The 57,671-nt window shown below is 38.4% G+C and carries 53 protein-coding genes and 1 pseudogene (1 of these 54 running past the window's edge); 24 read left to right on the forward strand and 30 right to left on the reverse strand.

Annotated features, from left to right (window positions below; all coding sequences use genetic code 11):
- A partial coding sequence (gene sufD / locus RYK20_RS03825) for a Fe-S cluster assembly protein SufD (RefSeq protein ID WP_314894482.1) occupies positions 1-917 on the forward strand: 917 nt, incomplete at its 5' end.
- Positions 918-1,012: 95 nt separating this feature from the next.
- Positions 1,013-1,129: pseudogene (locus RYK20_RS03830) on the forward strand (Crp/Fnr family transcriptional regulator); the annotation flags it as partial.
- Here RYK20_RS03830 and RYK20_RS03835 read toward each other — a convergent pair.
- Entirely contained in the window at positions 1,126-1,653 is a 528-nt protein-coding gene (locus tag RYK20_RS03835) for a hypothetical protein (protein WP_314894483.1), read from the reverse strand. The pseudogene RYK20_RS03830 and the gene RYK20_RS03835 overlap by 4 nt on opposite strands.
- 73 nt (positions 1,654-1,726) lie before the next feature.
- Complete coding sequence (locus RYK20_RS03840) at positions 1,727-3,043, reverse strand: hypothetical protein (protein ID WP_311457508.1); 1,317 nt, start codon at positions 3,041-3,043, stop codon at positions 1,727-1,729.
- A 123-nt stretch (positions 3,044-3,166) separates the two neighbouring features.
- Between RYK20_RS03840 and RYK20_RS03845 the strand changes: the two genes are divergently transcribed.
- Entirely contained in the window at positions 3,167-3,820 is a 654-nt protein-coding gene (locus RYK20_RS03845; RefSeq protein WP_297981027.1) for a hypothetical protein, read from the forward strand.
- Positions 3,821-3,891: 71 nt separating this feature from the next.
- Here RYK20_RS03845 and RYK20_RS03850 read toward each other — a convergent pair whose 3' ends face one another.
- Positions 3,892-4,716, reverse strand: a complete 825-nt coding sequence (locus RYK20_RS03850) for a thymidylate synthase (RefSeq protein ID WP_311457507.1) — start codon at positions 4,714-4,716, stop codon at positions 3,892-3,894.
- Between the two features lie 115 nt (positions 4,717-4,831).
- On the opposite strand from RYK20_RS03850, the gene RYK20_RS03855 reads away from it, so the two are divergent.
- Positions 4,832-4,984 carry a hypothetical protein gene (locus tag RYK20_RS03855; protein WP_311457506.1) on the forward strand — a complete coding sequence of 51 codons (153 nt, stop codon included), beginning with the start codon at positions 4,832-4,834 and terminating at the stop codon, positions 4,982-4,984.
- Positions 4,985-5,078: 94 nt separating this feature from the next.
- On the opposite strand, the gene RYK20_RS03860 is transcribed toward RYK20_RS03855, so the two are convergent.
- Positions 5,079-6,215 (reverse strand): PLP-dependent aspartate aminotransferase family protein, encoded by a 1,137-nt coding sequence (locus tag RYK20_RS03860; RefSeq protein WP_311457505.1) that lies wholly within the window; start codon positions 6,213-6,215, stop codon positions 5,079-5,081.
- 219 nt (positions 6,216-6,434) lie between these two features.
- Between RYK20_RS03860 and RYK20_RS03865 the strand changes: the two genes are divergently transcribed.
- Positions 6,435-7,214 (forward strand): class I SAM-dependent methyltransferase, encoded by a 780-nt coding sequence (locus tag RYK20_RS03865; protein WP_311457504.1) that lies wholly within the window; start codon positions 6,435-6,437, stop codon positions 7,212-7,214.
- Between the two features lie 78 nt (positions 7,215-7,292).
- Here RYK20_RS03865 and RYK20_RS03870 read toward each other — a convergent pair whose 3' ends face one another.
- Entirely contained in the window at positions 7,293-8,162 is an 870-nt protein-coding gene (locus RYK20_RS03870) for a hypothetical protein (protein ID WP_311457503.1), read from the reverse strand.
- Between the two features lie 145 nt (positions 8,163-8,307).
- On the opposite strand from RYK20_RS03870, the gene alaS reads away from it, so the two are divergent.
- The 12 genes from alaS (at position 8,308) to RYK20_RS03930 (ending at position 19,222) form a co-directional block, all read left to right on the forward strand.
- Positions 8,308-10,947: an alanine--tRNA ligase gene (gene alaS, locus RYK20_RS03875; protein ID WP_314894484.1), complete on the forward strand. Its 2,640-nt coding sequence runs from the start codon at positions 8,308-8,310 to the stop codon at positions 10,945-10,947.
- Positions 10,948-11,093: 146 nt separating this feature from the next.
- On the forward strand, positions 11,094-11,339 hold the full coding sequence (locus RYK20_RS03880; RefSeq protein ID WP_311456176.1) for a FeoA family protein: 246 nt from the start codon (positions 11,094-11,096) through the stop codon (positions 11,337-11,339).
- Positions 11,332-13,443, forward strand: a complete 2,112-nt coding sequence (feoB, locus tag RYK20_RS03885; protein ID WP_311456177.1) for a ferrous iron transport protein B — start codon at positions 11,332-11,334, stop codon at positions 13,441-13,443. Before RYK20_RS03880 ends, feoB begins: the two co-directional genes overlap by 8 nt.
- A 43-nt stretch (positions 13,444-13,486) precedes the next feature.
- Complete coding sequence (locus tag RYK20_RS03890) at positions 13,487-14,050, forward strand: LemA family protein (protein ID WP_297977907.1); 564 nt, start codon at positions 13,487-13,489, stop codon at positions 14,048-14,050.
- 11 nt (positions 14,051-14,061) lie between these two features.
- Positions 14,062-14,388 carry a DUF4288 domain-containing protein gene (locus tag RYK20_RS03895; RefSeq protein WP_311456178.1) on the forward strand — a complete coding sequence of 109 codons (327 nt, stop codon included), beginning with the start codon at positions 14,062-14,064 and terminating at the stop codon, positions 14,386-14,388.
- Between the two features lies 1 nt (position 14,389).
- The gene (locus tag RYK20_RS03900) at positions 14,390-15,310 is read left to right on the forward strand and encodes a M48 family metallopeptidase (RefSeq protein ID WP_311456246.1); all 921 of its coding nucleotides are present in this window, start codon (positions 14,390-14,392) and stop codon (positions 15,308-15,310) included.
- Between the two features lie 3 nt (positions 15,311-15,313).
- Complete coding sequence (locus tag RYK20_RS03905; RefSeq protein ID WP_311456179.1) at positions 15,314-15,751, forward strand: acyl carrier protein; 438 nt, start codon at positions 15,314-15,316, stop codon at positions 15,749-15,751.
- Entirely contained in the window at positions 15,748-16,143 is a 396-nt protein-coding gene (locus tag RYK20_RS03910; protein ID WP_311456180.1) for a hypothetical protein, read from the forward strand. The genes RYK20_RS03905 and RYK20_RS03910 overlap by 4 nt, the downstream gene beginning before the upstream one ends.
- Positions 16,140-16,886: an ABC transporter ATP-binding protein gene (locus RYK20_RS03915; RefSeq protein WP_314894485.1), complete on the forward strand. Its 747-nt coding sequence runs from the start codon at positions 16,140-16,142 to the stop codon at positions 16,884-16,886. The genes RYK20_RS03910 and RYK20_RS03915 overlap by 4 nt, the downstream gene beginning before the upstream one ends.
- Positions 16,883-18,157 carry an ABC transporter permease gene (locus RYK20_RS03920; RefSeq protein ID WP_314894486.1) on the forward strand — a complete coding sequence of 425 codons (1,275 nt, stop codon included), beginning with the start codon at positions 16,883-16,885 and terminating at the stop codon, positions 18,155-18,157. The genes RYK20_RS03915 and RYK20_RS03920 overlap by 4 nt, the downstream gene beginning before the upstream one ends.
- Positions 18,132-18,581 (forward strand): acyl-CoA thioesterase, encoded by a 450-nt coding sequence (locus RYK20_RS03925; RefSeq protein ID WP_314894487.1) that lies wholly within the window; start codon positions 18,132-18,134, stop codon positions 18,579-18,581. The genes RYK20_RS03920 and RYK20_RS03925 overlap by 26 nt, the downstream gene beginning before the upstream one ends.
- Positions 18,551-19,222, forward strand: coding sequence for a response regulator transcription factor (locus tag RYK20_RS03930; RefSeq protein ID WP_314894488.1), 672 nt, complete (start codon positions 18,551-18,553; stop codon positions 19,220-19,222). Before RYK20_RS03925 ends, RYK20_RS03930 begins: the two co-directional genes overlap by 31 nt.
- Positions 19,223-19,260: 38 nt before the next feature.
- Here RYK20_RS03930 and RYK20_RS03935 read toward each other — a convergent pair whose 3' ends face one another.
- From RYK20_RS03935 to RYK20_RS03975, 9 genes are all read right to left on the reverse strand, one after another.
- Positions 19,261-20,418, reverse strand: coding sequence for a GAG-binding domain-containing protein (locus RYK20_RS03935; RefSeq protein WP_314894489.1), 1,158 nt, complete (start codon positions 20,416-20,418; stop codon positions 19,261-19,263).
- Positions 20,419-20,430: 12 nt separating this feature from the next.
- Positions 20,431-20,901: a CAP domain-containing protein gene (locus RYK20_RS03940; protein WP_314894491.1), complete on the reverse strand. Its 471-nt coding sequence runs from the start codon at positions 20,899-20,901 to the stop codon at positions 20,431-20,433.
- Between the two features lie 34 nt (positions 20,902-20,935).
- Entirely contained in the window at positions 20,936-21,643 is a 708-nt protein-coding gene (locus RYK20_RS03945) for a hypothetical protein (RefSeq protein ID WP_314894492.1), read from the reverse strand.
- Positions 21,644-21,662: 19 nt separating this feature from the next.
- Entirely contained in the window at positions 21,663-23,351 is a 1,689-nt protein-coding gene (locus RYK20_RS03950) for a glutamine--tRNA ligase/YqeY domain fusion protein (RefSeq protein ID WP_314894493.1), read from the reverse strand.
- Between the two features lie 232 nt (positions 23,352-23,583).
- Positions 23,584-24,072, reverse strand: coding sequence for a hypothetical protein (locus RYK20_RS03955; protein ID WP_314894494.1), 489 nt, complete (start codon positions 24,070-24,072; stop codon positions 23,584-23,586).
- A 2-nt stretch (positions 24,073-24,074) separates the two neighbouring features.
- The gene (locus RYK20_RS03960) at positions 24,075-24,494 is read right to left on the reverse strand and encodes a hypothetical protein (RefSeq protein ID WP_314894495.1); all 420 of its coding nucleotides are present in this window, start codon (positions 24,492-24,494) and stop codon (positions 24,075-24,077) included.
- A gap of 30 nt (positions 24,495-24,524) precedes the next feature.
- A complete protein-coding gene (locus RYK20_RS03965) occupies positions 24,525-26,186 on the reverse strand; it encodes an MBOAT family O-acyltransferase (protein ID WP_314894496.1) in 1,662 nt (553 codons plus the stop codon).
- A 35-nt stretch (positions 26,187-26,221) separates the two neighbouring features.
- Complete coding sequence (locus RYK20_RS03970; RefSeq protein WP_314894497.1) at positions 26,222-26,770, reverse strand: hypothetical protein; 549 nt, start codon at positions 26,768-26,770, stop codon at positions 26,222-26,224.
- A 5-nt stretch (positions 26,771-26,775) separates the two neighbouring features.
- Positions 26,776-28,482: a DUF1444 family protein gene (locus RYK20_RS03975; RefSeq protein WP_314894498.1), complete on the reverse strand. Its 1,707-nt coding sequence runs from the start codon at positions 28,480-28,482 to the stop codon at positions 26,776-26,778.
- Between the two features lie 183 nt (positions 28,483-28,665).
- Here RYK20_RS03975 and RYK20_RS03980 point away from each other — a divergent pair, with 183 nt between their 5' ends.
- The 3 genes from RYK20_RS03980 (at position 28,666) to RYK20_RS03990 (ending at position 32,424) form a co-directional block, all read left to right on the forward strand.
- On the forward strand, positions 28,666-30,819 hold the full coding sequence (locus RYK20_RS03980; RefSeq protein WP_311456204.1) for a S46 family peptidase: 2,154 nt from the start codon (positions 28,666-28,668) through the stop codon (positions 30,817-30,819).
- A 63-nt stretch (positions 30,820-30,882) separates the two neighbouring features.
- Entirely contained in the window at positions 30,883-31,524 is a 642-nt protein-coding gene (locus RYK20_RS03985; RefSeq protein WP_314894499.1) for an O-methyltransferase, read from the forward strand.
- Between the two features lie 18 nt (positions 31,525-31,542).
- Complete coding sequence (locus RYK20_RS03990; RefSeq protein ID WP_311456206.1) at positions 31,543-32,424, forward strand: NAD kinase; 882 nt, start codon at positions 31,543-31,545, stop codon at positions 32,422-32,424.
- A 4-nt stretch (positions 32,425-32,428) separates the two neighbouring features.
- Here RYK20_RS03990 and RYK20_RS03995 read toward each other — a convergent pair whose 3' ends face one another.
- The 9 genes from RYK20_RS03995 to RYK20_RS04035 all read right to left on the reverse strand — a co-directional run bounded on the left by RYK20_RS03995 (position 32,429) and on the right by RYK20_RS04035 (position 42,162).
- A complete protein-coding gene (locus RYK20_RS03995; RefSeq protein WP_311456208.1) occupies positions 32,429-33,151 on the reverse strand; it encodes a 3'-5' exonuclease in 723 nt (240 codons plus the stop codon).
- A 4-nt stretch (positions 33,152-33,155) separates the two neighbouring features.
- The gene (locus tag RYK20_RS04000) at positions 33,156-34,406 is read right to left on the reverse strand and encodes an NAD(P)/FAD-dependent oxidoreductase (RefSeq protein ID WP_311456210.1); all 1,251 of its coding nucleotides are present in this window, start codon (positions 34,404-34,406) and stop codon (positions 33,156-33,158) included.
- A gap of 50 nt (positions 34,407-34,456) precedes the next feature.
- Positions 34,457-35,620, reverse strand: coding sequence for an MFS transporter (locus RYK20_RS04005; protein ID WP_311456211.1), 1,164 nt, complete (start codon positions 35,618-35,620; stop codon positions 34,457-34,459).
- Between the two features lie 123 nt (positions 35,621-35,743).
- Entirely contained in the window at positions 35,744-36,292 is a 549-nt protein-coding gene (atpH, locus tag RYK20_RS04010) for an ATP synthase F1 subunit delta (protein WP_297978736.1), read from the reverse strand.
- Between the two features lie 2 nt (positions 36,293-36,294).
- On the reverse strand, positions 36,295-36,786 hold the full coding sequence (locus RYK20_RS04015) for a F0F1 ATP synthase subunit B (protein ID WP_311456212.1): 492 nt from the start codon (positions 36,784-36,786) through the stop codon (positions 36,295-36,297).
- Between the two features lie 89 nt (positions 36,787-36,875).
- Entirely contained in the window at positions 36,876-37,082 is a 207-nt protein-coding gene (atpE, locus tag RYK20_RS04020) for an ATP synthase F0 subunit C (protein WP_297978740.1), read from the reverse strand.
- Positions 37,083-37,126: 44 nt separating this feature from the next.
- Complete coding sequence (gene atpB / locus RYK20_RS04025; RefSeq protein ID WP_311456213.1) at positions 37,127-38,197, reverse strand: F0F1 ATP synthase subunit A; 1,071 nt, start codon at positions 38,195-38,197, stop codon at positions 37,127-37,129.
- A 233-nt stretch (positions 38,198-38,430) separates the two neighbouring features.
- A complete protein-coding gene (locus tag RYK20_RS04030; RefSeq protein ID WP_314894500.1) occupies positions 38,431-39,747 on the reverse strand; it encodes a hypothetical protein in 1,317 nt (438 codons plus the stop codon).
- Positions 39,748-39,762: 15 nt separating this feature from the next.
- Positions 39,763-42,162, reverse strand: coding sequence for a TonB-dependent receptor plug domain-containing protein (locus tag RYK20_RS04035; RefSeq protein ID WP_314894501.1), 2,400 nt, complete (start codon positions 42,160-42,162; stop codon positions 39,763-39,765).
- 251 nt (positions 42,163-42,413) lie between these two features.
- Here RYK20_RS04035 and RYK20_RS04040 point away from each other — a divergent pair, with 251 nt between their 5' ends.
- Positions 42,414-43,382, forward strand: a complete 969-nt coding sequence (locus RYK20_RS04040; RefSeq protein ID WP_314894502.1) for an alpha/beta hydrolase-fold protein — start codon at positions 42,414-42,416, stop codon at positions 43,380-43,382.
- A 4-nt stretch (positions 43,383-43,386) separates the two neighbouring features.
- On the opposite strand, the gene RYK20_RS04045 is transcribed toward RYK20_RS04040, so the two are convergent.
- The 5 genes from RYK20_RS04045 to RYK20_RS04065 form a co-directional block, all read right to left on the reverse strand.
- Positions 43,387-44,589, reverse strand: a complete 1,203-nt coding sequence (locus RYK20_RS04045) for a glycoside hydrolase family 57 protein (RefSeq protein ID WP_314894503.1) — start codon at positions 44,587-44,589, stop codon at positions 43,387-43,389.
- An 84-nt stretch (positions 44,590-44,673) separates the two neighbouring features.
- On the reverse strand, positions 44,674-45,966 hold the full coding sequence (locus RYK20_RS04050; RefSeq protein ID WP_314894504.1) for a glycosyltransferase family 4 protein: 1,293 nt from the start codon (positions 45,964-45,966) through the stop codon (positions 44,674-44,676).
- Positions 45,967-45,975: 9 nt separating this feature from the next.
- A complete protein-coding gene (locus RYK20_RS04055) occupies positions 45,976-47,943 on the reverse strand; it encodes an amylo-alpha-1,6-glucosidase (RefSeq protein WP_314894505.1) in 1,968 nt (655 codons plus the stop codon).
- 138 nt (positions 47,944-48,081) lie between these two features.
- Complete coding sequence (locus tag RYK20_RS04060; RefSeq protein ID WP_311456224.1) at positions 48,082-49,218, reverse strand: hypothetical protein; 1,137 nt, start codon at positions 49,216-49,218, stop codon at positions 48,082-48,084.
- 14 nt (positions 49,219-49,232) lie between these two features.
- Positions 49,233-51,203 (reverse strand): alpha-amylase family glycosyl hydrolase, encoded by a 1,971-nt coding sequence (locus RYK20_RS04065; protein WP_314894506.1) that lies wholly within the window; start codon positions 51,201-51,203, stop codon positions 49,233-49,235.
- 163 nt (positions 51,204-51,366) lie between these two features.
- Between RYK20_RS04065 and RYK20_RS04070 the strand changes: the two genes are divergently transcribed.
- Genes RYK20_RS04070 through RYK20_RS04080 form a run of 3 tightly spaced genes read left to right on the forward strand, consistent with a single transcriptional unit; the run spans position 51,367 to position 54,447 of the window.
- Positions 51,367-52,641 (forward strand): polysaccharide deacetylase family protein, encoded by a 1,275-nt coding sequence (locus RYK20_RS04070; RefSeq protein ID WP_314894507.1) that lies wholly within the window; start codon positions 51,367-51,369, stop codon positions 52,639-52,641.
- A 35-nt stretch (positions 52,642-52,676) separates the two neighbouring features.
- Positions 52,677-53,948 (forward strand): UDP-N-acetylmuramoyl-tripeptide--D-alanyl-D-alanine ligase, encoded by a 1,272-nt coding sequence (gene murF, locus RYK20_RS04075; RefSeq protein ID WP_314894508.1) that lies wholly within the window; start codon positions 52,677-52,679, stop codon positions 53,946-53,948.
- A gap of 10 nt (positions 53,949-53,958) precedes the next feature.
- Complete coding sequence (locus RYK20_RS04080) at positions 53,959-54,447, forward strand: metallophosphoesterase (protein WP_311456230.1); 489 nt, start codon at positions 53,959-53,961, stop codon at positions 54,445-54,447.
- Between the two features lie 58 nt (positions 54,448-54,505).
- On the opposite strand, the gene RYK20_RS04085 is transcribed toward RYK20_RS04080, so the two are convergent.
- Together RYK20_RS04085 and RYK20_RS04090 are read right to left on the reverse strand one after the other, a co-directional pair.
- The gene (locus RYK20_RS04085) at positions 54,506-55,681 is read right to left on the reverse strand and encodes an OmpA family protein (RefSeq protein WP_314894509.1); all 1,176 of its coding nucleotides are present in this window, start codon (positions 55,679-55,681) and stop codon (positions 54,506-54,508) included.
- Between the two features lie 182 nt (positions 55,682-55,863).
- Positions 55,864-57,671: the 3' portion of an efflux RND transporter permease subunit gene (locus RYK20_RS04090; RefSeq protein WP_314894510.1), read on the reverse strand. 1,351 nt of this gene lie beyond the right edge of the window; the window shows 1,808 of its 3,159 coding nt (coding positions 1,352-3,159); its start codon lies off the right edge, out of view; the stop codon is at positions 55,864-55,866.

The raw sequence follows: 57,671 nt of genomic DNA on the forward strand, positions 1-57,671 counted from the left end.
ATACCGAAAAAGGCGATATATTCACAGCCCTCAACACGGCTTTTGCCTCAGAAGGAATCTATATAGAAGTACCTAAAGGAAAAATAGTAGATAAACCTATACAGTTGTTGTATTTCAATGACAGAAAAGAAATCACTTGCTATCAGCCACGCAATATTATTGCCGTGGGCGAGAATGCACAGCTCAAAGTCATTGAAGTACACCAAAACTTATCGGATACTGCTACGGCTATCCTTACCAACGTAGTAACCGAGGCATTTGTAGCCAAAGAGGCTTTCCTCGACTATTACAAATTGCAAAATGATAGCCTTACCGCTTCTCTTATTGATAACACCTATATTTCACAAGAAGCAAATAGCCACGCCAGCGTGCATACCTTCTCATTTGGGGGTACACTCACTCGCAACAACCTCAATTTCTATCACCAAGGCGAGCATTTAGAATCTACCCTCAAAGGGTTGAGTATCCTCAAAGGCTCACAACACACCGATCATTATACGCTAGTAAACCACGCATATCCTAACTGTGAGAGTCATCAGGATTATAAGAGTATCGTAAGCGATGAAGCTACCAATGTGTTCAATGGTAAGATAATGGTAGAACAAATCGCCCAGAAAACGAATGCTTATCAGCAGAATGATAATATCCTCCTCTCCGATAAGGCAACAGTATACACCAAGCCCCAACTCGAAATCTTCGCCGATGATGTGAAGTGCTCACACGGTTGTACTGTAGGCTCTCTCAGCGCAGACTCTTTATTCTATCTGCAAACACGTGGGATAGGCAAAAAAGAAGCGGCTGCCCTACTTACCTATGCTTTTGCAAATACCGTATTAGAAAGCGTAAAAATCCCGGCTCTTTCAGCCTATATCAATCAGATTATTGCTGAAAAATTAGGAGTAACAGTTGATTTTTAGGATATTTCTTTATTTCTTAGTAAAAAAATACACTATTTTTATAGAAATAGATAGTTGTCTACATCATATCTTTCTATAAAAATAGTGTTTTTTAAATATTTTGCTTAATCTATGACCCTAAACTCATCCAGAATATTCCACTGAAATATATTGCTTCCTATATAGGCATTACTCCCCAAGCCCTCAACAGAATACGCAGGCGTATTTTCTAAGGTGTTATTTTTTCATTGAGTTCTTTTAATAATTCTTCCACAAGAGAGAAATGAGTTCTTGGATATGTGTCTTTTTCCTGTAAAATTGTATTCAAGTGAGATTGTAATTTGATACAAAACTCTGTCCCTGAAGTGGTGTATTTCATATCTTCTTTCAGCAAACGAGCCAAATTATTATAGTTTTCATCTTCTAATGTGATGATAAGCCATTTCACTTTGCCAAAAAAGTCTCTGGAGATATGTTCTTGGTAAAAGGTGTCAAATAGTTCAAAGAAAGCATCTAAAGCCTTTTCTTTAGTCTTGAATTTGTAGAAGAGTATATCCGCCCATCCTCTACTATCCCTAAGATGATATTTCTTGCGTAACCAATAGTAAAAATCATTATAGAGTATATTGGCTTTTACCTCTTCTTGATTGCGATAATACCAACCATTTAGGAAAGCCTCTAAGCAGAATATATCGTGTTCGCCAATAAATAATTCAGGAAGAGGCTTGATAAGGTTAATGAGTTCTATGATATTCATATCTTACTTTTTGATGAGTTAAAAAAGGTTATCTGCGTTACAATTCTATTCCTAAATGACTAAGAATAGTTAGCTAATTATCCATTAGTAAATTAGCAAATCTGTCAGTTATAAAATACATTTCATTATCTATAAAGTAAATAGAGTAATCCCATTGCTTATGAGAATAGAGGGCTTCTTTGTGAAATATTTCCATTTCTTCATCTCCATTTTGTAGGAAAGTACTGGGCTCGTGAAGGAATTTTTGATAGTCCTTGGGCATTAAGTAAGTGGTCTTTAGGTATGCCATATGACCGAGCTGACTGATATCAAAATAGACCTCTACAATATAGCGATTATCAAACTGTGGATCAGTATTTTTTCTATCCTCCTCATCGGAGACATAGGTATCACTTTTATGAATATATACAGGACGAAAGTTCTTGGCAGGAGCATATACTGGAGACTCCGGAAAATGTACCAAAAGGGCTTGCCTAAAGGGATGGTGTGTCCCTCGTGCCTGCTCAAGGGCGGCGAAATCTTCCTTCTGGCAATAGAGCTCTGCCAATTGCCACTTCCCATCCGAGAGGAACACTACCTTATAGTTGCCTTCCTCTGGAAAATCCTTTAGTCCATAATAGTCCTTTCGGTCGGTATGTTTTAGAAAGTAGTAGGTAGCGTTCTCTTGTACCTTAGCGAGGAAGGATTTCCGTTGCTCAACCGTCCATTTTTCGGTATGGGGCACTACTTCCAAAGGCTTTTTCAGGGTGTCATTATCTACCAGCCAAGTATGGTAGTAGTTATCATCAAAATCAATATAGTAATTCCCTAAAAAAACGCCTCCCTGTTCTGCTATTTTATCTCTGGAATGTATCAATCGGTCTCTGCCCTTTCCTTGGTTATTCTTTTTTACAAAATAGAGATCTTTTTCAAAGCCATCATAATAATAGTAAAACAGTTTGCCCTCTGCATAGAAAAAAGTATTAGAAGAGCCATTAATCATATATTCCTTATGCTTATCAAAATCTAATTCTTTAGGGGGTGCCATATAAGAATAGAAATGATCGTCATTGATATGCCAAATATAGTCATACCAATATTGGTATTTTTCAGGGATTCGGATAGCAAAAACTCTATTTTTGTAATTTTCTACGATATCTTCTCCTATAAAAAACCAAAAAATGGTAGAAATAAAAGCAATACCGAGTATTATACTTATATATTTTATAATTTTGCTTTTCCCACTTAGGTAAATAAGAGTAATAGCGATAAGCAAAAGGAGAAAACCCGCTAAGAAACCACCTCCATAGAATGCCCAACCCATACTATTGATACTATCAGGAAAGGTAAAAATAAAAAGAGCAACCAAAATCGCCCACAGTAGGAAGCCAAAGAGAATAACTTTTTTCATCTTAGATAGAATTATAATACGTGACAAATATAGTAAAAAAATAAGAAACTGTTAATTATTTGTCATTTGTGATTCGTAATTGATCATTTGTTGCTATTTTTGCCCCCTAATTTAAAAATAAAGATGAAAAGAATAATCTATACATTCTGTGTAGCTATTGGCACACTATTAGCAATATCGTGCTCTAAATCAGAGAATTCCGTAGAAAAACAGGTAAAAACAAGTGGCTTTAACATTCCCGCTGAAGCCAAGGCTATTATTCCTGAAGAGTTTATCGGAAAAATGGCTGCTAATGGAATGACTATTAATGAAGGAACTAATCCTCCTAATATACAAGGGATTTTCGCTACAGGTATCTTAAAGATGATATATACCAGCCTTAATTATGATACTTTTCCTATAGGAAAAGAGATTGAAAGCTATCGTTTTAAGTTCTATGAGCAGAGAGGTACCAAGATAAAAACAGACTATATAAATGAAGATATTCTAGCTAATGATCAAGCTACAGGGAGAGGAACTATTATCTCAGGAAATGGAAATAAATTCACAGCTTATTTAGATATGGATATTACTGATATAGAGATAAAAACACGTGATGTATCTGTATTATCAGGAGAAATTACCCCCGAAGGAATTAAAAATTTCCAATATGCCTTCCTTAAAATGGAAAAAACAGGAGACTTCTCAGAGAGAATGGTACCTGTAGGAACTATACGTATCTGGATAAGTAAGGATAAATTAGCAATAAAAAAACAAGAATATCCTTATGGAGACTAAAAGACAAAAAAAACTAAACCTCCTAGATAAAAATAGCTAATCTGTCCAGATTAGCTATTATAGTTTATCGTCTAAACAGAAACTTGTCCTTTTATACTTGGATAAGGATCATAGCCTTCAAGAACAAAATCAGAATAGGTAAAGGAGAAAATATCTTTTACATCTGGATTAAGCTTCATCTGAGGAAGGGGGCGGGGTTCTCGGGAGAGCTGTAATTCTACTTGTTCCAAATGATTTTTATAGATATGTAAGTCTCCAAAGGAATGGATAAACTCCCCTACTTGTAAATCACATACGTGAGCAAGCATCATTGTAAGCAAAGCATAGGAAGCAATATTAAAAGGAACTCCTAAGAAAGCATCTGCACTACGCTGATAGAGCTGGCAAGAAAGCTTCCCTTCTACTACATAAAACTGAAACAAAGCGTGACAGGGAGGCAATGCCACCTTATGCTGTGCCACATTCTCTGAGAAAGAAACAGAAGTATCTGGTAACACCGAAGGATTCCAAGCGGAAACGACCATTCGCCTGCTATCAGGATTCGTTTTAAGAGTCTGGACTACAGAAGCTATTTGATCAATTCCTTCATTATTCCAATTGCGCCATTGTGCTCCATACACAGGTCCTAAATCACCTTTTTCATCAGCCCATTCATTCCAGATACGCACCCCATTTTCAGTAAGATAATGAATGTTAGTATCCCCTTTGAGGAACCATAGTAATTCATATATCACAGATTTCAAGTGAATACGCTTGGTAGTAAGTAAGGGGAAACCCTCTTGTAGATTACAACGAAATTGATAACCAAAGACACTAATAGTTCCTGTTCCAGTACGGTCATCTTTGCTATATCCTTTTGTAAGTATGTGATTCAGAAGATCTTTATAAACTTGCATCTCTTTCTCTTTTTAAATGCAAAAATATGAAATAATTTACCAATTAACCAAATTCTCTTTTCTCTTGGAAACTTCCTAAACTTTGTTATAACTTAACAATCTAAATTAGAAAAGTATGAAATCATTTTTAAGAAAAGATACACGAAGTGCTTATTTCATCTTCCGCTTGCTATTCTTGGTAGGTGTTCTTATTTTTGAGATAACAAACCCTGGTAAACCGTTCCTAAAGAGTTTTCTTCTTATTTCTGTAGCTTTACTTAATGGGTGAGATAGCTATTTGCTCTATGAGGTAAGGAAAGAAGAATGAGGAGTAAAACTAACAACAATTAACGCCGATAGCTTAGAGTTATCGGCGTTAATTATTATTTTTCTAATGCTTGCTTGAAGTCTGCTATAAGATCCTCTATATTTTCTATTCCTACAGCCACTCGGATAAGGGTTTGGGTAACACCACGAGCTACTTTTTCTTCCTCAGGGAACTCAGTATGCGTATGAGTACTAGGATGAGTAACTAAGGTCTCTACTCCTCCCAAGCTAACTGCGAAAAGAGCTACCTTAAGTGATTCAAAGAAAGTCTTCACCTTTGCTACATCTTTCATTACAAAAGAGAACACAGCTCCTGCTCCTGAAGCCTGACTCTCCTGTATGGCTTTTCCTTTATTATTCTCAAGAGTAGGATAATATACTTTCTCTACCGCAGGATGATGCTGGAGGAATTCTATAAGTTTTAGTGTATTACTCTGTGCATAATCCATTCGCACCTTTAGTGTCTTAATACTACGCACCAATAACCAACTATCAAAAGGAGATATTAACGCACCAATAGCCACCTGAGCAAAGCTGATTTTCTCTGCCAAAGTAGCATCATTAACTACAATGGCTCCAGCAATAATATCATTATGCCCACTGAGGTATTTGGTTGCACTATGTACTACGATATCAGCACCCAGTTCTAAGGGACGCTGTAGATAAGGTGAAAGAAATGTATTATCCACAATCGTAAGGAGCCCATATTCTTTGGCAATAGCTACAGTACCACGGATATCGGTTACATCTAAGAGAGGATTAGAAGGCGTTTCTATGAAAATTCCTTTGGTATTAGGCTTTATTGCTTTGCGGATATTCTCCAAGTCTGTAGTATCTACAAAGCTAGCTTCCAAGCCAAATTTGGAGAAAATATCTTTCATTATACGGAAAGTTCCTCCATAAATATCTAATCCAAAAACAAAATGGTCTCCTGCCTCAAAAATGGTAAATAAAGAGGTGCTCGCCGCCATTCCTGAGGAAAAACCAAAGCCATACTTTCCGCTCTCCAGCTTGGCAATCAATGTCTCAAAATCCTTACGTGTTGGGTTGGATACTCGGCTATATTCAAATTCCTGTGTTACTCCAAACTCCTTAAGCTGAAAAGTAGAAGCCATATTTATAGTACTTCCCCACGTATTTACCTCTGTATCAGTAGTTCGGATACCGTGTATTGCTGTTGTTTCAAATTTCATATGTATATATTTTAAAGATAAATGTTTTTTATAAAAACACGTTGCAAAAGTACAATTTTTTTACAAACCAGCAAAATAAATTATATTTTATTTTTTTTCTCTAAAAAAGAAGAAAAAATCATTTTATCATTTAGAATTACCTAAAAATATTTATTTAAAATAAATAAAGATTCCCAAGTCTTTTTTGTACTTTTGTAATAAAAAAGATTCCTATTGTTTATGCAAAAAGAAAACACTCTCAATCAAAAGCAAGGACACTGGATTCTTGCCAAGCTCGGTAAGCGTGTATTGCGCCCAGGAGGTAGAGAACTCACCGAAAAACTCATAGAAGGTATGAATATCACCTCTGAAGATAACATCGTAGAATTTGCCCCTGGGTTAGGTTTTACAGGCAATATTGCTTGTAGTTACCACCCTAAGAGTTATACAGGAGTTGATCTTAATGAAGAAGCTGCGGCTATTGCTCGTAAAAGAATCCATTATGACAAGGCTAAAATCATTATTGCCAATGCCGCTCAAAGCACTCTTCCTGACCATTATGCTAGTAAGGTATATGGTGAAGCAATGCTGACAATGCAACCTCTAGACCAAAAAAAAGCAATTATTACGGAAGCCTTTCGTATTCTTAAAAGTGGAGGTTACTATGGAATTCATGAACTAGGCATCAAGCCTGATAATGTCTCTGAAGAAGTCAAAGAGGATATTTTCAAGGAACTCAGTGCTACCATTCGTGTACATGCACGCCCTATGACCACTGCCGAATGGACAGAACTGCTAGAAGAACAAGGATTTAAAGTAATCAAAGTAGCTCATAATCCTATGTTATTACTCGAACGGAGGCGTATGATTGAGGACGAAGGATGGCTCCGTACTTTACTCATCACCTTTAATCTTCTTCGTTTCCCTGAATTAAGAAAGCGAGTAAAGAAAATGAAAGCTTGCTTCAGAAAGCACCAAGAAAGCCTAGATGCAGTAGCTATTATCGCTCAGAAACCATAAAATTTTTCCCATATATTCATTTATAAAAAAGCCGTTACATTTTTGAATTGTAACGGCTCAATCATCATAAATATATGCCTAGAAACTAATTTCGGAAGCAAGAATTACTGCATTACCTGCATTATCTTTAGGCTGGATAACATTTCCTTGAGCATCTTTCATAGTATAAGTGAGCACATAGCTTCCCTTTTTAGGATAAGTTACATTACCCCTATAGAAAGAATCTGAATAACGAAGCTCAGAGGTAGAGAGAACTGCTGTATTTCCTTTCTCTGTTATCTTCACCTCTATTGTGAAATCAGTAACTGATGGAAAACTGTTTTTATTCTCCATTTTCCATACTCCTAAAGCAAGCTGATTGTCTCCTGCTATAGGTTTTTCAGGAGCTACAATAGCATACAAATGCATCTGTCCATCTGGATTTGTATTAGAAGTTACTTTGAACCTTCCCACCTTTCCTAGAGCAGTATTGGTCTGTGCTTTCACCACAAAGTCTAAACGATCTATTGTCTTACTAACACCTGCTATTTTATAAGTAAGCTTAGCATACCAGCTTCCTGTAGCTCCTGTTGTCATTTGGAATAGAGCTTGGGATTTCCATTGGTCTCCTACTTTGGCTAGTGTGGTGTGAGGGCAGGAATGCCTATGATTTACTTCTTTGGTATATCCGCCATTGTTATCACTTTTGTACATTTCCATCTCTGGGAAGAAAGTAGCCTCTTCTATAGCTACTTGCTCTCCTGAGGATTTCACAGCGGTAAGTACCACCTCATTATACCCCATTACAAAAGATCCTGAAGCATTCTGTAAGCGGATGGTATATTCATCTACTTTTACTTCTGCTACTGTTTTTAAGAAAGATTCTGCAGGAGTATTATCCTCCTTAGAACAAGAAACTAAAGCCACTGTACTTAACAGTGCCACAGAAAAATAACTAAATGTTCTCATTTTTATTGTTTTATATAAATTAAGGGTTATATAGGCGCAAATATATGAATTTATGTAATACAAAAATATTTTAATAAGTATTGGATTATATGAATATTTATCGTATATTTGCGGGTTAATTCAGGAATATATCATTATATCGCATATGACTTCACAAGAAATAAGACAACTATTCTTAAAGTTTTTTGAGGAGAAAGGACATACTATTGTTCCTTCTGCTCCTATGGTGATTAAGAACGACCCCACCCTGATGTTTACCAATGCAGGGATGAACCAGTTCAAGGAATTTTTCTTAGGAAATGCTAAGCCTAAGCAAAAACGAGTAGTGGATACCCAAAAATGCCTTCGTGTATCGGGTAAGCATAACGATTTGGAGGAAGTAGGGCGTGACACCTACCACCATACTATGTTTGAGATGCTAGGCAACTGGTCTTTTGGGGATTATTTCAAGAAGGAGGCTATCAGTTGGGCTTGGGAACTACTCACTGAAGTATATAAAATTCCTAAGGAAAACTTATATGTAACTGTGTTTGAAGGAAGTCCTGAAGAAGGAGTCCCTTTTGACCAAGAGGCTTATGATATTTGGAAAGAGCGTATCGCCGAAGATCATATCCTCTTAGGAAACAAAAAGGACAATTTTTGGGAAATGGGCGATCAAGGTCCTTGTGGTCCTTGTTCTGAAATTCACGTAGATATTCGTTCTGCTGAAGAAAAAGCCAAGATAGCGGGTCGTGATTTAGTTAATAATGATCACCCACAGGTGATTGAGATTTGGAACAATGTCTTTATGGAGTTCAATCGTAAGGCCGATGGTTCCTTGGAGAAACTTCCTGCACAAAATGTGGATACCGGTATGGGCTTTGAGCGCCTTTGTATGGTACTGCAAGGCAAGCAGTCCAACTATGATACGGACGTTTTTACCCCCCTAATCCAAAAGGTGGAAGAGATTACTAAAACTCGCTACACCAATGGTATACAAGTAACCCCCGAACAAGAACAGATCAATGTGGCGATACGTGTAATTTCCGACCACATTAGGGCGGTCGCCTTTGCTATAGCTGATGGGCAATTGCCTTCCAATAATGGAGCAGGTTATGTAATTCGTCGTATCTTGCGCCGTGCCATTCGTTACGGATTTACTTTCTTAGGACAGAAAGAGCCATTCATCTATAAGTTGGTAGAAACTTTGGCTAAGCAAATGGGTGGTACTTTCCCTGAGCTAGAAAAAGAGTTTCTCTTGATTGTGAGTGTGATTAAGGAAGAAGAGGCTTCTTTCTTGCGTACCTTGGAACAAGGGCTACTTATGCTCGATGTGATGATACAGAATACTACCGATAAGCAACTCTCAGGTAGTAAAGCTTTTGAACTCTATGATACTTATGGTTTTCCTAAAGACCTTACAGCCCTTATCCTTTCAGAACGTGGGATGACCTTGGATGAAGCTTCTTTTGAGGAGCACCTCCAAAAGCAGAAAGAACGCTCCCGTGCCGCCGCTCAAGTGAAAGCAGGTGACTGGGTAGTACTTCGTGATGACGAAGAAGAAGAGTTTATCGGATATGACACCTTGGAAGCAGTGGTTCGCTTGGTCAAATACCGTAAAGTAGAGAGCCAAAAGGACGGCACCCTTTACCAATTGGTGTTCAATACCACTCCTTTCTATCCTGAAGGAGGAGGACAAGTAGGAGACCGAGGAACCCTACAGTCAGCCAATGGAGAAATCACTTATATTATAGATACGAAGAAGGAGAACAACCTTATTATCCACTTGGCGGAACACCTGCCTGAAAACCTTACCGATCCGTTCAAGGCGGAAGTGCACCTTGTAGGTCGTACTTTGGCTCAATCTAACCATAGTGCCACTCACTTGCTACATCAGGCTCTAAGAGAGGTATTGGGTACTCATGTGGAGCAAAAGGGTTCACATGTATCACCCGAGGCTTTGCGCTTTGACTTCTCTCACTTCGCTAAGCTTACTCAAGAAGAACTTACTGAGGTAGAACGAATAGTGAACAAACGTATCTATGAGAAAATTCCGCTTCAGGAACATCGCAATATTCCTATCCAACAAGCATTGGATGCAGGAGCTATGGCACTCTTTGGGGAAAAGTATGGTGATAAGGTACGTATGATACAGTTTGGTGAGAGTAGGGAACTATGTGGAGGTACTCACGTAAAGAATACAGGAGACATCTGGTTCTTCAAGATTGTTTCTGAAGGCGCAGTAGCTGCAGGAGTGCGCCGTATAGAAGCTATTACCAATGCGGGTGCCCTCAAGCACTTCTTGTTACAAGAGAAACTCTTGGAGGAGATTAAGTCTTCCCTTAAGAATCCTCAAGATCCTATCAAGTCCATCACTAACTTACAAGAGGAAAATGCACGCCTACATAAGGAGTTGGAACAACTCAAGAGAGAGCAGGCCAAACAGCTTAAGAGTGAACTCAAGGGCGAATTTGTTCCCGTTGGCGATGTACAGTGTCTTACTAAGCGCTTGGATTTGGATATGGCTACCCTCAAGGACTTAGCCTTTATGCTTGGTGAGGAGGTCAAAGATGCCTTTATCCTCTTTGGCTCTACACAAGAAGATGGTAAGGCGTTGCTCTTGTGCTATATCAACAAGGAATTAGCTAAGAACAAAGGCTTAGATGCGGGCAAAATCGTACGCGAGTTGGGTAAATATATCCAAGGTGGCGGTGGAGGTCAGCCTTTCTTTGCTACCGCTGGTGGTAAAAAACCAGAAGGTATTCAAGAAGCCCTTGATAAGGCAAAAGAATATCTACAAGCCTAATTACACCTCTTAATACTAGCAGGCAACACAGATAAATTTATGGTGTTGCCTGTTTATTTATATATTTTTTTAAGGTTCTCCATATTTCTTTTTCATACTTTAAAAAAAAATAGTATTTTTGTCGCTTAAAATAAGTATAAATAAAAATGACGCTTACGGTCAATGAAATGAAACGAGGAGTGAGATATCTTATCAAGGATATTCATACTGAGATGCTTCCTATCAAGCTCTTGGAGTTGGGGTGCTTACCAGGCAATGAAATAGAACTTATAGAAGTTGCTCCTCTGGGAGACCCCTTTTATCTGGTTATTAATGACACCCACTTAGCTATTCGTAAGGAAATGGCACAATATATTGAAGTAGAATTTACTAAAGAAAATTCAGATGAGTAAGAATGAAATAAAAGTAGCTCTCATTGGGAACCCTAATGTAGGTAAATCCTCTATTTTCAATATTCTTACAGGGATGAACCAACACGTAGGGAACTACCCTGGTGTTACTGTTGATAAGAAAGTCGGCTTCTGTAAGCTTTCTCAAATAATTAACGCTCGTATCTATGACCTGCCAGGAACTTATAGTACCAATCCTAACTCTATGGATGAGAAGGTGGCTGTAAGTTGCCTTTTGGATAAGGATGATATCGATTTCCCCGATGTAGTGGTAGTCGTTGCGGATGTAGAGAACCTTAAGCAAAATCTATATCTTTTTACTCAAATTAAGGATTTGGGTATACCTACAATTCTTGCTATCAATATGGCTGATAGGATGAAGCCTAGGGGCATCTCTATAGATATTCCTGCTTTGGAAGCCTCCCTTCATACACGTATCGCTCTTATCAGTACACGGCAGAAAACAGGCTTAGAACAGCTTAAAGAACTCATTATCAACTATAAAAAACTATCTCTAGAGCCTCTGATAGACCTTAGTCGTATTGACCCTAGCTATTTCCAATCTTTGAAGGAAAAATTTCCCAAAGAGGAACTTAGCAAGCTCTGGATGGTAATTTCTCAGAATTTTGAAGTCGTTGGTAGCCTACGTAAAGTAGAAATCCAAAAAGAAAACATCAAAACTGAGGCTGAAATTAAGCGAATGCAACAGCGAGAAACGATTCTCCGCTATCAGATTATCAATAATGCCTTAAAGAATAACTATAAGGTAAATTCAGTAGGTACACGAGCATTATTGGATAAGATACTTTTACATAAAGTGTGGGGATATCTTATCTTTATGGGAATATTATTGCTCATTTTCCAGATGATTTTCTATGTAAGTGAGTACCCCAAAGGCTGGATAGAAGCAGGGTTAGGTTGGATTGGGGAGAGCCTATCGGAAGCACTTCCTGAAGGCTCTTTAACCTCTCTTCTAGTAGATGGGGTAATCCCTGGACTTAGTGCAGTAGTATCTTTCGTACCTCAGATTGCCCTGCTTTTCTTTTTTATTTCCCTATTGGAGGAAAGTGGCTATATGAGTAGGGTAGTCTTCCTAATGGATAGAATTATGCGCCCTTTTGGACTTAATGGAAAAGGAACTATTCCTCTTATTTCAGGAGCTGCCTGTGCCATTCCTGCCATAATGGCAACTCGTACAATCGAAAGCTGGCGTGAACGCCTTATTGCCATTTTAGTTACTCCCTTTATTACCTGCTCGGCGAGGCTTCCTATTTACCTCATTATGATTAAGCTAGTGATCCCTGAGGGAAATTATTTTATTTTTGACAATCAAGCAGTTGCACTATTCGCACTCTATATATTAGGAGTATTTATGGCTATATTTTCTGCTTGGATTCTCAATAAATTCTTAGTTCTAAAGCATTCTTTCAAGTCTTACTTTATTGTAGAAATGCCTACCTACAAAGTACCTTTGGCACGAAATGTGTTACTGACTGTATATGAGAAATCAAAGGCTTTTGTAGTCAATGCAGGGAAGATTATCTTCTTTATAACCGTGCTTATTTGGTTCTTACAAACACACGGTATAGGAGAAAAATATAATAATGCAGAAGCTCATACAGAAGCATTAGCGATTAAGAATAGCTGGGGAGAAAGTGAAAAGGAAAAATACCTAATGAGTTATCGTACAGAAAATTCTCTCTTGGGGAATATGGGCAAATGGGTAGAACCTGTATTTCGTCCTTTAGGATATGACTGGAGGGTAAGTATTGCAGTATTAGGTTCTTTTGCTGCGCGAGAAACTTTTGTAAGTACTTTGGCAACTATCTATAGTTTAGGCGATGTAGATGTGGAGGAAGGAGAAGCTGAGCAACGCACTGTGATTACACGCCTCAAGGAGGAAATTCGTCCCGATGGCACCCCAATGTTCAACCTTGCAACAGGAGTTTCGATATTGCTTTTCTTTGCCTTGGCTATGCAATGTATTAGTACCTTTGCTATTGTTCGTAAGGAAACCAATAGCTGGAAGTGGGCAATTATTCAATGGCTCTTTATGACAGGTTTTGCCTATCTTTCTGCCTTTATGGCTTACCAGCTACTTAGCTAATTATATACTATTATATATTTAAGAAACTATTAATATTTATCATATGACTGGATTAATTATCGCCCTTGCTATCGTGGCAATTATTGTATTTTGGTATATCAGTGCCAACAACAAACTCGTGGCTCTTGCCAATAACCGAGAAAATGCCTTTGCAGATATTGATGTACAGCTCAAGCAACGCCACGACTTGATCCCTCAGCTAGTCGCTGCCGTAAAGGGATATATGAATCACGAATCAGAAGTGCTTACCAAAATCACCCAAGCACGTTCCCGCGCTCTTAGTGCAACAGGAGTAAATGACAAAATAGAGGCAGAAAAGGAGCTTTCCTCAGCAATGAGTGCCTTCAACGTACAAGTAGAGGCATATCCCGAACTCAAAGCCAATACCAACTTTATGCACCTACAACAGGAGATAGCTGATATTGAGAACAAATTGGCTTCTGTACGTCGTTATTTCAACTCCACCACTAAGGAGCTGAATACCGCTATACAGTCTATCCCTACCAATATTGTAGCAGGATTTAAGCATATGACACCCCAGCCATTCTTTGATTTAGGAACTGAACAACGTAAGCAGTTGGATAAAGCTCCTGAGATTTCTTTTTAAGAATGAATAAAATGTCTAAATATATAGCTCTTGTTCTCTTACAAACAGAAAACCTCCATACAGGAACAAAAACCTATGATGAAACAATTCTTTCTATAGAGGAAGCCTCCGAAGACTCTGCTAGAGAAATTGCTCAACAATATGGCAAATCCTGTGAGGGAACCTATAAGAATATCTATGGAGAAACGCTCCAAACCACTTTCTTACAAGTGGTGGAGGTTACCCATCAGCTTAGAGAGGATAATGAGAAAGTAACAGAGCTCTATTCTCGACATTTTACAGATTTGCAAGCCTATAGTAGGTTTGAAGTCTTATATAATAGAAATTCATTGGGATAATATGCAATACCTCGGGATACGACAACAAATTATAAGGAACAATACCAAGTCTATACTGTTTCTATTGGCTTTCCCCTTACTCATATTAGTAGGGGTATATGTGGTATTATATATACTCTCAGAACAAGAAATACAAACAACCAATGCCCAGTTCCTTTCTATCATTCCTATTGTTATCATAGGGGTAACTATATGGTTTTTTATTTCCTATTTTTTCCATACTCAGATGATTCAGATGGCTACCCAATCACAACCATTGGAAAGAAGAGAAAATATGCGGGTGTATAACCTGACCGAAAACCTGTGTATGTCTGTAGGAATGACAATGCCTAAGCTCTATATCATAGAAAGTGACGCCTTGAATGCTTTTGCCTCTGGAATTAATGAGAAGACTTTTGCCATTACACTCACACGAGGTATTATCAATACTCTTAATGATGAAGAATTAGAAGGAGTGATTGCACACGAGCTCACCCATATTCGCAATCGTGATGTCCGATTACTGATTGTAACTATTGTCTTTGTAGGAATTTTCGCCACTCTTGCTGATATTACCTTACGAATGTTGGTAAGAGGAGGATTTTCTTCAAGGAATCGTAAGAATGACAAAGGAGGAGGCGGAGCTGTACTTCTTATCATCCTGCTGGTGGTAGGGGCAATTTATTTACTTTCAATTCTTTTTAAGCTGGCACTTTCTCGCTCTCGTGAATATATGGCAGATGCAGGTGCCGTGGAGCTCACTCGAAATTCATTGGCTCTGGCAAGCGCTCTAAAGAAGATTTCAGGAGACTCTACCATCAAAGAAATCAAGAATGATGAAGTAAAAGAACTCTTTATTGACTATAAAGCAGAAGGATTTCTTGCTCTTTTCGCTACCCATCCTCCTATCAACAAACGTATCCAAGTATTAGAACAGTATTAGTATATGAATATTTCTATTGGCAAATATCTTCCTCATCGTCCTCCTATGCTAATGGTGGATACAATCACAGCTATAGATGATACAAGTGTTGTTACTGAATTTTTCATTAAGGAAAATGGTATTTTTCTTGAAAAAGGACACCTTACGGAAGCTGGCTTAATTGAAAATATGGCACAAACCTGTTCTGCTATTGTAGGGCAATTTTTCTTTGGAATCAATGATGTTTCTAAAAATGTTATAGGTTATATCAGTGCTATAAAAAGAGCTGATATATATGAATTACCCCTTGCATCACAAGCCATATGTACCCGTGCTAAGCTCTTATCAAGGTTTGATGACGAGCAGTATAGCCTCTGTGCAATGGAAGCTTCTGTATATTATCAGAATTCATTGTTAGCAGAAGCACAAATGAATTTGTTTATCAAAGAGATTATTCAATGAAAGAGAACGAAGTCCCTCACGATAAAGGTGCCTTAGGAGAACTCCAAGAAGTCTATTATGTAACTGATAATGAAGGAAATTATACCACTTCCCTTAGTGAAGGATGGGAAGTAAAGGATATTGCTATACAAGCCTCCATCAGCCTACTGGAAGAACAGCTTCTGGAAGCAAAAGAACTTATCCTAGCTGGAAAGCAAAGTCCCATCCCCTATTATATGCTACGTACTCGTATGGATTGGGCTACCTTAGCCAGCTATATGAACCGATGGCAATGGCTCATCAAAAGACACAAAAAACCACAAGTATTCAAAAAGTTATCTGAGAAAACACTTCAGAAATATGCTTCTCTTTTTGGAATCTCCATAGAAGAATTAAAAAATCCTTTCAAATGACAGAAAAAGCCATTCATATTTCTCATCTTTATAAGAAATATCGTTCTTCTGAGAACTTTGCTCTAAAAGATGTGTCTTTTTCCGTTCAGAAAGGAGAAATTTTTGGAATATTAGGCACCAATGGAGCAGGGAAAACGACTCTAATGTCTATTCTAATGGGTAGTATAAAGCCTACTTCTGGTGATTTTTCTATCTCTAATCTATCATTTCCTAGGCAATCCAAAGAGATTTTTCATAAGATAGGTGTCGTTCCCCAAGAATATGCCCTCTACCCTACCCTAACAGCAAGAGAGAATCTTTCTTACTTCGGAAGCCTATATGGGCTAAGAGGAAAAAATCTCCAACAAAAAATAACACATGCCCTTGATAGAGTTACTCTTCTAGAGGTTGCCGATAAGAAAATCAAACATTTTTCTGGAGGTATGAAGCGTAGAATCAATCTTATCGCAGGAATCCTCCATACCCCTGAAGTACTTTTCCTAGACGAACCCACTGTTGGAGTAGATGTTATGTCTAAAAACATCATTATAGAATACTTAAAGGAGCTGAACACACAAGGAATGTCGGTACTCTACACTTCTCACCATATGCAGGAAGCACAAGACTTTTGTGATAAAGTGGCTATTCTAAGCCAAGGTATAATTCTCTGTCAAGATACTCCTGAGGCTCTCATTAAGCAACACCAAGCCCAAAATCTAGAAGAAGTATTTATTCAGCTAACCACCCAACATTCCATACTATGAGTCGATTTCTAGCTTCTATTCGCAAAGAAATACTCCTTATAAGCCGAGACTGGGGAGGACTTCTGATTCTTTTTATAATGCCTTTGCTCTTGGTCATTACCGTTACTCTATTACAGGACAGTACTTTTCGTAACATTACCGAACAGAAAACGGCAATTATTTTGGTAGATAATGATCACGGAACGATAAGCCAACACATACGTAAGAGTATGGAAGAGAGCGGTTTTTTTACCATTTTCTCTGATGATGCCATCAGGAATCTTGATGAAAAAAAAGCAAAAAAAATAGTGCGAGAAGGAACATTCCCTATAGCAATTGTGCTCCCTGCTGACCTATCAGAAGACTTGGAGAGTGAAGTGAAGCAAAAGGTAGATAGAATACTGAGCGCTTTTATGGAGGATACTACTGATGAACAATCTATCAAACCCTTTGAAACCAAGGAAATACACCTCTACTTTGACCCTACCTTACCCCTTTCCTTCAAAGAAATGGTCAAGACTCATATTGACAAGATGATGTACCAAGTAGAGAACCAATTTATATACACAGCCTTTGAGAAGGAGTTAGGTGAAGGTAAGCAACTTCCTTTCCCTACAGAAGGAAGCCTTGTTACTTTTACTGAGATTAATCCTACATCTGTGGCACAGATTCCTAATTCGGTACAGCACAATGTACCCGCTTGGACTCTTTTTGCTATCTTTTTTATCACTATTCCTCTTTCGACCAACATTGTAAAGGAGAGAACTCAGGGTACTTATATCCGCCTTTCTACTTCTCCTTTATCCTATGGAGAGCTCCTGTTGGCTAAGGTATTCGTATTTCTGTGTATTAGCCTATTACAGTTCTTTATGATGCTCGCCATAGGAATGTATATATTTCCGTACTTAGGACTTCCTCCTCTTGAAATAGGAGAAAATATAAAAATTTTATCACTGATTGCTTTAGGAGCAGGATTAGCCGCTATAGGAATAGGAGTTCTCTTAGGGACACTCTGCCGAACTCAAGAGCAGTCAGCCCCCTTAGGAGCCACTCTCACAGTGATATTAGCTGCTATAGGAGGTATATGGATTCCTATCTTCGTAATGCCTCCCTTTATGCAAACCATTGCTAAACTTTCTCCTATGAATTGGGCTTTACAGGCTTTCTATGAGGTACTCCTGCGACAGGGCTCTTTCCTCTCTGTACTGCCAAAAATAGGCTATCTTGGTTTGTTTTTTATTTCTTGTATAATAATTTCTATCCTATATGGCAAAACAAAAAGAAATATATAAGCCCACTTCTCTAAAGGAAAGTATCCAAATTCGGGTACGATTCAGTGAGACAGATCCTCTGGGTATTGTATGGCACGGGAACTACATCAAGTATTTTGAGGAAGGAAGAGAAGCTTTTGGGAGAAAATATGGAATTTCCTACCTAGAAATGGAAAAAAATGGATTTGCAACCCCAATTATTAAAAGTCTCTGTGAACATAAGAAAATGGTACGTTATGGAGAGCTTATCGAAGTAGAAACACACTATATGGACACTCCTAGTGCCAAGTTAGTCTTCCAATATGTTATTTATAATGAACAGAGAGAAGTAGTTTGTACAGGAGAAACCATACAAGTATTCACTTCTTTGAAAGAAGGCACCCTTTGCTTATATAACCCTAATTTCTATGAACAATGGCGACAGAAGCACCTCTCATCCTCCTAGTAGATAGTGATTCACAATGGTTAGAAGCTACCTCAAATTATCTCTTTCGAGAAGGAATTGATTCCCTAACGGCAACTGAAGGCAAAAAAACCCTGAATATCCTAAAGAAAGTAACTCCTCATATGATTCTTATAAATATCTTTCTAGAAGATCCTGATGGTGTGGAGTTATGCCAACAGATTCGCACCTTAGGAACACCCTCTCTTATTGTTCTCCTAGCAGAGACACATCAGGAGTATGCTCTTCTGGCAGGCTTTGAGGCTGGTGCGGATGATTTTATCTATAAAGACACCAAAATCAAACTTTTATTATACAAGATAAAAGCCCTCCTTCGGCTAAGTTCCCGAGAGAGAGTTACGCCCCCCTCATCTGACAGTTTTTCTATCCGCCCCGATACATATAGTGTTATCCAAAAAGATAAGGAAATATTCCTTCCTAAGAAAGAATTTGAGCTACTTTCTCTTCTTGCCAGTAAGCCTAATACAATATTCACTCGGGAAGAAATTACTCAAGCAATATGGGATAAGGAGTTTTCCCATAGTCGTACTTTAGATGTTCATATTCGGAATATTAGATCGAAGATAGAGGGTATTAACCTCAAGACCATTAAAGGTGTGGGATATAAATTGACAAAAGAGTGAAAAGTGAAAAATCATTTTTCACTCTTTATTTTTCTTTATTATAAGGTGTTTACAATATCAATAATTTTGTTATAGGTAGTAACCATATTTCTATTGAGATAATCAGTAAGATTAGGGCCATCTATGTTGCCATATTCTCCATTGAAATTTTCCTTAATAAGATTCTCTATCTCGGTATGGGTAGGATATTTCTTGCGATATTGCTCAGCTATACGAACCATAATCTCTACTTCTGCATAGCAAACTCCATATTGGTGTAGGTTCTCATAAGTATTCTTTAGGTCTCTGATGCTGGCAGTATCTTTATTCTCCTTATAGTATTGTTTTGCAGCTCTGGAGATTCTTATTCCTTCGAGATATAAATTATTTTGGTCATTATAACGATATATATCAAGAGGGTATTTTTCTAAATTCTCTAATTTGAGCATTAGCTTTTCATAAGCCACAAGTCTTTCTTCTATCAGGCGCTTGTATTCTTCTCGATCGGTAATATCTGTCCTATAGTGAGGTAAGGGATTCTTATGAGGTAGCTTGAGGGTGCTGGCCAAGATATACACAGATACTTCAAAACTGCCTCGACTGCGGTTGTCCTGAGTGAAAATCTCTACCTTGGTAGTCCCTGCTTTTTTGGCTAAAAGGGTAATTTTGTTATCAGTTACATTGCCTTGTAGTTGAGCTATTTCCCCATTCACAATTTGTACTCTATCGGTAGTATTCCATACGCCACTGAAAGTAATTGTAGTGGTTTCTCCTTCTTTTACAACGGCTTTTTCAGGGGTGAAAGAGAGCAAAAGTTTAGGGCTTACAGTAAGCTCAAAACTTCCTCTTTCTTTGTTGTCAGCAGAGAGGATATGTACTTTGGTCGTTCCCACTTTTTTACCTAAGAGGGTAAGTTTGTTGTCCTGAACTGCACCCTGTAGAGCAGCAACTTCCTCATTGTCTATTTTTACCTTGTCAGTAGTGTTCCAAGTCCCTACTATGCTAACTGTAGTTGTTTTCTCCACTTCTACAGAGGGATTTTCAGGGGTAAACTTCAATGGGGAAGCTACAGGAGGATTACTGGGGTTAGAAGGATTGGTAGGATTAGAAGGATTTTTAGGATTAGGGGTTACTTCATCATCTTCTTTTTTACTACATCCTATGGCCAAAAGACCAATGGCTAATGCCATAAAAGAAATCTTAAAAAAACTTTTCATATTATAGGTATTTTATTTATAATTTTCACTTCCAAAGACTTGAGTCCAATATTTCCCTTTGCGTGCTACCCCCATTTCTTTCACGTTAGGATTCATTATATTGGCACAATGCCCTGGACTACTTATCCAGCCTTGTACAACAGTTTCTTCATCAGAATAACCCATCGCAACATTTTCTGCATAGGCTTGCCAACGGTAGCCTGCTTTAGAGAGTCGCTTACCTGGGTCTGCTCCATTCTTACTATAGTGGGTCAGTTGCTTACGCTGAGCCATCTCATTACTATGCGCTTGTGCTACAGAAGCAAGCTTATCACTCCATACTAAGGGAGAAACCTCTGGATAATACTTATCCCCACATTGGCATCCCTGAGTCCTTTGAGCATTAATCATTTCCAAAAGTAGTTCCTTGTCCAGAGGCTTAGTCTCTTGTGCTATTACTATAGAAGAGCTTAGCAAAAAGAAATATAAAAGCTTATGCAACATAGCTGTATCCCATTGAAAACTAATGAATTATTATTTATGAACAACTATTTACTATCAAAACCTTATGAGTATCTTTCTGATAAAGTAGGCTTACATCATTACTCTCTGCAAAGAAATCATCACCATAGATAGAACCTACAAATTCAAAGCTCTCAAAATGCATACTTTCTGGAAAAATATATTCTGCACTCATTTCTATATCCCCATAACTCCCTTGCATATCAATATTATCCAAAACTATTTCTTTACCTACCCGATAAGTAGTATGCACGCCTTCTTCTTTATACCTCTCCTTTGATAAGTGATACAATAAGAAAGTCTTCGCATAATAAGCAAAATTAAAGGAAAGAGCAAGGTGGGCTACTTGTGGCAGAAGAGCTTCTACATATAAGTCATAGGCCTTATCGTGAATAGAAGTTCTCAATAAGGGAGAATATTTTTCCTTATTCTTTACAAAATCTTCTTGTAGAATAAGGAAAACCTCTTGTATCACTTCATAACCCTTATACAAGCGAATATCTCCATTAAATACATATCGTCCATCCACTATATCAAACAAGGTATAAATATGTGAGTTCTGATCTGTTATATATTGCTCATCAAAAAAGAGTCCATTAGAAGATACAATATAAAGAGGACAAGGGTAGCGTTCATCTACCACCCTACATACAGGATAAAAAATCCCTTTGAGTGTATCCTCTGCAAACACTTCCTCATAAGAAGGGAAAAAAGTAAGTCTCATACCTTGTTCTTATCTTTTATTATTCCTCGCTTTTTACCTTTTCCCAAGTATCTTTTAAGCCAACGGTTTTATTAAATACAAGCTTCTGAGTAGTACTATCTGTATCCACACAGAAATAACCAAGTCGCTGGAACTGTACAGTGTATCCTGCTTGGACAGCCTGCAGACTAGGTTCTATATAGGCAGTAATTACTTTAAGAGAATTAGGATTGATGTAATTCAAAAAACTATCCTCTTGGCGGTCTGGCTCTGCTATAGTGAAAAGGCGGTCATAGAGACGTACCTCTGCAGGGACTGCGTGAGGAACAGACACCCAGTGAAGCGTACCTTTTACCTTACGAGTGCTCGCCTCACTACCACTACCACTGCGGCTTTCGGGGTCGTAAGTACAATGGATTTCGGTAATATTCCCTTGAGCATCTTTCACGACGCTTTCAGCTTTGATGATATAAGCATTTTTAAGGCGTACTTCACCTCCTAATTTCAATCGGAAATACTTTTTATCGGCTTCTTCGCGGAAGTCATCACGTTCGATATACAATTCACGACTAAAAGGCACTTTGCGGAAAGTCATAGGGGTTACCTCAGGATTGTTTTCGGCGTCAAGCCATTCTTCTTGCCCCTCAGGATAATTGGTAATCACCACCTTCACAGGGTCGAGGACTGCCATTACGCGGTTAGCTTTTTTATTGAGGTCTTCGCGCACGCAGAATTCCAATAACGATACATCTATGAGGTTTTCGCGTTTGGCAATACCAATGGTATCAGCGAATTTGCGAATGGCTTCGGGGGTATACCCACGGCGACGCAAACCTGAGATAGTAGGCATACGAGGGTCGTCCCAGCCAGCCACATAATTTTCGGTTACCAATTGTAAGAGTTTTCGCTTACTTACAATGGTGTGACTGAGGTTACGGCGGGCAAACTCACGTTGCTTAGGACGGGTACGAGTATTGTCGTATACTTGATCTAAAAACCAATCGTATAACTCTCTGTGTGGTAAGAATTCTAATGTACAAAGGGAGTGTGATATTTGTTCGAGGTAGTCGCTTTCGCCGTGAGCCCAGTCGTACATAGGGTAGATATGCCATTTGTCGCCTGTGCGGTGGTGTGAAGCGTTCATAATACGGTAGATGATAGGGTCGCGCATTAGCATATTAGGCGATGCCATATCTATTTTGGCGCGGAGTACATAGGTACCATTTCCGAACTCACCGTTTTTCATACGCTCAAAAAGAGCGAGGTTTTCCTCAGGAGAGGTATTGCGATAGGGACTCTCGGTTCCTGCTGTCGTAGGGGTACCTTTTTGAGCAGCAATTTCTTCGGAGGTTTGTTTATCAACATAAGCTTTTCCTTGTTTGATAAGCATTACCGCCCAGTCGTAAAGCTCTTGAAAATAGTCGGAAGCATAGCATTCTTTATCCCATTTGAATCCGAGCCACTCTACATCGCGACGAATTGCATCTACATATTCTTGTTCTTCTTTAGAAGGGTTGGTATCGTCAAAACGCAAATTTACAGGGGCGTTGTAGCGCAAGCCTAATCCAAAGTTGAGGCAGATAGAGCTCGCGTGACCGAGGTGCAAATAGCCATTTGGTTCTGGGGGGAAGCGAAAACGCAAAGCATTGGCGGGAAAGCCTGCTGCGAGGTCTTCCTCAATGATATTTTCTATAAAATTATTAGATCTTTCTTTAATTTCTTCAGACATATTTTTTAGGTATTAAATGTTAGATTTCTGTAAGGTATTTTTTCTTTCAAGAAAGTTTTGTTTTAGAATTGCAAAGATAGCTAAAAAAATCAATTTATCCTAAGAAATTCATTCTCTATTACTGCTTTTTCTTCTGATAGGAGTGTTCTCTTAGGTGAGGATCTCGTGTGCCGTGGTGATTAAAAGTATATTCCACCTCCCCTGTAGCATCGGAAATTACATAATAAAGATCCTATATCTCTCCAAAAAGCTCCTCTTCTGCTTCTACAATCCAAGCTTTATTTTCTGTTATATCAAAGTGTAGCTGAAGTTCAGTCTTATTGGTAATGGTATTCTTTAGCTTAGGATATTGTTCTTTGTAAGCTTGGACTATGAAAATAGCTTGCTTGGGAGTAAGCCGAGTGATTTCCAAGAGCATATCCTCTGAAATAGCCTCTAATGCTTTTTCTTTTTCAGGAAAGATAGAAATGAGGTTACATACCCAATAAGAGAAGTCACTATATAGTTTTTCATAGGCAGGAGCCATCTCATAAAAGCTACGTGTATGTGAGGCATCTATACGATCTAGCGCATCAAATAAAAGATAAGGATAGATAGAGAGTTCTTCAATAGGAAACCTCATTAGTTGCCTAAGATAGTGACTTTCATCTTCTAAAAAAAGCATTGTAGAATCCTTTTGCAAGGCATCTGCTAAAGCAGAAAAACTATCAAATATTTCCATTTCTACCAAGGGGACATTCCTCCAAATATATTGATAACGAAACTTAGGGTAAATCCCTCAAAGGTAGCTCCTTCCCTTAGTGGCAAGGAATAGCCTGCTTGTAGTTGATATTTGTTAAAGAAAGATATCCCTGCACGGGGCGTGATGGCGTGGGTATTTGCTGAAAGTCCTATTCCGAAAAGCATCATATAAAGCTCTGCCCCTATCTCAGGGACAAACTGCACCTTCCCCTTATGACTCCCTATATGAGTGCCTCCATAATATGAAAAACCTCCATAGAAAGGGTCACTATTCGAGGAAACACCTGCAAATCCATAATGATAAACCCTATCTGTAAAAGTATAAGCCGTACGAACTCCCAATTGTGCTTTGGTTAGGAAAGGAAAAAGAGTAAAGACAAATACAAAAAAGAGTTTTTTCATAAGTTTTATATTTTGGATTCTATAGAATTTCTAGAATTGGAAGTAGATAAAGGCTTGTGAAGAGCCTGAAGTATATGTCTGATAGCAGATTATCGTTACTCCTACCATTATAAGAATTTTGACCCATAGAGGGCTCTTATAATAAGCATTTTCTATCTTAAGCTTAAGTGATTCCGGTAACCAATGTACCAAATAGCCTACAAACATCACTACAAAGGCTTCCTTAAAGTACCATATTACTTCTCCACTCCCTGCCAAATCAAAATGGCTCCATACCTGTTCATACCACTGATTTATACGTTCCATATCCGCTCCTCTAAAGTACAAGCGTACGAAAACAATAAATATAAATGTAGAGAATACTTTCCAAAAATGTGCCAACCAGTGCGTAGAATGCTCATAAGGACTCACCTTTCGCCAGAGCTTATAGAAGACAATTCCCAAGCCATTAATCCCTCCCCAAAGGATATATTTCCAAGAGGCACCATGCCATAACCCTCCCAGAAGCATTGTAAGCATTAGGTTTATATTGGTAGTAATATATTGCTGAAATCGCTCATTTTTTAGAGCTAGAAGTGTTCCGCCTACCAAGAGTATTCCTGCGAAAAGGGAGAAATAAGGATTCCCTATCGCAATAAGTGCTACTATGATAAAAAGTAAAGAGATAATCACTGAACCCCACGAACCTGTTCGATTTCCCCCCAAAGGAATATACAGATAGTCCTTTAGCCAAGTGGAGAGAGAAATATGCCATCGCTTCCAGAAATCTCCCGTACTGGTTGCCTTATAAGGTGCATTAAAGTTCTTTGGAAGCTCAAATCCTAAAAGAAGAGCTAGCCCTATAGCAATATCTGTATAACCAGCGAAGTCCCCATATACCTGCAAAGAATATCCTACCAACGCCATCAGATTGGTGAATCCAGAATACATAGTAGGCATATCAAAAACAGCATCCAGAAACTGAACTGCTATATAATTGGCAAAGAGCATTTTTTTTATCAATCCCTTGAAAATAAAAAATGTAGCCTTATTAAAATCGGCAAGACCTATTTTCGTAGGCTTTAGTATTTGAGGAACAAACTCTTCTGCTCTTACGATAGGTCCCGCCACCAATTGCGGAAAGAATGTTACATATAACCCAAAATCCAAGATGGATGCAAGTGATTTGAGCTTTCCTCTGTAAATATCTACTGTATAACTAATTGTTTGAAAAGTATAGAAAGAAATTCCTACAGGAAGAATAATTTCATCTACTGAAAAAGCCCCCTGTGAGCGGAAACCATTTCCCCAATAAGCTAAGTAATTAAATACCTTATGTTCCGTATGGAATAGTATATTATAGGCGTCTGTAAAGAAATAGGCATATTTGAAATAGCTAAGCACTAGCAAGTTCAGAAATACACTAGCTATGACATATCCCTTACGCCATTGTGGATGAGAGCTTCTATCTATCTGCCTTCCAAAATAGAAATCTGTAATAGTACTGAAAATCAATAGAAGTACAAAAAGCCCACTAGTTTTATAATAAAAGAAGCAACTTACTAGAAACAAGAAAAGATTTCTTGCAAATATTCGCTTGTAGATAAGTGCGAAAATAGCATATACAATGACAAAAAATACCCAAAAACTCATCTGGGTAAAATCCAGTGGGTGCTTCTTGGAAAATTCAAATATATCATATATCCAATCCATCGGGTATTGCTTATCCTAATTTGTTGCTCTTCATTCTAGAGACCTATTATAATCCCTACAGAGGGAGCAAAACCTGAAGAGAAGATACTTTTGTCCTTTTTATATAACACATTATAGGTAAATCCTAATTGAGCATAGGTATTCCCTCCCAAAGGTTGTAGATATCCAGCTCCCAAGTAAAGAGCAGATTCCTCTAAGGGATAGGAACGGCTATTTCCACTGAATTTCTGAGAAATAAAATAGTGTTGATAGGAAACCTGTCCGTAGGCACTCCTAAGAAAATAATAGTTCAAAGAGGGACCTAAGCCTAAAGACTGATATTGTACATTTTTTCCTCCTTGATAATTATAATTAACCTTAAAAGCAAGCTCTAGAGATTCTGTGAGCTTATACCCCACACGAGGAGCTACAGAGATTCCCCAGAGACTTCCTCCTACGGAGAAGCCTACATTTCCTCCTAAAGTCCAGTTCTCAAAAGGATTTGTATTATTACGATTTTTAGGCAAAAGAATGTTTCCATCATCCTCTTGTGCAGAGATAATTAACGGAATACAGAGAGCTATCAGGTAAAAGAACTTTCTCATAGAAATTACATCTCCATAGGAATAAGTGCGTTTCCTTTTATCTCAAATAGCTTATCAGAAATAGGAATTTTGCTTTCTACATAAGCCTGTGCTACTCTATGGCGAATCCAATTCATATCATTAGGATTTGCGCTTCCTGTGATAAGTAACACATTATTAGAAGGAACGCCTATAATAATGGTTCCTTCTACAGGAATATTATCTTTTGACCACAGTTCGGATACCACTAAGAAGCTAGCCTCAAAGCGTCCGTCTGCAACGATTGTATATCGGCTTCCTTCTTCATCCACTCCTACTTCTATCTGATCAATAAGATTTTGTACAGCCAATGATTTGAGTGCCAGCCTATCCAGCATCAAGCCTTTTAAATCACCTTGTGTAAGGCTGATTCCTTCATTGCGAACCAGATAGATAACTCCCAATTCACTGTTAATATTTTCATAAAGCAAGTCAGGTATTTCCTCTTTGAGCTCTTCTATAAAAGTAGCCTTACGCACAAGAGGGAATATCTCTTCTTTCCTAATGACAAGTCCTCCTGAAGTTACCTGATGATCATCAGAATGAGTTACAGGCTCTACCTTAGGAGCTTCTTTCTCAGAAACTGGCTGTGCTTTTTGAGCAGGTTGTTCCTTAACAGGCGTTTCTTGAGGAGCAACAGGTGCTTCTTTTGCTTTTGGTGCTTCTTTAGGAGGCTCCGGAACAAATTCTTTCACATCTGGGAACACAGGCTCTTTGTGCTCTTCCTTAGGAGCAGGAGTTTCTACTTTAGGCTCTTCCTTCGGAGCAGTTACTTTTTCTTCTTTAGCAGGTGCAACCGGTTCTTTTTTAGCTTCTTTTGGCGCCTCTGGCTTAGGCTCTTCTTTTGGAGGAGCCGCTACGATTACTGGCTCTTCTTTTGCCTTTGAAGCTTCCTTAGGAGGTTCTGGAACAACTACTTTCGGAGCTTCCTTCGGTTTCTCTGGTGCAGGAGGCGTTTGTGGCTTAGGTTGCGCTTTAGGTTTTTCCTTAGGTATAGTCTCTAGGATAGAAGTAGCATATTTCTCAATAATTTCACTGAGATAAAAATCACTCCTATGCATATATTCTGCATAAGCATTATCCAGAAAGCTGGTAATAAGCTGTCCTGGTTCGCTCTTAAGCATCCATTCTATTTCGAGCCCTTTGGTGCTTCTTACCTGCACATTAGGGTTCTTAGTAATCAACCTCTCAGCGAAAAGGCGGGTGAAATCAGCCACATATTGTATGCTCATTCCTATTTTATCCACTAGCTCCCTTACCTCAAGGCTATATACATCTTTATGACGAAGAATAATCTCAGAGATGATTGCCTTATCCTCTAGTTTCTTAGCACAAGTAAAATGATACTCTACTTCATCATAAGTCTGGAAAGTTTTACTGATATATCGTTCATTAGCAACCGTTTCATCAAGTGCTGTAAAACCTTCTCTTTCATACTCTTTAAAGAAATCTCCCTTGAGATTCTCAAAAAACCTCTTGGTGATTTCACCTTTAAGGGGTTCTTCTGAACTCATCACTGTAAGATTTGCCTTATCATCTGCTGACCTAGCCAAAAACCGGTCATTATTAGTCACTTCCCAATCGGTAGGAATGAGAATAGTAGAAATTGAATCTAGCCAATATCTCTTATAAGTGATTGATTTTAAATCAGTTTCCTCAGATTTTTTCTTTTTAAATAAATCTAATAACCCCATTTTTACAACTGTTTTTTCCAAAGGCAAATATATAAACTTCTTTTGTAATAGTAAAACATTGAAGCAGAAAAAATTATTATTTAAGTATTTTTTATATTTATTCTAAAATATAACATTTGATTAACTGATTCTTCTTCAGTTTTTTCGTAATTTTGGCAACTAAAAATATATAAATACAAACCGATGAAAAAAATTATTTTTTCCTTTGTAACCTCGGTCCTACTCTTATTACCTAATATGGTAAAAGCAGATGAAGGAATGTGGTTCTTAATGTTCATCAAGCGATTGAATGAACGTAATATGCAGAAAATGGGCTTACAGCTTACTGCTGAGGAAATCTACAGCATTAACAACAACAGCCTAAAAAATGCCATTGTACAATTCAATGGAGGTTGTACAGCAAGTATTGTTTCGCCCGACGGGCTTGTTTTCACCAACCATCACTGTGGTTATGGAGCAATTGCAGGACTATCCACTCCTGAGCACAACTACCTAAAAGATGGGTATTGGGCAAAGACAAGAGCAGAGGAACTCTCCCCTAAGAGCCTCTATGTACGGTTCTTTGTTCGTATGGATAATGTTACTGATCGTATGCTCTCAGTGGTTAATCCTCAGATGACTGAGAAAGAACGTGAAGCTGCCCTTAACAGAGAAATGGAAAAGATCCAAAAGGAAAATAGTGAAGGAGGAAAATATGTAGTTTCTGTACGTCCTTTCTTCCAAGGAAATGAGTATTACTATTTTGTTTATCAAGACTTCAAGGATGTTCGTTTCGTAGGGACCCCACCTGAAAATGTAGGAAAATTCGGAGGAGATACTGACAACTGGGAATGGCCTCGCCATACTGGAGACTTTTCTGTATTCCGTGTATATACTGACCCTAACGGAAACCCTGCTGAATATTCTCCCAACAACATTCCTTTAAAAGCCAAAAAATTCCTAAATGTAAGCCTTAAAGGAGTTCAAGAGAAAGACTTCGCTATGATTCTAGGATACCCTGGTCGTACCAACCGTTGGGTACCTTCCTACTGGGTAGATCAGCAAGTGAAATATGCTTATCCTGCTTGGGTAGAAGCCTCAAAAACAGCTATGGATGCTATGAAAAGACATATGGACAAAGACAAAGGTGTTCGCCTAAAATATGCTTCTCGTTATGCAAGTACCGCCAACTATTGGAAGAACAGACAAGGAATGATCAACGCCCTTACAGCTCATAAAACCGCTGACCAGAAAAGAGATGCCGAAAAGAAATTTGCTAAATGGGCAAGCAAAGATGCTAATAAAGCAGAATTTGGTAATGTATTGAGTGATATGGAAAATTACTTTGCAAAGACCAACCAAGAGTCTGCCAATCACAATTACCTATCCATATTCTTCAGAGCTAGTAGAATTACTCCTCTTGTTGTAGGTTTCACAAAACAGCTAGAACAATACCTATCCTCTTCATCTGATCAGGAAAAAGAACAAATCAAAAACCGCTTAGAGAAGAACCTCTACGCTTACTATGATGAATCCTATTATCCTGCTGAAGTAGATCTTTTTGCTGATAACCTCAAGCTCTATGCTGAGAAATCTTCTTCTATTCCTAGCGAGCTTAGCCAAGTTAAGCAACAATACAATGGAGATTTCAAGAGATATGCCAACGATGTCTTCTCTAGAAGTATCTTCACTAGTAAGATAAACTTTGACCAATTTATGAAGCAACCTTCTGCTGAGGTATTACACAATGATCCTCTTGCCAAGATTGCAACTGCATTGCTAACAAAATATTACCAGAAAACTCCAGAAGAAGAAAAGCTTGCTGATACTTACGCAAAAGCTTTCCGCAAATACGTGAAAGGAATGCGTGATTCCAAAATTAGCACCACTCTATATCCTGACGCCAACTCTACTCTACGCTTAACATATGGTACTGTAAAAGCTCTGCCTGCCGATAAAAGAAATGCAGACGTTAAAGAGAACTATTACACTACCTTTAAGACAATGCTTGACAAATACAAACCTGGTGACCCTGAATTTGATATGCCAGCAAGATTCGTAGACTTATATAACAAGAAAGAATTCGGTCGTTATCTAGATAAAGATGGCACTATGCACGTGAATTTCCTTACCAACAATGATATTACAGGAGGAAACTCAGGATCCCCTGTAATGAATGGAAATGGAGAGCTTATTGGTCTTGCTTTTGATGGTAATATTGAGGCTATGGCAGGAGACGTTATCTTTGATAAGAAGCTCCAACGTACCATCGTTGTCGATATCCGTTATATGCTTTGGGTAATTGATGTTTATTCTGGAGCAAAACATATTGTAGATGAGTTAAATATCATTCAATAATTATTCTCTTACAAGGTCGTTAGGATAAGTGCCTAACGACCTTATTTTATCCTTACAAAAAATATGCATTTCCTTTCAGCTGATCTAGAAGCCTATGCTGAGCAAAATAGTGAAAAAGAGCCTTCTTTACTAGCAGCTTTAGCAAGAGAAACTCACCTAAAAGTATTACAACCTAGAATGCTTAGTGGTCACCTACAAGGACGATTTCTAAGCCTACTCTCTAAGCTTATTTGCCCTAAGTATATTGTTGAAATAGGTACCTTTACTGGCTATGCTACGCTCTGCCTTGCGGAAGGCCTTTCTCAGGAAGGCTTTATTCATACTATCGAGGTAAATGAAGAATTAGAAGAAATTCAGAATAAATATTTTGAACAAAGTTCCTACCGAAGCCAAATTATACAGCATTTTGCCCCTGCTCTCTCTGTGATTCCAACACTTCCTGATGGAATAGACCTAGTTTTTATCGATGCCGACAAGAAAAACTATCCCAATTACTTGGAAGCTATCCTTCCTAAGATGCGTAAAGGAGGAATTATCCTATCAGACAATGTATTATGGAGTGGGAAAGTAGTGGAAAATGTGAAGGACAATGATAAGCATACGCAAGTTCTTATCTCTTATAATCAACAACTTGCTAATGACTCTCGCTTGGAAACTATCCTTCTTCCTATCCGTGATGGCCTTTCTATAGCTCGTGTAAGGTAATTTTAATCTCTGACCCCAATGAAAATAGCCCTTTATTCACAAAAATACAAAGCTGAATACGCTCCCTTACTAACAAGTATCTTTGAGGAACTTATAGCTTATCAGGATAATATCGTTATTGAAGCTGATTTATTACGCCGTTATTCAGAACATAATCCTTTCTCCTACACTGTAGATACCTTTCATAATGTAGAAGACCTTCCCTCCAATACCGACCTTATGCTCACCATTGGAGGAGATGGAACTATTCTATGGGCTATGACACTGATACAGCACCTCCAAATTCCTATTTTAGGAATCAATACAGGACGATTAGGCTTCTTAGCTACCATTTCTCAAAGTGAGATAGGTGAAATGTTCTCCAAAATTCACAATGGACAATATCACACCGATGAACGTAGTGTATTACAAATTAATGACTCTGAAGGAAACCCTATTGCTCCTTTGAACTTTGCCTTGAATGAAGTAACTGTTATCCGCCAAAACTCTACAGCAATGATCACTGTAGAAGCCTATCTTAATGGGAAATACCTTACTTCTTACTGGGCTGATGGGCTTATCATCACTACTCCCACAGGCTCTACAGGGTATTCCCTTAGTTGTGGAGGACCTGTAATAATGCCCCATTCTAAAACTTTGGCACTGACTCCTATTGCTCCTCATAACCTAAATGCTCGCCCATTAATTATTCCTGACAACACCGAGATTACCCTACACGTTTCCAATAGAGAAGGTTGTTATCTGGCTACTTATGATGCTCGAGCTACCATACTTCCTTGCGCCTCTCCTGTTAGGATAAGTCTGGCTCCTTTTTGCCTAAAAACTATTGAACTAGAAGGAAATGATTTTTTCAAAACCCTCCGTAATAAGCTACTCTGGGGAGAGGACAAAAGAAATTAGCCCCTTAAGGCTGCAATATCTCTATTTCTTCCTCTTGTAAAAGAGGTTCACCTCGCATCCTTAAGAAAATCTGAGCTACAGTAAGTGTGTCTCTTTGGCAATAGGTAGCTATTCGTGCAATATCTTTCTCCTGATAATATGTATGCATTACTTGAGAGCCATCTAAATCCTCTTTAGGAGAAGGAATTCCCAATATATAGGCGAGCAAATTCAGCGAAGTATAATGCTTATAATCTCCAAATTTCCACAAATCCAACGTATCTAAGAACGACATCTCCCAAGGTTTTTTTCCAAAAAATTGTAGAATATTAGGAATAGGAAGCTGATGAATCAGCATCCTACGAGCAATATAAGGAAAATCAAATTCTTTTCCATTATGAGCTGCTAAGAAATGTTCTTTTCCACTAAAAAATCGCTCAATTAAGTATGAAAATTGCTCCAAGATATCTTTTTCTTCTCCTACAAAAGAACGCATTCTAAATTGCCTTTTCCCACCTTTAAGAAAAAAATATCCTACTGAAATACATACAATTTTCCCAAATTCTGCCCAGATTCCTGCTTTTTCATAATATACATCAGGGGTTACTTCTTGCCTGATATAGCGTGTTTTTTCCTCCCATAGGGATTGTTCATATGGAGAAAGTCCCTCATAATTAGGCATTAGAGGGACTGTTTCAATATCCAAGAATAAAATATGGGAAAGGGTAAGTGCTGAAAGTGATGCCATCCTATTACTCATTCATTCCCAATCCATTATCAATAGCATATGCCATAGTTTCAATAATGGTTGCGTGCTTTTTCACAAAATTATTTTCCTCATCCCATACATATCCTGCAAGTACAGAACAGATTTTTCTTTTTACCTCCTCATTACCTGGTTGGTGGAAGAAGAGCGTCTGTAAGTTCCCCGTATACCATTCACGGACATAAGAGGTAAAAACATCTATTCCTCGCTTCATATATTGTGTATATTGCTTTTCCCAATCCACTTTCTCTCCAGAAAGTTGTTTCTTGACGAGCTTAGCTGCCAACATTCCTGATTCAGTAGCAAAAGCAACACCTGAAGAGAACACAGGATCCAAGAATTCCGTACTATTCCCTGTAAGAACATAGCCTTCTCCGTAAAGTTGCTTTACGGCACAGGAATAACTCTGTATTTTTACCGGAGTGAAGAGAAAATCAGCTTTTTCAAAACGATTTCTATAAAAATCAGAAGTATTTATTGCCTTACGGAGAGCTTCTGAAGTATCTCCTGAGGCAGAAAGTGCATTAATATAGTCCGTAGGACCCACCACTCCTACACTCGTATTCCCGTTAGAGAAAGGAATTACCCACAACCAGACTTCCCTCTCTAGAATATCAAAGGAAATCAAGGTACCTTCTTCACCTTCAGGACGTATTTTATCTTCCTTAATATGTGTGAAAATAGAAGAATGATCATCCAGCTTAGAAGGCGTATTAAGGTCTAGCAAGCGAGGCAACACCCGTCCATAGCCACTGGCATCAATGACGAATTTAGAGTAAATCTGATAAGTTTCTCCACTGGCATCTTTCACTGTAGTAAGCTGATGATCTGGAAAGAATTCTACATTGGTTACCTCTGTTTCAAAGCTCAAAGGCACTCCCATACGCACCACTTCCTTAGCCAAGACATTGTCAAAGTCTGCTCGAGGCACTTGCCAAGTCCAATCCCATCCCTTAGAATACTTCTGACTGAAATCAAACTGGCATACTTGTTCTCCTCTAATGAATCGAGCCCCCCATTTTACTTCGAAATTCATCGCTTTAAGGGCAGGCAGAAAGCCCGCCTCATCCAGATGATCCATTACTCTAGGAATAAGGCTTTCTCCCACTACCAAGCGTGGAAACCGTGTTTTTTCAACCATTCTTACCTTTATTCCCTGCTGTTGCAAATAAGCTGCTGATACGCATCCTGAAGGACCTGCTCCTATGATAAGTACCTCTGTTTGTTCTTGTTTCATATAATTTTTAGATGATTTGTTTTGGAGACAAATATACAAATTTTTATGCATTATTTCTCAAAAAGAGAAGTATATTTTCTGTACATATATAAACAACAGACAAACCCTACTGAAGCCATCATTGCTCCTACCAGAGCTGGATAATTAGTTGTATATCCCCACACCAAGGGTTTCCCTCCTAAATAAGCGCCCAAGGTATTTGCTAGATTAAAGGCAGCTTGCATAAAAGCCGCTCCCATCATCTGTGCGTGAGGAGCTGCTCGGAACATAATGATATTCAGGGGAGCTCCTAATGACATTGCCATTATTCCACAAATGAACGTTAGCCCCCAAGCCATTGGTTGGCTATCCGAAAGAAAGAACACCAAGAGCAATACACTAATCATAGAAATAAAAAGGATAAAACTTGCATATATAGGTTTGAGCTTATCCGTAAGAAAACCTCCAAAGAAATTTCCTATAACCATTCCTATCCCTGCCACAACCATCACTGTGGGCATTTGTGACTTGGAGAGATGTGCGTGGTCTATCATTAAAGGTTCTATGTAACTAAGCCAAGAGAATAACCCTCCACACCCTAATGCCGTAATAAGCAAAGTCAAAAGTGTAGGAGGTGAAAGGAATACATTTATCTCCTCCTTGAGAGTAAGACTTCGTTCTTGTTCTACTTTGGGAAGAAAAAGGAAAATAAAGAATGCTGTGATAAGCCCCAAAGTAGCTATCAGCCCCATCACGGGTCTCCAGCCAATCTGGTCTCCTAAATGTGTAAAATAAGGAATAATCAGCAAGTTGGCAATGGTAAGCCCCCCAAACATAATGGAAATAGCCATTGCTTCCTTATTCTTAGGTGCTAACTGCTTAGAAACAATTGTTCCCACTCCAAAGAATGCTCCGTGAGGAAGTCCTGAAAAAAAGCGAGTAGGCAAAAGTAGTTCATAGGAAGGCATCAGAGCAAATAATCCATTGAATAATGCAAAAAGTAACATTAAGGTGATTAACACCTTTTGTGGCTGAAAACGTGCGCTGAGTCCTATTAAGGTAGGAGCTCCTACTACAACACCTATAGCATAGGCTGCTATAAAGTGCCCTACTTGGCTATCTGAGAGTTGCAAGCTCTGCCCCATAGTTCGCATAAGTCCCATTGGGATAAACTCCGTACTCCCTAGAGCTATCCCTCCTATTGCTAATGGAAATAGTTGTTTTATTAGTTTCATTCTCAAAATTGTTTTAAAAAGGGTGCAAAAATACAATTTTTCTAAAAAATAGCAACCATCTAAATAAAAAGAGGTATCCAAAATATGGATACCCCTCACAAATCTATGTTTAACACTTAAAAACTAACACACATTTTCTTTAAAATTCTCCTGAATAGTAGAGAGCTTACTAGATATGCTTGCATTGTATTGCAGGTCATCTACTCGTAAGATAAAGCCTCCTATAATCTCCTTATCTATCTTGCTCTCAAGAATAACATTACTTTTGCCGCTAAGCTGTTTTGCTTTAGCTATAAACTGATCTTTGATATGCTGAGACACTTCTACCGCTGTCGTTAGATAGATTGTTATCTTCTGCCTATAATGATTATATTGTTCTATAAATTCTCTTCCAATAGGATAAATATCCGAAACTCGTTTATTCTCAAATAGAATATTAAAAAATATATTCATTATAGAGGATCTCTGGGAGAAAATCTCTTGCAAAATATTCTTCTTTACTTCTGCTTTCACTATAGGAGAACGTAGGAGAGCTCGTAATTCAGGATTCTCGTGAATTACCTCCACCAAAGAAGATACCTCTTGGAAAAGTTCTTCCTCCTGCTTCTTTTCTATGGCAAAATCCAACAGAGCTTTAGCATATCTTTTGGCAACTTTTGTAGAGTTTATCATCTTTATTTCAGGTTAATTTCGTTCAATAGGCTCTCAACTAATTTTTCTTGCTTAAGTTCTCCTGCTAATTCCTTAGTGAGCACTTTACGAGCAATTTCTATAGAAAGGGTCGCTACCTGTCCTTTCAGTTCTGCAATAGCTACTTTTTTCTCATTCTCTATAGAATTTTTAGCCTGCTCTATAAGTTTTGCTCCCTCACGCTGAGCCTCTTCCTTAGCTTGAGAGATAATACGCTCCTTAGCCTCACGTGCTTCTTTAAGCATTTCATCACGCTCAATACGTGCTTGCGCTAATAATTTTTCATTATCTGCCTTAAGGTTTGCCATTTCTTTTTTAGCATCATCTGCAGCAGCCAAGGCATCGTTGATAGAGTTCTCTCTATCTTTTAAGGCTTTCAAGATAGGCTTCCAAGCATATGCTCTGAGCAATAGCAATAAACAAACAAAAACAATTAACGTCCAAAAACTAAGACTTTCAATATGTACAAAATTCATCTATATTATATTTTAATTCTCTTTTGTGTTCTTTAATTTAGATAAATTCGTTCTGCAACCAACCGTTACAGAACGAATTATAAGGTTGATTATCCTTTCATAAAAGCAACAACTACAGCGAAGAGGGCAACCCCTTCAATAAGTGCAGCTGCGATAATCATAGCTCCTTGAATTTTAGAAGCTGCTTCTGGCTGACGTGCGATAGCTTCCATTGCGGAAGAACCAATCTTACCAATACCAAAACCTGCGGCAAGTGCTGCGATGGCAGCTCCAATTCCTGCTAATGCTAATGTCATAATTTAAAAATATTTAAGTTTAATATAATACTAATTTGATATTCCTAATGGTGCTCTTCTGCTACGGCTCCTCCTATGAATAAGGCTGAAAGTAGAGTGAAAACATAAGCCTGAATAAAAGCCACCAATAACTCCAATATACTTATAAATAGAGAGAATCCTACAGAAACTGGAGAAACAAAAATTGTTTTAAGAGTAAAGATAAGCCCTATCAAGCTCAGAATGATTACGTGACCTGCTGTAATATTGGCAAACAAACGTATCATCAAAGAGAAAGGCTTAGTAAGCATTCCAATAATCTCCACAGGTATCATAATAGGTGCTAACCACTTAGGCACCCCTGGTGTTGCAAAAATATGTTGCCAGTAGTTTCTGTTCCCGCTGAAAGTAGTAATAAGGAAAGTGATAACAGCAAGCGTTCCTGTAAAAACAATATCATTGGTAAGAGTTCCTGAAATGATAGGCACCAACCCTAATAAGTTCCCTATCAAAATAAGAAAAAATACAGTAAGAAGATAAGGCATATAGCGTTCGTACTTATGATTTCCTATATTAGGAACAGCAATATCATCACGAACGAAAACGACCAAAGTCTCTAAGAGATTCGCAAAGCCCTTAGGAGCTTTAGGGTTTTTCTTATAAGAACGTGCCACAGCTGTAAAAGCTAAGAACATAATCAGTGCTATTAGGAAGAGTAACACCACATTCTTAGTAATAGAGAAGTCCAACGGACGAGGATTTTCAAGTTTATGATCATTATTGTAGGAAAGTGTCCCATTGGCATCTGTGTAGTGAATCTGTCCGTGAACTCTAACAAAGTAAAGTCCTTTTTTCTCTACAATAACCTCACCTTTGTCATCGTGATGGAACTCACTAGAGAGAAAAGTAACCAACCCATTTTCTGTCCAAAGAATAATGGGAAGTGGTAACGTTACAGGAGTACCTTGCCAATCTAACAAATGATATTCGTGTGAATCGCTTATGTGGTGCATAATCACATCGGTAAAACTCTCTTCTTCTTGAGGATTTTGAGTCTGTTCTGGAGACGCGAATACGCCAAGAGGAAAAGCTAAAATACTCAAAAACAAGTATTTACTAATGATTTTTCGTATCATTCTTTTAGTAATTATAGTTTATATAGCGTTTGTCTTTATTTGCAGGGACAAAGGTACATTTTTATTTTCATTTTTACGTATATTTTGGTCTTTTTTAAGAAAATATATTTTCAACAACCTATGTTATTTATAATCAATATACTTTTAACTAAAATCTTTCACATCCTATGTAACTATAAGTCAAAGACTGCCCTTTGGGGACAGCCTCTGAGTTATTTCAAAGTAATTATTCTCTAGAACACACCTAAGTAAAGAGCTCCTCCTGCTACTTCTAGCTCAGCTCCCTTAACAAAGCCATTAGCTTCTGCCTTGGTAGGATCAAAGATATATACATTTCCATTAGCATCTATAGGACAGAGAGGCATATAGAGCTTTCCGTTATACACTTTCGCTGTCTGGTAGAAGTTTAGCCATAATTTTTCAGGAACATTCATCTTAATAGCTGTTTTGTTATTAAGATCTACCCTTGCTACGCTCCAAGCCCCATTCTCATATCCTCGTGCTGTTGCGGAAGGTGCATAGTTGATATAACCTATTCCATTTCCTACATAGAAGAACCCTGAAATATTGATATCTTCAGTGAGTCCAAGTGCCGTTTTTACATCAAAATCATATGAAGTATCATAGGCTCCTGATGTTATTTTCACTATTTTTCCTGTATTTACTGGAATTACGTGATAAACACTATTTCCATCATTCACATAAGAGAGTCCATAATATGAAGAAGGGCTCGCTGTAGCTCCATTTACTGTTGTATTCTTGATAGGAGTAAGGTTATCCAAGGAAGGATAATCAAGCACTAACGTAGTTGCATTATAAGTATAATTTTTCTCATTCTTGCCTGTGGTTGTATTATATTTCGCCCTTGTTGTTCCGAAATAAACCTTTCCATTAGCCACTATGGGGTGACCAAGACCATTTATATAAGAGATTTTTCCAGTTTCCTCAGCTTGAGTTTCTAGAGTATATCTCTTTGTTTCCCGCACATTAGCAGTGAAAGATTCTAAATCAATACTCCCTACAATAAGAGTAACTTCTGTCCTCTGGTAAGTTCCCTGATCATTCTTTATATGATTGGTAAATACTCCAAAGATAAGAGCTGTACGGTTATCCATCACCTTCCAAGTTCCTCCTGCATTCCCTAGAATAGGTTCTACACTGATTTCGGCTACTTTCTTATAGAAATCAGTTCCTCCTGTTACTTCATACTTGGTTATTTTTTTTGTTCCTGCATCATATACAAAAACTTTCTTTCCGTTATCAGTAGCATACATCTGTTGTGTACGTGTTTGAGGAAGCACAAAACCATTAGACTGGAAATTAATCTTTCCTGAGGTCATTTTCTCCTGAGAGAGAGGAAGAATCGCCCAGTCAGAGTTTCTTTCGTGCCCTACACGATAAATCACATTAAAATTTTCCTCTACCTGCCCTGAAGGAGGAGTAGGTGCTGGAGTATTGGAGTTATTATCCTCTTTGTTACAGCTTATTAGTGCTGTCATTGCCATCGCAAGGGACGCAATTTTAGTTGTTTGAAAAATATTTCTATACATAAAATAAAAAATTAGTTACTGAATCGAATAGGTAATCTTACCATAGAGAGCTCTTCCGGGTTTCTGTAGAGCGAAATTATCAAACACCTGAGTATCGAATATATTTTTAATATTAAAAGCCAGAGTAATTCTCTTATTAGGAAAAGTATAAGCAACCCCAATATCGTGCAGAGGCTGAGCTGGAATAGTCGTTTTGTTTGAAGAGCCCAAATTCTCCCAATTGAGATAGAACCAATGTGTATAACCAAAATTATAGTCAAAAGTACATTTGTCTTCCTTGGCAAAGAGTCCTTGTTTTATATATTCTATATGTGTATTAGAGGTAAAAAAAGGCTGATTCCTTAATCTGTTTTTATATTGGAAATAGCGGATTCCTGCCTTATCATACTCTAGGTTAAACACCGCCCTATTATAGGACAAATTACTATGAACAAAGAAAGATTTACCCAAACTATAATGCACATCCATATCCACTCCTTTGCTATTTATCTTACCCAAATTTTCAAAACTAAAAGAATCATCTGTCTCGCGGGGCACTCCACGAGTGATTAAATCATTGATATCTCTTACAAAAAAATTAATCTCAGAGGAAATTTTATGTTTCTTATAATGAAAATCGCCTATATTCATTCCTATATTGAAGTTGGTACTTCTCTCTGGGTTCAGGGTATAGTTTGCATTAACCATTTCACTTGTATTCCCAAGGAGTTCGGTTGCAGAAGGCAATCGGATAGCTTTCTCTGCAGAAGATGTTAATATCAGCTTAGAGGATATCTTATAGGCAAGTACAGCCCCATATCCCTGATGGTCTATTCCTTTTTCGTGCTTTCGGGTAGTAGTGGTGTAACCCAAGCGAGGATGAATACGTGTGGTTACTTCAGTAAGAGATACATTCTGATGATAAAACTTATAAAAAAGATTAGTTCTTAGCTTTTTATGAAAGAAATTTGCTTCATAATTAAGCCCAAGAATATGCTTATTATACCTTCGCTTGTCCAGAGCATCACGTGATTCCTGAGGTAGCAAAGGATCATCTATCTTCCGAGAGAACCCGTTATAGAAATAGCTGGCACTAACGTTCTGATTCTTTGTAAAATGATAAGCCAAGTAGGTACGATTAGCAATATTCTCTTCTGTATTTTCGGCTCTTGTAGCAATACTTGCTTCTCCTCCTTGAGGATTAAGCTGTTCTTCTCCTAAGTAATTCCTTACCCTCTGTCCCAGCCAATTATAAATATGTGGGTCATCATCTATCAGATTTCTATAAGTAAGCGAATAAGTAGTGAAGGTATTCAGGCTCAGCCCCTTCCAGAACAAATGATGCTTTTTGTACTGTAAGCTTGCCAATCCACTATGGCTATTGGTTCTTCGGTTTCCATAAACAACATTCATTGTAGCTCCTGTCTGGATATCCTTTTCCATTTGAGAAAACATAAAACCTAAGGAGAAATCATCAGCCCATTTCTTTTGTACAAATCCTATATTTCCTTTGATTCCACTAGCCCCATAGCGGTCGTGAAAACGTTTGGCTGTAACATACTCAATACGCCCTGTCTCTGGATCGGTTATATAAACATTATCTCCCCATACTTTATAGTTATTATCTGTATAGTTATGATACGAAGAGAGATTGGCAACCAACCCCAATTCAGGTTGCCTAAAGGTCGTGTTCAAGTCCCATTGGTGAGTATTATAGGAGCCATAAGAATAGGATGTTATTAAGGAATTGGAAACATTTTTCTTAAGAACTATGTTAATACCTCCTCCTAAGGCATCTTCGGAGATTTCTGTAGGTAATACTCCCTTATATACTTCTATCCTATCAATCATAGAAGGAGGAATACTACTGAGAGAGAAAGAACGCCCATAATTACGAATTGGAATTCCATCTATAAAAATCCTAACAGAATTTCCTGTAAGTCCGTTAAGGTTAAAAGTCATTTCGGAACCTATCCCTGCTGACTGCCGGATTTTTACTCCTGAGGAACGCCCCAGAAGTTCCGTAGTCTGGATATTCTTAAGGCTTGCTTCCTGAGTCTTTATTACATTCATTGCATAACCTTTTTCCTTAATCTCCTCACCTTTTCCTTTGCGCACAACCACCACTTCAGAGAGGCTTATTTCCTCATTTTTGTCCAACTTGACGATTATTTTGTTTATTTTTTCTTTGGCAAATACCTTAGTTGTAAGAGGAGATTGGTCAAAAACGCGAATTTCCACCAAATATTCTTTCCCTAAAGGAATATTCTTAATGGTAAATGCTCCTTTTTCATCTGTATAAGCAAAAAAATTCGTCTTAGGGATATAAACAGTTGCCGACTGAACAGGCGTTCCATCCTTATAGAGGACTTTTCCTGAGATGATTCCTTTTCCTTGCTCTTGTGAGAAAGAAAAAGTTATCATTAACAAGCACATAACTAAAATAATCGTTTTGAAAAGACAGGAAAAAGAATTTTCTCTTGGAAACAACATCTTTTATTAAAATTTTGGCAAAGGTATTATTTTTATTTATTCTAAACAAATTTTTTTCATTATTTTTCAAGATTTACTATCTTTGCATTTTGAAACAGCTGAGAAATAATGAAAAAAATATTTTCAAGCCTACTTATTTTATGTAGCTTACAAGGGTATGGACAAGCCCCATCTGTATAGGAGAAACATTTTCTATGGAAAGCACCATCCTGAAAGAAACCAGAAAAGTTGACATTTATCTACCACCTTCCTATACAAACTCACAGTTACAACCCAGCGATTATCCTGTTATTTATTTGCTGGATGCCGAGAATAATTTCCGTTACTTTACTACCTTGATGGAGAAACTAACCCAAGGTATCCCCTCTGTTCCTGAATTTATCATCATCGGAATAGAAAACACCCAGCGAGAACGAGATCTAACGCCTATTTCCCTTCCTAACAATCCAGAAAACACAGGTGGAAATCCTTTATTTTTATCTTTCCTCAAAGAAGAAGTTGTCCCAATGGTTGAAGAAAAGTATCGTTGTAAGGATTTTCGCATCCTAGTGGGGCATTCCCTAAGTGGGCTTGCTACTATCAATGCACTTATTACTGAGACAGAACTTTTTAACGTTTATATTGCTCACGATCCCAGCCTGTGGTGGAATAATAATTATGGACTTGAGCTATTTGAAAAGAACAAAGGCAAAGATTTTCTCAATTGCATCTTATATATTTCTCATTCTGAACAGAAAAAACGAGATAATGGCAGAGAAAGACACGTAGCCAGCCTTCAGCAGTTAGAAGAAATGTTTTTCAGAGGAGATTTCCAAAATATTCAATGGAAAATCGTAGGATATCCTAAAGAAAATCACGGTAGCATCCAGATTATTGGTAACCTAAACCTCATCCGTGACCTTTTTAGTGAAATGTTCATCGACCGTAGTGAAATCCTTAAAAACCCTTCTATTATTGACCAACGATATCAAGCCTTATCGGAGAAGCTACACTATCCATTTTCTCCTTCCGAGCTTTACCTGAACAATACCGCTCGTTGGCTAGAGAACTCACATAAAAAAGATATCGCATTGCAACTCCTTAAGGAGAATGCAAAGCGATATCCTAATAGTTCGCAAGCCAAAAGAGCTCTAGAGGATTTCTTAAACAGAAATCCACAATAGGATACTATCCCTTTTCTTCGATGGCTTTATCCACTTCTAGAGTAAAGTCACTTAGTACATTCATATAGTTGATATAAGCATCATAGGGAGAGCTGTAAGGAGAATCATTCTTAAGTCTTTGCTCTGCTGAAATATACTTTGTGCTCATATAATAGAAGTGGTTGCTAGATTGTAAGCGACTATAAGTACGCCTGAAAGCCTCATCAGCGAGTGTTTCCACCTTGCCACTCAAGGAAAACAGCTCTTCAAAGGCATTTTCTTGTAATTCATTCCCCAAGAAAGAGGTAATATCACGTTCCTCATCTGTCCAAGAGATTGGATTAGGTACATAGATAGGTTCCTGTGAAGAGAATGTATGAGTTACCTCTGAGGGAGTTAAGAAAGCATATTCTGAATCCTCTAACAGATACATTGGCAAGTAATAAAGGAAATCAAAAATACCTGAATTAGGCGCATTATACCTACCTATAGCTTGATAACGAAGGAATAAGTTCAGTACATCTCCTTCCTTAAGGCTTGCCCTGACCCATTGTGCATATTTCTCAGCGGTAAGAGGATATTGATCCCATTGTGTATCCGAAAAACGCAGAGAAATATCATCACTAAGCTTGGCATTCTTGAGTAATATTTTCACCTCTTCATTATTGGGATGATGATGCACGAAATTAGGATTTCTCCAGCCCAGAATATGCTTAGCTCCTTCGGTAAGTATGGTGTTAAATCCTAAGCGAGCTACGCGCTCGCCTATACTATCGGAATAGATAAGTGAGGTATTACGGAAAGCCTTAGGAGCTTTGCCAAAAAGTTCCTCTACCCGCTGAGCGTGCCTGAGAACATCCCTTTCAAATTCTGTGGTATTCTCCGAAAGGGAAGAAAGAGAGTGTGCGTAAGGCTCGCAGAGAAACTCTACACAGCCCGTTTGAGCAAGTTCTTGAAAACTATGGATCACCTCAGGAACGTGTAGCTCAAGAAGCTCAATAGCACTCCCTGAGATAGAGAAAGTTACCTTGAACTTCCCTTTGTATCGGTCTATAAGTCTTTTGAGTGTGGCGTTAGCAGGGAGAAAACAATCTTTGGCTAATTGCTCTATTTCTGTACGGTTTAAGTAATAATCAAAATAATCGTGTTGCCTACCTATATCAAAGAAATGATATCTACGCAACTGCTCTGAAAGATGGACTTCAAAGTAAAAACAAATGGCTTTCATTAGGGAAAAATCTTTAGGTTTTATTAAGTACTGAATCTATATTTTGTGAGAACAGCCATTTTTCGGCTATCTCATTCCTATTCTCTATATATTAATTTGGGTTTGATATATTTGCTTAAGCTTGGTAGCAGCATATTCCCACTTAAGGGTATTCACCTCTGCTAGTCCTTCCCTCTTAAGAGAATCAGAGAGCTTAGGATAAGCGAGCAATCCATAGATAGCATCTGCAAGGGCATTTACATCCCAATAATCAACCTTGATGGCGTACTGAAGCACTTCTGAGACTCCTGACTGCTTAGAGATAATGGTAGGCACCCCACAGCGCATTGCCTCCAGAGGAGAAATCCCAAAAGGCTCAGATACAGAAGGCATTACATATACATCACTATAACGGAACATTCGTTGGACATCATTCCCTCGTAGGAATCCTGTAAAATGAAAATGACCTCCCAACTTAAGCTGTGCCACACGCCGAACAGAAGGAGTCATTTTATCACCATTCCCTGCCATTACAAAGTGTGCATTTGGGATGCGCTTGAGTACTTTTGCAGCTGCTTCTATAAAGTATTCAGGTCCTTTTTGGAGGGTAATACGCCCCAAGAAAGTAACAATTTTTTCATTAAGCGTACGTGGAGGCAGGTCAAGTTCTTCATCGGAAAAATCCACTGCATTATGCACTGTAGAAACCTTCTCTGGAGAGATCCCATATTTTTCTATAACTATCTTACGCGTCCAATCGCTTACTGTAATCACGTGGTCAGCCCCTTGCATCCCATTCTTTTCTATATCATATACAATCGTATTCCGATTATATTCCCCTCCTCGGTCATATTCGGTGGCGTGTACGTGTACCACTAAGGGCTTCCCGCTTATCTGCTTAGCGACCAATCCTGCTTGATAGGTAAGCCAATCGTGAGCGTGAATAATATCAAAATCATATTTGCTCGCTATGGTACCCGCCACAAGTGCATAACGATATACTTCCTCAAGGAGATTATCGCCATACTTCCCTGAAAAGTTGAAAGTACGCTTATGGGTATAATGTTCACTGTGTTGCGAAGAACGTTGCTCCTGCCAATAGGAAGCAAATACCTCAGGAGAAAGATAAGGTCTTAGAGAGGAACCAATCTCCATAAATTGTATATGCTCATTATATTGATCAGAAAGTGTGTATGACTGTAACATTTCCTCTTCACTTGCATTGATAATACGTGCTGCCGTGGGGTCTTCATCTCCTGATGCTTTAGGCATCACAAAGAGTACCTCTACTTCATTCTTGGCTAACCCTTTGGTAAGCCCTAAGCAAGCTGTTCCCAAACCTCCACTGATATGAGGAGGAAATTCCCAGCCAAACATAAGTACTTTTATCTTTTTCATAATAGATTCTTATTGAGGTAAATTTTCTTTTTTGTATGAATTGATCAAATAGATAGCTCGGATAATCTCGGCCGTATTACGTGCTTGTGAGATACAGCCGTGCCCCACATAAGGAGGGTTGCCATCATAGAATTCTGAAATCAGCCCAAGTCCATAATTGTGAATATCCTCATCTACCTTAGAGAGAAGTTCTTCTGCTTTGGGGACAAAGGCTTGTCCATAGAGCTTCAAGCAAGTTTCTATATAAAAACTTAAGAGCCAAGGATGTGTTCCTCCTTGATAAATAGCCTCTTCTTGTTCCTGCATTGTCCCTTCACAACGCCCCAGATATCGCTTATCATCGGGAGCTAAAGTACGTAAGCCTCTTTCGGTAAGCAGTTTTTCTTGTAACAAATCCACAATAGACTTCTTCTGAGAGTCTCTCAAAGGACTAAAAGGCAATGCACAGGCAATAATTTGATTAGGACGTACAGAAAGGTCTTGCTCTCCTTCCTGATAAGTATCTGCCAGATAGCCTTTGCTTTCATTCCAGAAAGTAGCTAAGAACTGCTCCTGTATCTGCTTAGGATAGTCTCCCCATTGAGAAATAAAATCTCTATCAGACCCTGCTCTAGCCAGCTCTAAAGCATAACAAATAGCGTTGTACCACAAGGCATTAACTTCCACTACATAACCATTTCTTTCTAGAACAGGAATGCCATTGATAGTTCCATTCATCCAAGTAAGGGGTCTATGATACTTCTGATTATAAATAAGTTTGTTCTCATTCATATGTACTTGAGGGAAAGTACGCCCATCACGATAAGCCTCCAATACAGTACAAAGGGAAGTTCTGTATTTCTTCCAAAGAAGCTCCTTAGGGATTCCTGCCCAATGCTCATATTGCTGAAGTGTCCAGAAGAACCATAATGAGGTATCTGAATTATACTCTGGAGCCACGTGACTGCTGATAAGCCTAGGGAAAAGTCCTCCCTTCTGATACTGTAACATCGAATCAATTACTTGCTCAAATAAAGCCGTATCCCCTGTGCCTATTGCAATCCCAGGCAGTGCAACAAAAGTATTGCGCCCATAAGAAAGATGCCAAGGATAGCCTGCCTTGATACGGGTTTCATTCAGCTTTTCTATAACAAACTGCCTTGAGGCATACTTAAGACAGTTCTCAAAGGAATCTCTTGGAGCCCTCTGCTGAGAACTTTTTTCAAATTCCTCCACCAAAGTTTCTGCCTGTTCTAGGGTGGTAGAAGCAGAAAACACTATAGACTGGTCTTTGTACAATGTTAGTTCGAAATCACCTGGTACTACTAAGTCCTCCTGATAATCTCCTCCCCTTTCTCTGTCCTTACTATACTGAAGATACTTATACCAATGAGGATTATGTTCATAGGTATTTTCTTGACTCAGTTGCATATATAGTGTTGGGAATCCCTCATAGAGCTTCATTGCTATCCCTTGACTCACTGAAGTATAACTCATATTGGCTTGCGGATTCTCCTGAGAAAGCTTATGAATATCCCGAAACGCTAAAAAAGGCATAAGCCGTAAGCGAACTGACTGATGGGAACCTAGCAAAGTATAACGAATTAGTACTTGTGGTTGCCCGTGGAGCATCATTATATCTTTCTTAAGGCTTACTCCTGCCACTTGATAGGTAATAGAATAGTATTTGTTAAACTCTGCATCTACTATATACTTATGCCCTTTAGGATGAAAAGTGTTATTAGGATACTGATGAATCCCAAAATTAAACTCTTTATCATTGACAATAATCGTCTCATCCAAGGAGGAAAGCAATAAGTGATTGCGCCCCAGAAATTCATCAATAGGGACAACCAGAAGTCCGTGATAACGGCTCGTATTGCAAAAATTAAGGGTAGTAGAGAGATAGCCTCCTTCTCGGTTGGTGCCAAGAAACTCCCTCTGTAAGGCAAATTCCAAATTTACCAAATCACGTTGCTTGAAACTAAGGTACTGCATCAGATAATGATTAATGGTCAATGATTCTATTTATTGCGTTTATAATTATTCTTTGGTTAAGTGTCATACACCTCATCTATAAAGCCTCTGGTGGAGGCTTCTATTGCTGATACGAGCTTGTAGCTCGCAACTAATCTTTTACTCGACTTTGCTCCAATCATAAACACCATCTATAAAGCCTCGCTTTACAGCATCGTCTTCGTAATAGCCCATCATCAGGTATTTCTCTCCTTGGATAAGCTCCCACCAGCCCCCTGCATTTACCCTATAGAAATAGGGTTCTCCCTTATAAATAAGCACTCCCTCAACTACACAAGGAAATACACCGAACATATCGTGCAACTCACGGGAATCCATTGGCTTAGAATGCTTCATCACATACTTTATAGTTTTTTCAGGGATAGACCAGCTTTTACATTCCTCATAATCCCCTGAAGATTCCTCATAAGGAGCACTTTTCTTAGTAAGTAGTAACACTTGATTGTCCTTGAATTGCTTTCTTCTCTTTGTGCTGATAAGAACATCAAAAAAATCACCTTTATTGGATAACTTTCCTCCTATTTTTTTAGGGTAAAGCACCACAGAGTCATTCTGGTACAACTGAAAATTATTAGTAACAATAATTTCCCTTGTATATTTTGATTCATATAAGAAATGAATGATGTAGTCTTTCCCAAAGGAGCCATTATGATAGTATTCCTCTTTCACCAGTTTCCCATCTTTATAATAACTCCAGGTTCCTACATTCATTCCTGTATTAATATCCTCATTCTCTGCAATACCTTGGCATCCTCTGGCTATCATATGCCCCTTTTCATCATAAACTATATGTAGTTCGCTACACTTTACCGTATCTATATCATAAATGATACTATCTCTTCGAGTGAAATAATCAATTTTATCACTTATTTTTCCATTATCGTGATACCAATACTCCATAAAAGGCTCCACTTTCTCCGATTTTGTACTTTTCTCATAGAAAATTCTACGCTTTGTATTCCCTCGAGGAAAGAAATAAGAATGATATTCCCTACAATAGAACGTATCCTTTCCACGAAAGAAAAGGCTGTCCTTGCGCAAATAGTATTCTCTTCCATCCCTAGGGTCTCCAGGTACATCATACGGCCTTTCATCAAAATAAACGACACTATCATAGCGCGAATCTTTTAAAGTATCTTGTACAGAAGGACTCATAATCTCTCTTTGCTTGAGAGAACTGTTCTTACAAGCAACAAAACACACCAAGAGGATAACAATAGAATACCAAAGTTTCATTTTTTCATTTTTCACTATTCTCTCTTTAGTACGATTCCTATACGAGGGGGAATATACAGCGAAATCAGGTTTTTCTGAGCTATATATTGGGTAAAATGTTCCATCTGCTCATCAATAAGCCCTTGTCCGCCATAATAAGAAGTATCCGTACATAATACATAGGTGTATTTACCTGCTGTAACCTCAAACTGATAATCCACAAAAGCCTTATCAGGGTTAAAACTAAAAACAAACAGAAAACCTCCGCGCTCGTAAGCCAAAAGCTGTCTAGCTATATCTCGAACCAAGATATGAGGCTTATAAGCCAATAGGTTGGTTAGTTTAACAAAATGAATCATCGCACGATCAAAGGCGTTGAGATACTTAAACTTCAAGGATCCATCATCCAGAAGACTCCACTGCCTACGGGCGTGTGCATAACTATCTCCATTCCCTACACGTGGAAAATCAATCCATTCAGGGTGCCCCCATTCGTTGCCCATAAAATTCAGATAACCTCCGCCAGAAGTGGTGATTGTTACCAAGCGAATCATCTTGTGCAGAGCCATTGCTCGGTCTATGATAAGGCTATGGTCAAAAACACTCATTCCTGTATAGATTTCCTTATCTGTCAAGCGAAAGAAAATGGTTTTGTCTCCCACCAAGGCTTGATCGTGACTCTCGGCATAGCTAATTGTTCGCTCTTCGGAGCGTTTGTTCGTTAGTTCATAGTAGATGTCCCCTACGTGCCAGAATTGGTCTGGGACTTCCTTAAGGAGCTTAATCCAATAGTCTGGAATTCCCATACTCATCTTATAATCAAACCCCATTCCTCCTTCACTTATAGGAGAAGCTACCCCTGGCATTCCACTCATCTCCTCAGCAATAGTAATCGCCTTAGGATATACCTGATGGATAAGCTCATTGGCAAGTGTAAGATACGTAATAGCCTCTACATCCTGATTATCATCATAATACATCGCATAATTTGTAAAAGCCTTTCCTAGCCCGTGATCATAATAAATCATACTAGTTACGCCATCAAAGCGAAACCCATCAAACTGATACTCCTCTAACCAATATTTACAGTTAGAAAGAAGAAAATTTAGCACTTGAGGCTTCCCATAATCAAAACAACGAGAATCCCAAGCAGGATGTTTTCCTTTTTCCCCGTGATGAAAGTATAAATAGTCCGTTCCATCAAACTCACTAAGTCCTTCCACAGGATTACTTACCGAATGAGAATGAACAATATCCAGTATCACCCGAATACCCAAGCCGTGAGCCGTATCAATAAGTTCCTTAAGCTCCTCTGGTGTTCCAAATCGGGAACTGACCGCAAAGAAATTAGCTACCTGATACCCAAAAGAACCATAATAAGGATGCTCCTGAATTGCCATCAGCTGGAGGGTATTATATCCTAAGTGTGCAATACGAGGCAACACAAATAAGCGAAACTCCACAAAAGTGCTTACCTTCTGCTGTTCAGTAGCCATCCCTATATGAGCTTCATAGATAAGAGGGGCTTCATCTGTGTCTGGACGATGATGTTTCCATTGATAAGCCTGAGCTGGGCACCATACTTGGGCTGTGAAGCTTTTATTATAAGGATCTTGTACAGCTCTTGTAGTATGTGAAGGCAAGCGTTCGCCACTTCCTCCGTCCCATTCCACCAATAGATTATAGAGAGTGTAGTGAGAAAGCTCTGTAGCTGGCAGGCGAAGTTCCCAATTTTCCTGATTTACTCGTTGAAAGGCATACCGAGCCTCCTTCTGCCAGTGATCCCCCTCAAATAACAAATAAAGAGCCGTTGCATTAGGAGCCCATTCCCTAAGAATCCACTCTTGTCCTGTAAAATGCAAGCCATAATACAAGTAAGAGTTACAATTCTCCGATAAGAAATTCTTACCTCCTCTTAAAAGCTCTGCTTTTTGTAAGTAAGAATGATACCTATCCTGAATAACTCTTTTATATGGAACTAATAGGGAATCACTATCATACAACATATAACATCTCCTTAAGAATTAGGTTGTAAAGATAATAAAAAAAATTCAGATATTCTCGTAATAAAACGTTATTTTTTCATAATAAAAAGCACTTCTAAAAAAAATAATTTTTATTATTAACGAACTCAATCTTTTTTCCGTACCTTTGCCCAAATATCCAGATATGTTGCTCATCTATACAGAAAAGAAAACGCCTCGCTTTATGTACATCTGCGAGCATATTTTTGTGGATATGTTGGGGCTTTCTATAGAAATCACTACCAACTTAGAAACTTTCGTGAAATCAGACGAAAGCAAGCTCTCCTATGCCAAATCGGCTATTGGGAATGAGTTTTTTATCAAAAATTTTGGGCTTCTTTATGAGAAAGGTGTGCTGCCTATAGAAATCCTTATGGAAGAATGGGAGAATGTTCCTTATTTCTTTGCCACTAAGAAGGGCTCTATTCCTTTTGATATTCTATCGGCTAGTTTTTTTCTCCTGACGCGGTATGAAGAATATTTGTATAAAGACACTCATCCTGATCAGCCTTTCCCTGCCACAGAAAGCCTTGCCTATAAGCATCATTTCTTGGAGATTCCTATTATAGATATCTGGGTAGCTCGCCTAAAGGAATTATTACAGGAAAAATATCCTAACCTCTCATTCGCTCCTCGAGAGAAGAACGTAATATCTGTTATAGAAGTTCCTAAAGCATTCAAATACAAGCACAAAGGATTCTTACGAGCCTTTGGCAGAGCTCTAATCTACTTTTTCACCCTCCAATGGTCGCAACTGCGCAACCTCATTACAGTTGTTCTAGGAAAAGAAAAAGATCCTTATGATTTCTATGAAGCGCTACTTGCTTATTTTCAGGAAAAGAAGCTCCATCCAACTTTCTTTTTCCTACTGGGAGATTATAATTATTATGATCAAGGACTCTCGTATAACAATCCAAAATATAAATATCTGATAAAGCATATTGCTGACTATGCAATTGTTTCTGTTTTGGGCTCCTATGATGCTGTATCTGAGCAAGAACAGCTTCTACGAGAAAGGGAAAGAATGATTAATATCATCAACCGTCCTGTACGTCGCTTCAGAGCCAACAATAACCAGCTTCCTCTACCCGAGCTCTATCGGAAACTTACGGATTCTGAATTTGAAGAAGATTATACAATGGGATATCCCTCTCACTTAGGCTTTCGTTCCGGAACTTGTTCTCCTTACAAGTTCTATGACATTCGCCTGGAGGTGAAGCTTCCTCTTATCATCCATTCGTATGCCCTTCATTGGCAACAGATTGACAAACAGTATAGCCAAGAAACACTCTATAAAATAGAACAAATCAAACGAGAAGTCGAGGCTGTAGGAGGTAATTTTATTTCTATCTTTTCGCCTGAATATTTATCCAAATCTCCTGACCGATTTGCCATATACAAAACCATACAAGAAGCCTAAGTCAATTATTAATCTCAATACTTTTCATTATAGGAATGAATACACTTTATGAAAAATTCAAAGAATGCAAAGGTGTCGCCACAGATACACGTGCAGAACTAACTGATAAGTTATTCTTCTGCCTAAAAGGCGAACATTTTGACGGGAACGACTTTGCCACCACCGCTCTCGAGAAGGGAGCAAAATATGTAGTTATTGACCGCAAGGAGCTGGCACATCTCCCTCAAGCAATCCTAGTAGAGGACAGCCTTAAAGCCCTACAAGAGCTCGCTTCCTATCACCGACGTACCTTAGCCACTCCTATCATTGCTCTTACCGGAAGCAATGGGAAGACCACCACTAAGGAATTAATCTACAATGTACTTAATCAGTCCTTTCAAGCCCTAAAAACCGAAGGAAACCTCAACAATCACATAGGCGTTCCCCTTACTTTGCTTCGGCTGAATTCTGATACAGAAATAGCTATCATTGAGATGGGAGCTAGCCACCCCAGTGAGATTGCTACTCTATGTGAAATTGCAGAACCCGACTTTGGATATATTACCAACTTCGGGCGTGCCCACTTGGAAGGATTTGGTTCTTATGAAGGAGTTATTAAGGCAAAAAGCGAACTGTACGATTATCTGCGAAAGAATAACAAAGAAATTTTCTTCTGTCAGGACAATACAGTTCAGGCTCAGCTCTTGAGTGATTATACTCACACTTATTCTTTTACTCTGGAAAACAATTCTTTAGCTCACATCTCTCTTTCAGTGATAAGCTCTGTTCCTTTTGTCAAACTTCTATGGGAAGGAAATTCTATAGGAAGCCATCTCATTGGTAAGCATAATGCCATTAATATAGCTGCAGCTCTCTGTATTGGTCGATATTTCAAACTTTCTCCAGAGGCTATTACCCGAGGAATTGAGGGCTATATCCCAACTAATAACCGTTCTCAATTGGTAGAAAAAGAAAATGGAAACCGTCTCCTAATGGATGCCTACAATGCGAATCCCAGTAGTATGCGCGTTGCCATTGAGGCTTTTAAAGAAATAGAGGCACCCAACAAAATTCTCATTCTAGGTGATATGAAAGAATTAGGTTCCTATAGTGAGGAAGAACACCAACAACTGGTAAATGAACTTTCCTCATATCCTTGGAAAGCTGTATTTCTGGTAGGGGAGAACTTCAGTAAGGTACAGACAAATTATTTAAAATTTCCCACAATAGAAGAGTTAAACCTATATCTGCAAAAAGAAGCCTTTAAACAAACGATTTTTCTCGTAAAGGGATCTCGCTCAATGACATTGGAGAAAATTAAAATTTAAGCCTTAAAAATTGAAAATACTGTTATTATCAGACACCCATAGCTATATGGATGATGCCATCCTACAGCATGCCCAATGGGCTGATGAGGTGTGGCATGCGGGAGACTTTGGTTCTATCACTGTAGCCGAACAATTACAGAACATAAAACCTCTTCGAGGCGTATATGGCAATATAGATGGCACTGAGATACGGAGCCTCTTCCCAGAAAAACAGCTTTTTGAATGTGAGGGAATGCAAGTGCTGATGACGCATATTGGTGGTTATCCTTCTCATTATCAAAAGGGTATTCCTGAGCTTTTAGAAAGGGAAAAACCTCAACTTTTTATCTGCGGACACTCTCACATCCTCAAGGTAATTTATGATAAAAAATATCAGCTCTTACACCTGAATCCTGGAGCTATTGGGAAGTATGGCGCACAGAAGACACGAACAATGCTCCGATTTGAGATCCTTCAAGGAAATATTTCCCAAATGGAAATTATAGAATACCCTTTATAGAAAATAAAAGAGGCTACCCAAAGGATAACCTCTTTTATTTTTCTGTGATCAGTATCTATTACTCTACAATAGTAGAAATACTTACACGGTTCCAGTCTGGTTCAGAGAACATATCTCCAATACCATTTCCTTCTGCTTGGATACGATCAGAAGAAATTTTGTAACGAGTTACCAAAATTTTCTTTACAGATTCTGCACGATCAGCTGCTAATTTTTGGTTTTTCTCTAAGTTTCCTTCTGGAGAAGCAAATCCTTTAATCACTACTTTGCTATTAGGATATTTCTTTAGGTAAGTAGCGATACGCTCTACGTTAGGTAGCTGAGAAGATTCGATGGTAGTTTTTCCTACACGATAAGTAACTACTGATTCTAACGTTTTCTTACTCTTAGTAACTGTTTTTTCAATTACTTGAGGTTTTTTATTGCGTTCTGCTTCTAGCTCCTCTTCTAATTTTTTGATTTTCTTTTGATTATCTGTTAATTCACTTTCTTTTTCTTTCAAAGAAGCTCTTAATCGATCTAGCTCTGTAGTATCAGGTGCAGGAGCAGCAGTATTTGCCAGTGTGATATGGCGAGCTCCATTGCTTCCTTTGAATCGATAGATAATTCCGGCAGTTAGTTGAGTTACTGAATTAAGACTGTTAAGACTATTTGCAGAGTTCTTAGCAGGGGTATCCACTCCATAGATGATAGCAGGACTAAGCTTTACTGCCCATTTTTTGCTTTCTCCAAGGTTAAACAACAAGTTAGAACCAAACTGAGCGGTCATTCCATTGGTAACTGCGTTCTCACGTGTATTCACTCCAGGAACAATATTCTGCAAGTAAGTATGTCTCCATCCTAAACCAGCAAATCCTTCTACCTCAAAGAAGCGAGGAGTTCCATTATAACCAAGGATAAGGTTGCTAAGGTTTACAGTACCTACTAAGCTCACATTAGTTTGGTCAATGAAATTATTATAGGTAGGATTCTCATCAAAAGCAACAGGACGCACATAAGCCATTCCTTCGACCCCTAAGCGGAAAGCTGGAGAGATTTGCTTCTCTAATTCAAGCCCAAAAGTAGCTCGTGTATTCTTAAGGAATGCTTCACGGTGTGTATCTGAGAAACCTCCTCCTTTTACACCTAGTTGCCAATTATCAAAAAACTTACTATAACTGATTGCTTTCTCCTGTGCATTGGCTCCCATAGCAGAAGCTACCAACACAGCAATACTTAAAATTCGTGTTTTCATTCTTCTATATTTAAAAATTTGGCGCAAATATATTCACTTTATTTTACAAACGAATATATTTTAAAACAATAATAGTATTTTTGTGTAATTTTTAGCATTTTTTCTTTTCAATAACATAAAAAGTAGTGTTTTATGAAAAAACACTACTTTAAAATAAAATTATTAACTTATTCTGCCGATTACTAGTAGTTATCTGTAGGCGTTACAAAAACTTCTTCTTTGTATTTCACTCCACTGATGCGCTCTTGTAGGTGCTGGAATATCACAAAGAGCACAGGAATCACTATCAGTCCAAAGAAGGTACCGATAAGCTGACCTATAGCAGCACCTGTAGCTACTGAACGATTCCCCGTAGCACCTACCCCAGAGGCAAATACGAGCGGTAAAAGCCCAACGATAAAGGCAAAAGAAGTCATCAATATAGGACGCAAACGCGCCATAGCTGCATTAATCGCTGCTTTGGAGAGGCTTTCTCCTTGTCGGCGCCTTTGTACAGCAAACTCTACGATTAGGATAGCATTCTTCGCCAAGAGTCCCATAAGCATAATCAGTGAGATTTGGAAGTAAATATTATTCTCCAACCCGAATAACCATTGTCCAAAATACGCTCCAAAGATACCAAAAGGCAAGGACATAATCACAGAAAGGGGCAATACATAACTCTCATACTGTGCAGATAGGATAAAATAAGTAAATATCAAGCTCAAAAGGAAGATAATAATGGTCTGAGAACCTGCATTCTGTTCCTCTCGAGTAAGCCCTGTATAGTCTATACCATAGTTAGAATTTAGTGTTTGTGCTGCCACTTCTTCAATGGCTTTCACAACATCTCCTGTACTATATTCCTCATTATTAGCCGCAGAGATATCCACCGAAGTATAAAGGTTATAACGGCTCACTGCTTGCGGTCCGAATACACGATTTAGGGTTACATATTCTGATATAGGAGCCATTTCTCCTGTACCTGTTTTAACAAATAGACTATTGAGGCTATTTACATCCTTACGATCTTCGGGTAATGCTTGCACCATCACACGGAATTGTTTCCCGTAGAGGGTAAAATCTGTTGCATAATAGCCCCCAATATAGTTTTGTAAGGTAGAAAGAATAGAACTAACCGCTATTCCTGACTGCATTGCACGCTCTACATTAATATCCAATTGATATTGGGGATAATCTATATTGAATGATGTTTGTGCATACTTCACTTCTGGGCGTGCATTAAGGGCAGCCATAAACTCTTGGGTGGTCTTATTTATCTCGGTAACATCAGCTCCTGACTTATTCAGAAGTACAAATGACACCCCTGCTCCCATACCAAAGCCCGATACAGCTGGTGGTTCAAAGAAAAGAACCTTAGCATCCTTAATCTTTTCAGCAGCTGTGAATGCTTTTTCGATAATTGCACTTATACTTTGGTCAGGATATTCGGCACGTTCTTCGAAAGGTTTGAGTTTGAAGAAGCCCATTCCGTTATTACTTCCTGTTCCTGATAATATACCATTCCCTGTTACAAAAGTAAAATCCTCTACTCCTGGTATATTATCCAAGTCTTTACTTAACTCGCGCAACTGATTAGCTACACGTTCCATTGAGGCACCAGGTATCATTGATATATCCATCAGTATGAAACCTTGGTCTTCATTAGGTACAAACCCCTTTTGTAGGCTCTTATTCGCGAAATAAATACCTCCACCTGCCACAGCAAATAGCACTAAAGTGACCCATTTGTGACGCAAAAAGAAGGTAAATGTTTGACCATATCTGAGCGTAGCAGCATCAAAGGCTATATTGAACTTGTGGAAGAACTTACCCATCCAAGATTTGTCTTCATACTCCTTATTACCGTGCGGTTTTAGGAAAAGTGAACAAAGCACAGGGCTAAGAGTAAGCGCATTGACTGCCGAAATAAAGATAGAAACAATCAATGTAACCCCAAACTGCTTATAGAATACCCCTGTCGTTCCTTCAATAAAGGTAACAGGTACGA

It is taken from the genome of uncultured Capnocytophaga sp. (assembly GCF_963525585.1).
In the GTDB taxonomy this organism is placed as follows: domain Bacteria; phylum Bacteroidota; class Bacteroidia; order Flavobacteriales; family Flavobacteriaceae; genus Capnocytophaga.

Bases quoted from the DNA above. Each gene is read 5' to 3' on its own strand.
- RYK20_RS03835 (WP_314894483.1), bottom strand. From the start codon at position 1,653: ATGAATATCATAGAACTCATTAACCTTATCAAGCCTCTTCCTGAATTA.
- RYK20_RS03840 (WP_311457508.1), bottom strand. From the start codon at position 3,043: ATGAAAAAAGTTATTCTCTTTGGCTTCCTACTGTGGGCGATTTTGGTT.
- RYK20_RS03845 (WP_297981027.1), top strand. From the start codon at position 3,167: ATGAAAAGAATAATCTATACATTCTGTGTAGCTATTGGCACACTATTA.
- RYK20_RS03850 (WP_311457507.1), bottom strand. From the start codon at position 4,716: ATGCAAGTTTATAAAGATCTTCTGAATCACATACTTACAAAAGGATAT.
- RYK20_RS03855 (WP_311457506.1), top strand. From the start codon at position 4,832: ATGAAATCATTTTTAAGAAAAGATACACGAAGTGCTTATTTCATCTTC.
- RYK20_RS03860 (WP_311457505.1), bottom strand. From the start codon at position 6,215: ATGAAATTTGAAACAACAGCAATACACGGTATCCGAACTACTGATACA.
- RYK20_RS03865 (WP_311457504.1), top strand. From the start codon at position 6,435: ATGCAAAAAGAAAACACTCTCAATCAAAAGCAAGGACACTGGATTCTT.
- RYK20_RS03870 (WP_311457503.1), bottom strand. From the start codon at position 8,162: ATGAGAACATTTAGTTATTTTTCTGTGGCACTGTTAAGTACAGTGGCT.
- alaS (WP_314894484.1), top strand. From the start codon at position 8,308: ATGACTTCACAAGAAATAAGACAACTATTCTTAAAGTTTTTTGAGGAG.
- RYK20_RS03880 (WP_311456176.1), top strand. From the start codon at position 11,094: ATGACGCTTACGGTCAATGAAATGAAACGAGGAGTGAGATATCTTATC.
- feoB (WP_311456177.1), top strand. From the start codon at position 11,332: ATGAGTAAGAATGAAATAAAAGTAGCTCTCATTGGGAACCCTAATGTA.
- RYK20_RS03890 (WP_297977907.1), top strand. From the start codon at position 13,487: ATGACTGGATTAATTATCGCCCTTGCTATCGTGGCAATTATTGTATTT.
- RYK20_RS03895 (WP_311456178.1), top strand. From the start codon at position 14,062: ATGTCTAAATATATAGCTCTTGTTCTCTTACAAACAGAAAACCTCCAT.
- RYK20_RS03900 (WP_311456246.1), top strand. From the start codon at position 14,390: ATGCAATACCTCGGGATACGACAACAAATTATAAGGAACAATACCAAG.
- RYK20_RS03905 (WP_311456179.1), top strand. From the start codon at position 15,314: ATGAATATTTCTATTGGCAAATATCTTCCTCATCGTCCTCCTATGCTA.
- RYK20_RS03910 (WP_311456180.1), top strand. From the start codon at position 15,748: ATGAAAGAGAACGAAGTCCCTCACGATAAAGGTGCCTTAGGAGAACTC.
- RYK20_RS03915 (WP_314894485.1), top strand. From the start codon at position 16,140: ATGACAGAAAAAGCCATTCATATTTCTCATCTTTATAAGAAATATCGT.
- RYK20_RS03920 (WP_314894486.1), top strand. From the start codon at position 16,883: ATGAGTCGATTTCTAGCTTCTATTCGCAAAGAAATACTCCTTATAAGC.
- RYK20_RS03925 (WP_314894487.1), top strand. From the start codon at position 18,132: ATGGCAAAACAAAAAGAAATATATAAGCCCACTTCTCTAAAGGAAAGT.
- RYK20_RS03930 (WP_314894488.1), top strand. From the start codon at position 18,551: ATGGCGACAGAAGCACCTCTCATCCTCCTAGTAGATAGTGATTCACAA.
- RYK20_RS03935 (WP_314894489.1), bottom strand. From the start codon at position 20,418: ATGAAAAGTTTTTTTAAGATTTCTTTTATGGCATTAGCCATTGGTCTT.
- RYK20_RS03940 (WP_314894491.1), bottom strand. From the start codon at position 20,901: ATGTTGCATAAGCTTTTATATTTCTTTTTGCTAAGCTCTTCTATAGTA.
- RYK20_RS03945 (WP_314894492.1), bottom strand. From the start codon at position 21,643: ATGAGACTTACTTTTTTCCCTTCTTATGAGGAAGTGTTTGCAGAGGAT.
- RYK20_RS03950 (WP_314894493.1), bottom strand. From the start codon at position 23,351: ATGTCTGAAGAAATTAAAGAAAGATCTAATAATTTTATAGAAAATATC.
- RYK20_RS03955 (WP_314894494.1), bottom strand. From the start codon at position 24,072: ATGGAAATATTTGATAGTTTTTCTGCTTTAGCAGATGCCTTGCAAAAG.
- RYK20_RS03960 (WP_314894495.1), bottom strand. From the start codon at position 24,494: ATGAAAAAACTCTTTTTTGTATTTGTCTTTACTCTTTTTCCTTTCCTA.
- RYK20_RS03965 (WP_314894496.1), bottom strand. From the start codon at position 26,186: ATGGATTGGATATATGATATATTTGAATTTTCCAAGAAGCACCCACTG.
- RYK20_RS03970 (WP_314894497.1), bottom strand. From the start codon at position 26,770: ATGAGAAAGTTCTTTTACCTGATAGCTCTCTGTATTCCGTTAATTATC.
- RYK20_RS03975 (WP_314894498.1), bottom strand. From the start codon at position 28,482: ATGGGGTTATTAGATTTATTTAAAAAGAAAAAATCTGAGGAAACTGAT.
- RYK20_RS03980 (WP_311456204.1), top strand. From the start codon at position 28,666: ATGAAAAAAATTATTTTTTCCTTTGTAACCTCGGTCCTACTCTTATTA.
- RYK20_RS03985 (WP_314894499.1), top strand. From the start codon at position 30,883: ATGCATTTCCTTTCAGCTGATCTAGAAGCCTATGCTGAGCAAAATAGT.
- RYK20_RS03990 (WP_311456206.1), top strand. From the start codon at position 31,543: ATGAAAATAGCCCTTTATTCACAAAAATACAAAGCTGAATACGCTCCC.
- RYK20_RS03995 (WP_311456208.1), bottom strand. From the start codon at position 33,151: ATGGCATCACTTTCAGCACTTACCCTTTCCCATATTTTATTCTTGGAT.
- RYK20_RS04000 (WP_311456210.1), bottom strand. From the start codon at position 34,406: ATGAAACAAGAACAAACAGAGGTACTTATCATAGGAGCAGGTCCTTCA.
- RYK20_RS04005 (WP_311456211.1), bottom strand. From the start codon at position 35,620: ATGAAACTAATAAAACAACTATTTCCATTAGCAATAGGAGGGATAGCT.
- atpH (WP_297978736.1), bottom strand. From the start codon at position 36,292: ATGATAAACTCTACAAAAGTTGCCAAAAGATATGCTAAAGCTCTGTTG.
- RYK20_RS04015 (WP_311456212.1), bottom strand. From the start codon at position 36,786: ATGAATTTTGTACATATTGAAAGTCTTAGTTTTTGGACGTTAATTGTT.
- atpE (WP_297978740.1), bottom strand. From the start codon at position 37,082: ATGACATTAGCATTAGCAGGAATTGGAGCTGCCATCGCAGCACTTGCC.
- atpB (WP_311456213.1), bottom strand. From the start codon at position 38,197: ATGATACGAAAAATCATTAGTAAATACTTGTTTTTGAGTATTTTAGCT.
- RYK20_RS04030 (WP_314894500.1), bottom strand. From the start codon at position 39,747: ATGTATAGAAATATTTTTCAAACAACTAAAATTGCGTCCCTTGCGATG.
- RYK20_RS04035 (WP_314894501.1), bottom strand. From the start codon at position 42,162: ATGTGCTTGTTAATGATAACTTTTTCTTTCTCACAAGAGCAAGGAAAA.
- RYK20_RS04040 (WP_314894502.1), top strand. From the start codon at position 42,414: ATGGAAAGCACCATCCTGAAAGAAACCAGAAAAGTTGACATTTATCTA.
- RYK20_RS04045 (WP_314894503.1), bottom strand. From the start codon at position 44,589: ATGAAAGCCATTTGTTTTTACTTTGAAGTCCATCTTTCAGAGCAGTTG.
- RYK20_RS04050 (WP_314894504.1), bottom strand. From the start codon at position 45,966: ATGAAAAAGATAAAAGTACTTATGTTTGGCTGGGAATTTCCTCCTCAT.
- RYK20_RS04055 (WP_314894505.1), bottom strand. From the start codon at position 47,943: ATGCAGTACCTTAGTTTCAAGCAACGTGATTTGGTAAATTTGGAATTT.
- RYK20_RS04060 (WP_311456224.1), bottom strand. From the start codon at position 49,218: ATGAAACTTTGGTATTCTATTGTTATCCTCTTGGTGTGTTTTGTTGCT.
- RYK20_RS04065 (WP_314894506.1), bottom strand. From the start codon at position 51,203: ATGTTGTATGATAGTGATTCCCTATTAGTTCCATATAAAAGAGTTATT.
- RYK20_RS04070 (WP_314894507.1), top strand. From the start codon at position 51,367: ATGTTGCTCATCTATACAGAAAAGAAAACGCCTCGCTTTATGTACATC.
- murF (WP_314894508.1), top strand. From the start codon at position 52,677: ATGAATACACTTTATGAAAAATTCAAAGAATGCAAAGGTGTCGCCACA.
- RYK20_RS04085 (WP_314894509.1), bottom strand. From the start codon at position 55,681: ATGAAAACACGAATTTTAAGTATTGCTGTGTTGGTAGCTTCTGCTATG.